This window comes from Bacillus sp. FJAT-27245 (assembly GCF_001273955.1).
GTDB lineage: Bacteria > Bacillota > Bacilli > Bacillales > Cytobacillaceae > Bacillus_D.
Genome location: NZ_LIGI01000001.1, coordinates 479,970 through 537,640, shown reverse-complemented (window position 1 = coordinate 537,640; position 57,671 = coordinate 479,970). Strand labels below are relative to the sequence as shown.

Sequence of the window (57,671 nt, the reverse complement as noted above, 5' to 3'; positions counted from 1 at the left end):
AGCCGGTAGAATTGGTCATACGTCTTAAGCTCTTTATCAATTAGTGTAAGGGTCACTTCCGATATATATTTCGAAATCCTTGTTGCTTCAGCAAATTCCCGCGCCGAGGCCTCCGGATCGTTCTCGGCACGGTATACAAGGGACCGGTCCGTCGTTTCTATCAGGCTATCTATGAGATTCTTATAGTTTGTCAATGTAAATTCATTTTCTGAGTTGCGAAGAATCGCAACTCCATATTTCGCTTCCTTGAATGCTTCCTTGCTTTTATTCAAATTTTCAAGGTTGGCCGGGGTTGGTATGAGCAAGTAGTTATTCAAGTCGCCTATCAACCGCTGGCTTGTGACTGTCACTTCGTTCATCCGCAAATACCGCTGGAGTACATCATTGTATTTCATTTGTGTTTTCTGGTTATAATATGTAAGCGCTATCCAAATTGCAGCCATGATAAACAGGACGACAGCAGCAAGCAGCCATATTTTCTTCTGGATTCTATTCATCGTTGCCTATCGCCTTCAGAACCCGTATTTCTGTAAGGTACCCATCCACATCAAGTGGAACAGCCTTTCCATCCAGCCAGTTTACCAGCAAATCAACACTCATCTTTCCCATCACCTCGGGGGATTGTTCAATCATCCCATCAAGTTTACCCTTCATAAGCAGCGATAGGGATTCGGAGCCATCATCAAACGTATAAATATGAAAAGGCTCCACTTTCGATCGCTTTTTGATTTCCTGAATCATCGGGCCGGCAATATTTGCATTTACAGCGATAAAGCCGTCCACATCAGGATGCCTGTTCAGGATGTTTTGGGTAGTGGAAATAATTTGCTCCCTCGTACCTATTGTATCAGCGTGAATGGTCCGTATAGCTGGGTAGGCATCCAAAACTTCGCGAATCCCAGCCAGCCGCTGCTCCTGATAATACTCATGGTGGCTGTCATACATCAGGATGACGCTCCCGGAGACTCCCATATCTTCAACCAGCTGTTCGGCAATCATTTTCCCTGCCAAAACCTGGTCGGAACCGACATACGTCCTTCTAAGGCTTTCCGCTTTCGGCACATCATTCGCAACCGTTATGATTGGAATTCCATAAAAAGCAGCTTTCACTTTTGTTAATTTCTTAAATTCATCCGTATCCAGCCCCTGGACAATAATGCCATCCATCTTTGACTGAATCGCAATTTCAACCTTTTTTAAAAATTCTTCCTGGTTGCCGCCATAACTCCCCCAAACTTCAAGGCTCGCCCCTTCCTTTTTCGCCTCATTCAATGCACCAAGGCCAACCTTGTCCCAAAATGGGGTTTCGAGCTCTTTTGTTATTAAAACAAGCCTGTATTGCCCCTTTTTCGATTCATAAGCAACGGGAAGATTCCATTCAAATTGAAACACTTTTTCAACAGACTGGAATGTAAAGTAACATAGGATGATGCCAGCCAAACAAAGTACTGCAATGCCTGCCTTTCGCAAGGGCGGAGTCTCCTTTTTCCAGTAATCAACTAATTTCATCATATCATCTACCTGCATTTTCTCAATAGTAGTAACAAGAGGTTTATGTGGCGATTGGAGGTTTTTTTCCGGATCGGCAGTTTGGTTAACATATCGCTTAATAACCGGAAATCCGGCTCCGATGTTAAGTTGATGAATCAGGAACAAGAGGCACCCACACAGCGGGTGCCTCTTACACAACATGAATAAATTTGTCTTAGGCCACACGCATTAACCGCGTTTTTTCCGGGTCATGACGTCAAAAATAACCGCTATGGCAAGGACGCCTCCCCGAATCATGTATTGATAGGAGATTCCGACCCCGAGAAGGTTCATCCCGCTCGAGAGGGAGGCCATGACAATCGCGCCGATAATAGCACCCGTAACCTTTCCGACGCCTCCGGCCGAGGATMCCCCGCCGACATAAGCTGCAGCAATCGCGTCAAGTTCGAATAGCGTCCCAGCGGTCGTTGTAGCGGATTGAAGTCGGGATGTAAACAAGATCCCTGAAAGGGCCGCCAGCATTCCCATCGAACCAAACACAATGTAGGTAATTTTATTTACGTTAATTCCGCTCAGATGCGCGGCTTCCGGGTTGCTCCCTACTGCATAAATATGCCGTCCAAGTACGGTTTTCTTTGTAAGGAAATGATAGATGGCAACAACAAGGAGCATAATGATAACCGTCCATGAAAMCCCATTATMCCCCGCCAATATCCAGGTAATATAAGCAATAATGGAAGAAACAAATACGAGTTTCACGGTGAAAATCCCCTTGGGAACCACTTCAAACTGGTATTTGATTTTATTCCTTCGCGTCGACAATTCACTGTAGATGTAAAACAGAATAAACAAAGCCCCCAAAATCAGCGATAGCAGGTGCAGCCCGTTCACTTCAATAATTGAGGGAATAAAACCGTTTCCAATTGCGTTAAAGGCTTTATCCTTAATAATGATTGTCCCTGTTTGTTCGGTTACCTGCAAAAGCGCACCCCGGAAAATGAGCATCCCGGCAAGCGTCGCGACAAAAGCGGGAATCCCGAACCAGGCAATAAGAATACCATTAAAGAGGCCGATAACAATTCCAATTAAGAGGATAATTGGAATCGTAATATACATTGGAAGCCCTGCTTTTGTAAGGAGGATTGCGGTGATGGCGCCGAGGAATCCGGCTGCGAATCCGACGGAAAGGTCGATGTGGCGGATGACGATCACAAGCGTCATCCCTACTGCCAAAACCGCAATATAGCCGGTTGAGTCCAGTAGATTGCTAATATTTCGGGACGACATGAACAATCCATCCGTCATGAACGAGAAGGTCAGCATGATGAAGAGCAGGGCAATATACATGCCATAGTCCCGTATATTCTCTTTGACCAGTGTTTTCGCTTCAGTATAAAAATTCACAGGTTTCTCCTCCTATTGCGTTGCAAGCTGCATGATGTTTTCCTGGTTCGCTTCCTCAATTGGCAGCTCGCCCTTAATTTCGCCTTCCGCCATGACATACACCCGGTCGCTCATCCCGAGCACTTCCCCCAGTTCCGAAGAAATCATGATGATGCTCATGCCTTCGCTGATCAGCTGGTTCATGATTGTGTAAATTTCAAATTTGGCGCCAACATCAATCCCGCGCGTCGGTTCGTCCAAAATCAGCAGCCTGGGACTGACAAACAGCCATTTCCCAAGCGAAACCTTCTGCTGGTTGCCGCCGCTCAAATTGCCGACAACCTGTTCCAGGGAATGGGCCTTAATGTATAAATTATTTTTGAATTCCGTTACCTGCTTTACTTCTTCGTTTTCATTTATGATGCCTTTCTCGGCTACCTTTTTCAGTTGTGCCGCGGAGATATTGTTTCTTATATCCTGAATTAAAAACAGTCCATCCCCCTTCCGATCCTCCGTGACGTAGGCGATACCCGCTTTAATTGCATCACTCGGATGCCGGAACGACTTTTTGGAACTATCTACCAGCATTTCCCCCTGAAGTTTATACGCCTTTGGGTTCCCAAAAATGCTCAGTGCCAGTTCCGTGCGCCCCGAACCCATTAGCCCGGCTATCCCTACAATCTCGCCTTTTTTCACATGAAGATTTACTCTTTTAACTAAATGCCTTCCTAACTGAGGGGAATATGCCGACCAATCGCGAAGCTCCAGTACTTTATCCCCGAACTTCTTCATTTGCCTTTTTGGATAAATGTCATCAATTTCACGGCCAACCATGTTTTTAATAATGACATTTTCGGAAATTTCCCCTTTTAAGGCATCCAATGTGCAAATGGTTCGCCCATCACGGAGAACCGTTGCCTGGTCGGAAATGGAGATGACTTCCTTTAGCTTATGGGAAATCATAATGCACGTAATTCCCTGTTCTTTTAACTCACCGAGCAGTTTCAGTAGGTTTTCGCTGTCGTCCTCGTTAAGCGCGGCTGTCGGCTCATCAAGAATCAGCAGCTTTACATCCTTGCTTAGTGCTTTTGCAATTTCAACAAGCTGCTGTTTGCCGACGCTTAAGTCTTTTACAAGTGCTTCCGGGTTTACGTCAAGCTTTACTTTTCGAAGCATTTCTTTCGCCTTGACAATTGTTTTGTTCCAATCCACGACCGATCCTCGCTTTACTTCATTCCCCGCAAAAATATTTTCATAGACAGTAAGATCCGGGAACAGCGCAAGCTCTTGATAAATAATGACAATTCCGGCCTTAACACTGTCACTGATTTTTTTGAATTGCTGGACGTTCCCCTCAAAGACGATATCCCCTTCATATGTGCCATAGGGATGCACCCCGCTCAGTACTTTCATAAGCGTTGACTTGCCCGCTCCGTTCTCGCCTATAAGGCAGTGGATTTCACCTTTTTTCACCTTGAAATTGACGTTTGTGAGTGCTTTGACACCTGTGAATTCTTTGGAAATATCGTTCATTTCCAAAATGTATTCGCTCAATCCAATCCCTCCCTTAAACGAACAACTGTGGCAATGGCGAAAAAGTGATAGACGCATCTATCACTATTCCGCAACGTGCTATGCTTTTTTCTTTACAATCCTGTGAAGTCTTTTGCTTCGTAGTATTCGGAATCAATCAGTTCTTTTTTAACGTTATCCTTATTAACAACAATGACATCGGTTTGCTTCGCTTTTACATCGATGCTGCCGTTGTTGTAGGAACCGGTAGTTTCAGGGTCCTTTTTATCAAGGATGTCAACCGCCATTCCCATTGCATCTTTAACTAGTGTACGGACATCCTTGAAAACCGTCATCGATTGTTTACCGTCAATAATATATTGGATGGACGCCTTTTCAGCATCCTGGCCTGTTACAACATAGCTTGTAATCTCATCGTCTGTCGCAAAAACATCAGCGATTGAACGGGCTGTTCCATCGTTTGGTGCAAGTACTGCCACATCGCCCTTCATGTCGGGCGCGGCTGCGGTCAAATGGGTTTGGGCCTTATTCTTTGCCTCATTTGGATCCCAGTTCGTTGTAACTTGTCCGATAATCTTGCTAAGCTGGTCACGAGAAAGTTCGGCAGTATCCTTCAAGTTGTTTGCTTCGCTTGAGTTGGCGATTTTGAACGTTCCATCTGCAATTTTTGGCTGAAGCACGCTCCATGCACCCTGGAAGAAAAGGAATGCGTTATTGTCGGAAGCCGCCCCTGCATATAGATACAAAGGAACGTCTGATCCATTCGCATGATCAATCAGGTATTGGGCCTGCGCTGCACCTACCGCAAGGCTGTCGAATGTTACATAATAATCGACCGCATTCGTATTTGTTATTAAGCGGTCATAAGAAATAACTTTCACGCCGTCCTTTTTCGCCGCTTCAACCGCCGCTGCCGCTGCATCCCCATCATGAGGGCAAATAATAAGGACTTGGATTCCTTTATTCAATAAAGTTTCAACATTTTCTTTTTCCTTGGCAGAGGATCCTTGGCTGAACAGGATTTCAGTGGTATATTTTGTGCCTTTCAGCGCATCTTTAAATCTTTGCTCATCCTGGACCCATCTTGGTTCATCTTTCGTCGGCAAGACGATGCCCACACTTACCTTTCCACTGTTTCCGCTCGTACTTTTGTTACAGCCTGTCGCAATAACCATGAAGATCATAACCGCAATAATCAACGAAATGACTTTCCAGTTTCCCTTCATCATAATCCTCCTTTTAAAGTGGCATTTATGCCTGTAATTCAATTATTCAATAAAAAACATGCCTTTGAAAGCGCTATCATTAGCATTCTTTTAATATCGTCTATACTTTTTTAACCTTAAGAAAAGCTATTTAAGTGAAGCAGAGACATATTTTCTATTTCTGCTGTTCACCTGATGATTGGTTGGCACATTAGATTTAGCGGGTAATTTTGTAATTTCGGCTTTTATCGATAATTCGCAAATTCAAATCATATACTTCCAAAGAAAAGCATGTAGGAGGGAAAAATGATGGACAATATCGAATGGAAAATTAGCGATCCGTTTGTTTATCAGACTCTTTCAGGAATCATTGGCTCGAACGTGGCGGTTGAAACGTGCAGAGGTGCCGTCCGGGGCAGGCTGGCGAATGTTCAGCCTGATCATATTGTTGTGGAACTGGGCCGAAACTCCTTCTTCATACGGACAGCCCAAATCATCTGGATTGTCCCAAACCCTGATTTGGTTATGGAGTGAGTCAAGGGAAAACTATTGCTTCATTTGTGGATAAAGCGGCGGAAACATCTTCTGGCTTAATCAGAACAAACCGCATTAAAATACCTTTTTGGGGGTGCCCCATATGATGAAACGTGTGAACCGAATTGCCATAGAACTGCCGAGGCCCGAACACGGTGATCCCAATGCAGCAGCCGCGGTCCAGGAATTGATGGGTGGCAAATTCGGCGAAATGTCTACATTAAACAACTATATGTTCCAATCCTTTAACTTTCGCGGGAAAAAGAAGTTCAAGCCTTTCTATGATTTGATCGCAAGCATCACAGCCGAGGAATTTGGCCATGTCGAGCTCGTTGCCAATACAATTAACCTGCTCTCTTTTGGCAATACATTTGAGGCCGATCCGGATGTGGCTCCGCTTATGAACGGTAAGGATGCACGATACTCTCTTCATTTTACTACGACTGCCCAAACGGCCTATCCGGGTGACGGAATGGGACGCCCATGGAACGGGGAATTTGTCACCAATAGCGGCAGCCTCGTTGCAGATCTTCTCCATAATTACTTACTTGAAATCGGCGCACGGACACATAAAATGCGAGTTTATGAGATGACAACCAATCCTGTTGCGAGGGAAATGATCGGATACCTGCTTGTCCGGGGAGGCACACATATTATCGCTTATGCCAAAGCCCTGGAGGTCGCAACCGGTGTGGAAGTCGGCAAAATGCTCCCGGTGCCGAGCCTGGATAATAATAAATTCGATTATGCGAAAAAATTCATGGCGCAAGGTCTCTATAATGTTCTGTACACGTGGGGAGAACCGGAATACCGGGACATCGACCGTATTTGGAAAGGTCCGAACCCCGAGACTGGCGAGCCGCTTCGAGTTATTGATGGAATGCCTGAAGGTGCCCCCGTCCCGGATTTCGAGGAAAAGCCCGAGCAATTTGCCCCAGGCATCGACCGCGACGATTACGAGCGCATCCTCAAAAGGCTCATGGCCAATATGTAAGAACAAAATGCGCAAGCGCCTTGGTCAGCCCCGACCAGCATAAGACGGGTCCCGCAGGATGGGCCTGCCCTCCGGAGGGAACCGGCTTATGACCTCGAGGGGCTAGGCGCTGGAGCTGGATTACAATAACTTAATTCGAGTTATCCACCAGGTTCAATTCTATAATTTCCTAGACAAATCAAAATGAAGAGGGGACGTACCCAGCGCTTCTTTCGGTTGCCGAATGAAGCAAAAGGTACGTCCCCTGCTTTACGTTTCATTTAATAAGCGGGTAAAGCCACGGTAAAATGAGGGATGTTATGATGGCGGCTACCCCCATGGCAATGCTGGAAGCGGCCCCTTGCAGGTAGCCTTCCTTCATGATTTGGCTCGTGCCCATTCCGTGGGAGACCGTTCCAATTCCGAGGCCGCGGGCAAATGGGTCTGTAATTTTCGCCCACGATAAAATCACAGGCCCAAAGACCGCGCCAAGAACTCCGGCAATCATCACGAATGCCACAGCGATTGCAGGATTCGCACCAACCAGGAGCGCAACTTCGATTGCCACCGGGGACGTTACCGCCTTAACAGCTGCGGCGGCCTGGAGGTCTTTAGAAAGCCCAAGCGCTTTTGTGAGCCAGACTGCCGAAAGGATTGTAGCCAGCGTCCCAATCGCAAGCCCCGTCATGGCAGATTTGAATCTTTCCATTAGAACCTTCCTTGTATGATATAAAGGCAAGGCAAGCGCCACTGTCGCCGGGCCCAGTAAAAGCGTCATCCAATCCTTTGCAGGCGTATATTCCTTGTAATCAATGTCCATGAATGAAAGAACGAGTATGATTACCGCCGTCGAAGTTATGATAGGTGATGTGAACGGAGATGGAACCTTCCTGGAAAGAACCAGGGCAGCGCAATAGACCGCAATTGTAAAGAGAATGCTAAAGAGTGTTATGCCGTTCATGCTCGTTCTGTTCTCCTTTTGAAAAATAATGGGCCAGTCCCCCTGTAACCAATAACCCCACCACGGTACTGCCGGCAATCATCACGAAAATTTGCAGGCCACTCGCCTTTAAGAGCCCGCCAAAGTCCATTAATCCGACCGTTATTGGAACAAAAAAGAAGCCAAGGTGCCTGTTCAAAAAAGAACCTGCCAGCTCTACATAGCGAAACTTTACAATTCCGGACGCCAGGAGCAAAAATAATACAATCATTCCAAGAACGCTTGCCGGGACAGGCAAATGAAAGAAGCCTGTTACAAACACCGACACGCCATAAATGGCACAAATAAAAAACAACTGGACGAAAAAAAGAAGCGTTTGTTTTACACGAAACAACCACCTCACCCCCTTTAGATAATAATAATAATTAGGTGAGCCTGCCTTCAGCAAATGTGCAGATTTCATTTCAGTGGCTTTGGACCCGGTTTTCAAGCGTCACATTTTTTAAAAATACGTCCTGGCCTTAGCCAAACATCCTGAAACACCTTTTCCGGAATTTGACCATTCATTCTAACTTATCTGTAAGTGAGTAACAACTTATTCGGCTCTTGGCGGGAATTTGCCCATCAACGTGGGTTACGCGATACTTTTTATGGTTTTCGGCCAATCTTTGTCGCTCAAATGGACTTGTGAAACACTTCTCGGTGAATCCTTGCCGCTTATTAAATTTGCTTAATAAAAATATCTGCCTGGCCAGGCCTTTTCAAGCAAATTTGTGTCCTGTTAACAAAAAGGCTGCCCCACTCAACGGACAGCTCATTCATACGGAATATCATAATATTCTTTGCTAACCGGATCGTATTGGAATACTTTATAAAAGTCTTCTGGACTCCCTACATCATACTCCATATCAACCTCGATAAAACCCCATTCCTTTTTTGAAATCATATCGGTCGACATCGGAATCCTTTTGCTGATAATCAAGGTTTTAATATCAAGAGATGCATCCAAATGCTTGTTTCCATAACGGAACGGGCCAATAATCTTTTGCTTCCCATCCTTCAGGTAAAAAATGAATTCCCATTTAAAACTATTGGAAGCTGTGGAGGAAATTCCATCCTTTGATAGGTACCCATTTATATCAACATGCTTAACGTCCGTCCAGGGGATACTATCCATTTTGCCCAGTTTCTTTGTAACAATCCCATCTTTTCTTACCTCCTCAAAATCATTGTTTGTTAAAAGGACAATTGTTGCGGTTAACAAGAACGAAAAAGCAAAAATCGCAATCGAAGATCTTTCCACCTCTTTCAACCCAACAACAAATATACGCCCTGCAAACATAAAGGAAAGAAGCCCGATAATAATCAGGAAATAGTCAAGCCACATATAGGATGCTGGAGCCAGCCAGATATCCTTAATGTTTGCAAGCTTTTGATATTTATTAAGGTTGTAGAACTCAAACAGGGCCAGAAAAAACGGGATGGCAATCGTAAAGAACAAATAGACCCGGAGATTTGGGCTGTATAGGTTTTTTATCGTAAAAATATATTTTCCCTTTGAATAACGATAAAAAATCTGTCTTCCCCTCATGAGTATGAATCCTCCGAGAAATGGAAGCAATCCAAACAGCATATACATCACGAGCATGGAAGGATCGCGCTCCTTAATCATCTCCCCTATCGCAATTAACCCCATCATATGGGCGAATAATATAATCGCATAAGCAACATACTTTTTTCCTTTTGCCTTGAATGCCAAATCCATTCCCCTCTCCTAGGATATTTTTCAGGGTTGCAACAGTGAAGCAGGAGGCGTTTCCTTATTGGACAGGTACCTGCATTTTATAGGATTCTTTGTCCAAAACGGCTATTGATTTGGACAGAGAACGACATTTAACAGGGTTCCCTGTCCAAAACGGCTATTGATTTTCATTTAAGAAATATGGATACCGAGCTTCCCTCCTGTTTGTTACATAATTCTAATGAAACTGTAACATAAATCCCGAATCTACAAGGCTGTCAACCCTTTAAACCCCTAAATATTTGGAAATCCTGCTATATTTTAAGGAAACTGGGTAATCTGCCTGGCCGCTTTCTTGCTCTCCGAATGCCTTTTATATCAACGATTGAGATGCAATTCAGTGTTTAGGCGGACTAGCCCTGGGCAACCGATGGCAGGGTTAACCATAAATATGACAAAAAACGTATGCTACGATTAACGTGCTTGCGGCAACAAGCAACCAAACAATCATTTTTTTACAAACAGGAGGTATGGAAGATGAAGAAGAAAAAGGTCATACTATCTTTTGCAGTCGCTTCAGCACTGTGGATGGCGGGGCAAATGCCAGACAAAACGGAAGCATCGTCCCTCACCCCGGCGGCCCATGAACATGTTTATGTGTATCATAGCCAAAATTTCAATATGAATGAGATGAATAGATTTATAGAAGAAACGCTTCAGCGCCTTGGATTGGGAGATTATTTAAAGCATTTCCAAAAACCGGTCTACGCCCCTGCAAAGCAGGCTGCGCCAGCTCCGAAGGCACCGGCAGCACCGGCAAGCCCAAATCCTGCCCAACCATCATCAGCGGTGAAGGCACCAGCTAAACCATCAACACCAGCACCGTCTAAACAATCCACCCCTGCCCAGCAGCAAGCGGGAGCATTGAGCGCTTATGAGCAGCAGGTCGTCACGCTTACAAATCAGGAGCGCGCAAAAGCTGGACTGGCCGCGCTTAAAGCAGATGCCAATTTAAGCAAAATGGCCCGTGAAAAATCCAGGGATATGTCCGCGAATGGCTATTTTGACCATAACAGCCCAACATACGGATCTCCTTTCGATATGATGAAGAAATATGGCATTACCTACTCATCTGCCGGCGAGAACATCGCCATGGGCCAACGCACACCACAGGAAGTTGTCACTGCCTGGATGAACAGCGAAGGGCACCGCAAAAATATTCTTAACCCCAACTTCACGCACATCGGAGTAGGGTACATCGCCCAAGGCAACTACTGGACACAGGAGTTTATCGGAAAATAATAGTTTATGGAGCAGGGGACGAATCCAGGACTTCTTTCGGTTTTCGAATGAAGCAGGAGAAACGTCCCTTTGCTTTACGTATAAAACTCCCAGTTTAGGAATTGATAATGAAAACACCCTGCCTCGTTCCCTCTCTCATTTTGCATGTCTTTTTTTAGAAATCCCCATACCCTTTAAACCCTTTGCCTATTTCTTTCCAATTGCCAATTTTCATTTGACTTAAAAGTGAATCCGATATAAACTTTGAGATGTGTAACCGGTTACTTATCCTTGAATGAACCGGTTTTGACCCAAACATTCTGAAACATCATGTTTATTATAATTATTAACTGGTTGCCGTGATTCACACGATTTTTTTACAGGAAGGAAGATGGGGATGGAGAAAAGGCCAAGAATAACGGTTATTGGCAGTATTAATATGGACCTGGTTTCGATAACCGACCAAATACCTCAAAAAGGCGAAACTTTAATCGGCCAGCAGTTTTTTATGAACCCGGGGGGCAAAGGCGCCAATCAGGCAGTTGCCGCCGCCAGGCTTGGAGCCAAGGTCCGGATGATTGGATGCGTTGGCGATGACAGCTTTGCTGAAAGCCTCACCCAGCACTTGCATAAAGAAGGCGTTGATATAACCAATGTGAAACCGGTTACAGGTTCAACCGGTACAGCCACGATTGTCGTTTCGGACAATGATAATAGCATTATTGTCGTACCAGGAGCCAATTTGCATGTTACGGCTGATTTTGTAGAATCGAAAAGAAACATTATTGCCGATAGTGATATTGTAATCCTCCAGCTGGAGATTCCACTGGAAGGCGTTAAAAAGGCCATTGAAATTGCCACGGAAAATGGCGTAAAAACCATTTTAAACCCTGCCCCGATTTGCGATTTGCCGGATGAAATCCTCGAGCAGGTTACTTATTTGACACCAAACGAACATGAATACGCAAGCCTGGCTAAAAACATGGGCGAAAAAGCGATACAAGGAAAAGTAATTTTGACGAGAGGTAGCAAGGGCGTTGCCTTTTTCCAGCAAGGTGTTCAACTTGAAATCCCGGCGTACAAAGTAAAAACAGTCGACACGACGGGCGCGGGGGATTCTTTTAACGGGGGACTAGCCTTTGCACTTGGAAATGGCCTATCTCTTGAGGAAGCGTGCAAATACGGAAACGCTGTCGGCGCGCTTTCAACCATGAAGCTCGGGGCGCAAAAAGGAATGCCGACAAAGGAAGAGGTAGAAGCTTTCATGGAAACCGAAGTGGCAATAAGTTAATTTGCCAAAATTCATTACTGGCACCTGCCTATTCACAATTTAGCATGTATCCTATGATTGGATGAAATTAGGGTGAACCATCCCGATTTCCTTTCATATGATACAAATAAGCTGAATTGAAGAGGGTGTTTCCAATTGGGGCTTCATTGTATCTAGACTTTTTGTCCAAATTTGGGATTGGCGGTGCCCATCCAGGAGGCTTAAACCTTACCAAGGAAATGCTTAAGGGAGAGCAAATCAACGAAACAACCACAATTTTGGATGTTGGCTGTGGCACAGGGCAAACAGCCGCCTTTCTCGCACTGCAATACGGGGCGAACATAACCGGGATGGACATCAATCCGATTATGGTCGAAAAAGCAAAAAATAGGATGGCCACCTACAAGCTTCCCGTAGAGATTATTCAAGGATCAATCGAGGATATTCCGTTGAAGGACAAAAGTTTTGACTTTATCCTATCCGAATCGGTCATTTCTTTTGTAGACAAAAAAAAGGCGCTGCGGGAAATTCACCGGGTTTTGCGGGACGGAGGCAGGTTTATTGCCAATGAATTGACGATTAATAAGCAGCCCCAGCCAAAGGATGAGGAAGAAATAAAATCATTTTATGGGTTCGATTCCCTTCCAGTGGAATCGGATTGGGCAGTTTTACTCGAGCAGGCGGGTTTTAAAAATATTGCCATCAGCAGAAATAGCCAACCCATCTTCCAAACCCAATCCATGCCGGAATTCCATTATTCGGATGTGATTGAACCGAAGCTTTTCGAGGTGTTCACCCAGCATTATGCGATTATGCTGAAATACCAGAACATTCTCGATTATCGGATACTCGCCTGTACGAAATGACGGAAAATAGAAGAAGTACGTTATGAAAAAGGCTTGCAGCGGATGTTTCTGCTGCAAGCCTTTTTTTGTCACGGTTAAATGAAAAATGGAAAAAATGGCCCGAATGCCCGTATCCCAAAAAACGGGAACCCGAATAGCCCGAATGGGCCGAAGAAAGGAAAAAGCCTGCTCTCATCACTCGACTCGGTATGCATGCCTGGATGGTGCATATTCGGCATGATGATGTACATCTTCTCCTTGTCATAGCTATGAAGGATGCCTTGGTAGACCGCCCCATCCTTCATCTCCACCTGGATAAATTGATACAAATGCTTCTTGCACTTCTCATGAAAATCCTTATGGTCCCTCTGAAAATCAAAAGCATTCGGGGTGCTGTTTTGCTGCATTTGCCTACCTCCTCTAATTCACTACAATTACAACCTATTCCCGGCAGCCTGTTTTGGTTACGGGTATTTAAATCAGTGAAACTGGGCTATGGTCCAGCTTGAAAGGTAAACAAAAGGAATTTTCCGCTTCACTTTCGAATAAGCTCGGGCTGGTTGCGCCATTTTAGTTTGAGGAGGAGGATGAGGAGGTTTCCTTTTAGGCTTTTGGGAATGAAACTGCGGTATTCAATAATCTCTTCCCCGCCAAAACTCTTTTTGAATTGGTTGATATTCTGCTGGTCACTATTTCGTTCATCAAGGGAAAGGCCGAAAAAGTCGTACACCTCGTAATTTTTCTTTTTAAAATAAAGGATATCCATCCAATGAAGATAGCGGTTGGCCCGGCCGATTTCATTTTTCGGAACGCCGTTGTCCGCGAACCTTTCCGAACATGAATAAAACATCCTTGCCCTAGCACCATCGGCAAAATACAAATGGCCGGCAAGTCTCTGTCCGTTTTTATGGTAGACGTATGTAATCGTCACCATGCCCTTAGCTTGTATGCTTTCAATCCGTTCGTCCTGAAACGGTTCAATTCCTTTCTCTTTGGCATAGGGATTAAAAAACAATTTGAAAGTTTCTAAGTCTCCCTTTCCTGGGTCATCGATGATTTGGACAGCTAGTTCATCCCTTCCCGCCTTGTTTATCTGGTAGCGGGTCGATTTATTTAGTTCTGACTTTAGCTGCTCTTCACTTTTTTTCAGATCAATACAGAGAGTCAGCGCTTGTTTGTGGATGGCATTCCAATGGCTAGGCGCTACCGGTGCATTTTGCTGAAAGTAGGCGAACATGTCCGCAGAGGGATGGGCAGTGCTTTCTTCGCTCGGCCCGTAGATTTCGTTTATCTCAAATAGTTGCTTCTTCCATCGGATATACATCCTCTAGCTCCTCCCCGGGGTCCAGTCCCTTCACAAGCTCAATCATATTGTTGCTCCTGAAACCGTACGTACGCCGTAAATACTCAAAATGCTTTAGTAACTCTTCCAGAAAACCCAGATTATTTTCGATATTCCTCCCAAAATCATGCGGGTGCCACCATAGATGATAAGCCTTGCCGTATTGCGCAGCGTGGGACATTTCACTCTTGATCCGTTTCAGGCGCATGCCCTCCAGCCATTTCAGCCGCTCCGAAACCTTCGCCAAATAACGGCTTGATCTTATATTGATGGGGAGTGAACTGTCATCCCCGGCAGCCAGTTCAAATGTATGATGGCCAAACAGGTTAATATACCGGTCCATTAGCCGGAAAGCGCGCTTCACATATCGCGTTCTTTCCGAGGATTCCATCCGGTATGCCCAACTGTCCTCATTTCCACGGTAGGCGGCGAGGCCGAGCCGCTTGCATTCTTTTAAATACTCCTTGTTAACCTGATTACGCGGAAACACTATCGATTTGATTTCCCGCCCCTGCTTCCGGTTCAGCTCCTGAGCCAGCCGCAAATCACAAGAAAACTGCTCCAATGTTTGTCCTTCTTCCAAACAGTAATAATGCGAAAAAGTATGGGTTGCCACCTCTTGCCCTGGAGTAGAAGCAATTTGTTCAACGAGATGGGGGGCAAAAAACAAATCCAAATCGATATCTTCAATTGGATGTTTCCCCATGTAATCATACGAAGATAGCCTTCTTTGGTTATAGGACGGTTTCATGGCAGGAATCATCTTTTTCAGCTGTTCCATATTTTCGAAATAAATCATGCCAACAATCGCCCAGGTGGCATGAATCTTATAGCGAGAGAACAAATCCAGCAGTGAGACAACGACCGTATGCGCTCCACGGACGTTTTCTTCATAGTCTTTCTTTGCATAAACATCATGGACTCCCCAGAAAAGTTCGAAATCCAGGGAAATGATGAAGGTTCCACATGCATTGCTCGCCAAATGCTTCAACCCCTTTGCTTTGGAAAATTTCAGACTTCCCTCTTTGAAGCCGATTTCTGCACCGGACCACCAGGTTCAGCTCCGATCTTTGCACCCTGGTTATCCTCACGATATAGAATTGCATAGCAGCACAATCCGAATAAAATCCACAAATGCCTCCAGTGAAGGGCATCCACAACAAGTATGTTCACAAACGAGCCGAGCAAAGCGCACAGGAGCACGAGATGAAAATTGAACTTGTTTTTACGGCATAACATACTCCTCCTGAACAGGATGCCGGCCTGTAGCAAAAGAAGGAGCAAAAGGGAGATGCCCGCAATCCATCCATATTCGGCAAACAAGCGCAGATACGTATTATGGGGATCCATATAATAAATGGATGTCATCTCCCCAGGCCCTATGCCAAAAAAATTGGTTTTCAACACTTTCAATGCAAAATGCTGCGCATTGAACCGTTCAGTGTCATAGTTTTGGAGCGTTGTCCTTTCAACCAGCAGTTTAATGAACTGGTCGGTTATGGCGGGAAAAAAAATATAGACGGACACTAACAAGGATGAAGGAATTAGGAACGACTTGAAAACAAAGCCGGGCTTTAGCTCCCCCTTCAGCACTTTAATGGCCAGGTAGACCACGAGTGAACCGGCAAGATTGATCCAGCCTGCACGGGACATCGCCAGCACAACTGCGCCCGCCAATAAGGCAATCGACAGGTATTTAAACGCCCTTGACGAAAATAATTTCGGATTCAGGCTATCCTCAAGGACAAGCAGGAGCGCAATTATTATATACGGGCTAAAGATATTCGGGTCCTGGAAGAACCCTTCCAGTCGGGTGCTGTTACCCAAATTTTTATTGGTCACATAACCCGCTATGCCAATAACGCTGTTGGCAACCGCCCCTGTAATATATCCTTTCAGGAAATACTTGAGATGCTTATCATTTTTTATCGCCAAGACTAAAAATAGCCCGCTGCAAACAAGGAACACCGTTATTCCATGCCAGGCAGCTGATTTAGAGAAATTTTCCGAAAAGAATAATGAAAACGTGCCAAAAAACAGAAAGATGTAGAGCAAGAGTGCTAAAACATTTTTAAACAAGTCCCCGTTCAGCTGAACGCGCTTAAAAAAAACACTGATTACCAAGATGAAAAACATTAGTTCATAAGGGGAAGGATCATACAGCTGAAAACCGGCGCTCAGCGCAAAAACGAACAGGAGATGCTCCCATTTCAGCATTAACAAGAAAGCCGCCACAAAAATACCAACAACGCCCGCAAACATAAAAAAGAAAAATCCGAAGTTTGCCGTTCCGTTCATGGCCTGCGGGAACGCAATCGCCATCCATCCCAGAAGCAAAGCCAGCAGCCCGATCAAAATCGCTCTTTTGAAAATATGCTTTACTGTATACACGGCTTCAACCCCATTAATTGGAATAGAGGAATCGGTGGAAACATCCCCGCTGATGAAGGTTCACTTTCCCTTTACCAATGGCTCTTCATTTTCCGTACCTTCAATACCAGTTTTCCAGCCGTTGAATAGGGCAGGTAGCCAGAATACTCTGTTGTAATATTGCCCCCGAATTCAAGCTTGAAATTCCGGACGTTTTTATCAGGCGTTAAACCCCCGGAATCATAAATCGCGTATCCCTGGCTTTTAAACCAGAGAATGTCCCCCCATTTAAGCAGGCGATGCGCTTTGCCGAGAAGCTTCCTAAATTGATTGTCATCTGTCAGCCTGAAGTGGGAGGCCGAGTAAAAAGGCATTGCCCGTTCCCCGTCTGCGGCATACACCCTGTAACAAAGAGGCTGCTTGCCCTCCCCTTCCATTTTCGCCATGACGAGGGCCTTTTGGTTCCTAAGCAGCTTTAATTTTTCTACATGGAAGTCCGTACAGCGGTCGGTATGTTTGCTTTCGGCTGCTATATTATAGAATTCCTGAAAAACGAGGATGTCTTCATCCGAAGGGTTGGGATTTATGGAAGCCCGAAGATTGGGATTCTTTTGCGCCTGCTTAATCTGCTTTCTTGTTGATTTGGATATTTCCATTAACAATGCTTCTTCACTTTTCGTTAAATCCTTTTGCAACGTCTCGATTGGCTTCAACCCTTCAATTGGAACAATTGATTGGGTAATTCCAACGAGGTCTGTCGAAGAACGAATCGGAAAGTTTGTTTCTTTTGGAAAATAGATTTGCTGAATTTCAATACCCCATCTTTTCCTGGAAATGGATAACACCCTGGTCACTCCCTTATAGCGAAAACCCGCAAGATTAGAATAAACTTAGCAACTCAGCTCCCGATCCGTTCAGCGGAGGCAGATGATTCCGCCTTCCGAAAATGAATTTTCACGATATACCAGGATGCAATTCCGTATGTTAAATAGCCCAATGAAGAAAGCAAGCTGATAACAAGGATGGCCAAATCGGCTCTTTCAATATAAAAATAAGCTAGAATCATTGAAAGGCAAATCATTGAAAACCTGATTACTTCACTGATAATTTGAAGGGCCTGCGATTCCAATACATAAAAATTCATGGCGATTGGGTTTACGACCATTCTCATAAAGAATAAGAATGAAATCATTTGCAAGTAGGGACCGGCTTCCTTCCACTCATGGCCAAAAAGCAGGGGGATGAAAGGCGGTATGGCGAGTGCGATTATGCCGATTACAMCCCCGCCAATGATGGACATCTTCTTGACAGTCATCCAAAAAAGGGAGCTGAATTCCTCACCCTTTGCATGAAGCCTGGACGACTCCGACATATACACCTGCTTTACCGAATACCCAAGCAAAGCTTCGGGAACGGTCAGAATCTTTTCAGCGAGTAAATACCAGCCTGCGACTGCGGGACCATAGTGGGCAGCCAGGAAAATAGCCGGAATCCGCGCGCCGGATATATTGATGAAGGCGGACCAGCTTGAAATGAGCGGGAAGTTTTTGTAGCGAATGGCAGCTCGCTTAATCCCTCGAAAGGAAAAGAACTTGACTCTTGGCTTATTTTTAAAAAGATACTTTAAAAAGGTTAGAAAGCCAGAAATCCTCCCAATTACTTCACCGGCCAGCAGCCCAAAAATGCCAGCATGGAAAAACCCAAAAGTAATTTGCGAGATCATTTGCCCGCTGTTCATATTGATTTTAGACCTCGAAATCGATGGGAAGTCCCGAACCCGAATGCTCCATGAATTGAAGGCCTGAAACCAGCCAATCCCAAAGACGCTTATTGCAAGCAGCCAGGCATACCGGTCCAATTCGGGAGCCCCAACCCATTTCCCAATTGGCAAAAGAAACGCACAAACAAAAACGATGATGCTAATTCCTACTGCGATTATCAAAGACAAGGCAAGCGCGTCCCAGCCGTCCTGGTCATCCTTTGGCAGCGGAATCGCCTGGTCATACATAAGGGAAGCGATGACTGAAACACTGTAAAGAAGGGATAAATAAATTGAAAAAACCCCAAATTGCTCCGGTGAATACAAATGGGTCAATATGGGGGTTGTCAAAAAAATGAATAAATGCGAGATAGCCGTTCCAGCTGCGAGGATTGAGATGCTTTTCATAAAAGGGTTATGAACGAATGTGTTTTTCAACATTACGAGCAATTTCATTATGGCGGACCTCCGATTATTTCAACGGCAAAAAGGGCTTCCATCCCGGGGTTGCGATGGACAGTGCGCGAAAATTTACTGTTCATAGGCCTCTTCCAATCTTTGAATCATTGTCCGGATGTGAAAATGTTCTTTAAACAGCGTGTAGCTGTTCAACTGGCATTTCCCGATGCCCAGTTCATCCTGGACAAGTTTCCTGATATAAAAAACAGCTTCATCAATGTTTCCCTGATTGTATAAATATCCGTTATAGCCGTGGATGACGAGCTCATTATTCCCTTCCACATTTGTTGCAATGATTGGCTTTCCCTTAGCCATTGCTTCAATGACCGAATAAGGCAGGGCTTCGTGCAGGGAGGTCGACAAGTAAATATCCACCTCGTCTAAATAATCCTCAATGGAGCTTACGAATCCGCAATATTTTATATTTGGGCACTCTTTTATTGAATGAAGAAATTCATCCTTGGCATAATCGCCGCTGCCTGCATACCAAAACTCGATATCCGGGTTAAGGCTGGCAACCGCTTTGGCTATTTTCAGAAAGCCTATAGGATCTTTCGATTGATCAAATCGAGCCAATGTCCCGACAACGAGCTTTCCGTTACTTTTTTTCCGACTGGAAAAGCCTCTATCTTCAACCCCGTTGTAGATTACCTCACTCTTTTGATAGCGGAAAAGATTGTAGCGCCGACCGGCCTCATGCTCCCCTTTCGATACATTGATTGTACAGTCCGTTATCCTGCCGAGATTTCTCTCAATGAAGCCATACAGCCTCCTCTTGTTGCTGCTGATGTATGGATATTGCATTATATAGCCGTGCGGAGTATAAAAAACTTTTGGGGAATTGCTAAACAGGGCTGCTAACCTCCCTGCCCCGCCTGCCTTGGAACTATGGCAATGGATGATATCCGGCTGGAACTCCTTGATGATTTTTCTCAATTGGAAAATTGCCTTTACATCCTCGACGATGCTTATTTCCCTCACAAAATTGGAGATCGGAAAAAACGAATACGTATCGCTGTTTTCTCTTACAAATTCCAAAAATATCGAGTCGGCCCTCGTCTCTCCGTAAGCTACGGCAATATTGAATTTTTCCAAAGAAAGATTCTGAAGGACCATAACAATGTGTTTGCGCACCCCTCCGCTTAATGCCTCGCAAACGAGCAGCACCTTCTTCTTCATGGCTTTCCCTCATTTGTGGAATGAACTGGCAGTGAACCCACGGATTTTAATCGCTCTATGAAGCTTCTCGGAATGAAGAGCAGGGTAATCGTTTGAAAAATGCCTAGATAACTGTAGGCTTCAGTGAAATCAAAATACTTCATCTGCACCTTCAGCCTGCTGATAAGCTGTTGCCTTCTCCTTGTCGCTGAAATTCCAGTATGGTTGAATTCCTCCTCGAGCAAAACTTCATTGAGATTTGCCGTTGGATATCTTTTGACAATCCGAAAGAAAAACTCGTAGTCCTCAGCACTTTTGTACATTAGCGAATACGGGCCAACCTTATCGACAATGACGGCCCGAAACATGACAGCCGGGTGGCTGAAGCAGGAATTCAAATGCATTTTTCTTTTGATTGCCTCATGGGTTGTTGGCGGTTTGTACGTAAAATGCAAGGTTCCTTCACTCGTTTTAAAGTCCGAATAGGAACCTGCCAATGCAATTTCTTTATTTTCATCCATAAAGGATGCCTGTTTACTGAAGCGGTTTTCCACTACCCTGTCACCAGCATCTATCCTGGCAACATACACATATTCCCCTTCACGGATTCTGTCCAGGCCATAGTTCAGCGCATGTTCAATTCCCGCATTATGAGCCATTCTGACAACATGGACAGTATGCTGGTTTATTTTCTCCAGGCAAGTAATGGCAGGGTTGCTTCCATCATCGATCACATAAATGTCAACCGGCTCTTTTTTCTCATTGACAAATGAAGCAATGGTAAGTGATATGCCTTCCTGATTATTAAAGACAGGTATTAAAACAGCTATCCTGTTCATCCAAGCCTCCTTTTAGGGGAACTATATAGGTTGAAATAAATATGAACGAGGTGGTTGATTTCCGCTCCGGGCATTTCGTATTTCAAGGTGCGTCAAAGCATCTGCCTGGAATTACTCCATGAATAAGCTTCTTGAAAACATCAAGAGCTTTGCGAAGAGCTGAAGACAACATCTTCGAATATTTTTTGGTGCAGGAGCAGTTAGGAGCCTTCTCGTCGCTAGCGCCTGCTTGTCGGGCTGTAGCGCCTAGCCCCTCGTGGTCGCTTCGGCCCTTCAGGTGAAGGGGGAAATTATTTAAGTTCAACCTATATAGTTTAATAGGCGCCTTTTTTTAGAAAAACAACGAGAATGGTCAAAAAAAGTATTTTCATATCAAAAGCCATTGACCTGTTATACACATAATGAAGTTCGAGGGCCACCCGCTCCGGGTATCCGACATTGCTTCTGCCGGATACTTGCCAGTAACCTGTCATCCCTGGCTTTACCGCAAGTAAATGATGTTTTTTATGTTTGTATTCCTGTAACTCTTCTTCAACGACCGGGCGCGGTCCGACCAGGCTCATATCCCCCTTTAAAACGTTGAGTAATTGGGGAACTTCATCCAGGCTCGTTCTCCGCAAAAACCTGCCCAGCTTTGTAATCCTTGGATCTTCATCTTGTTCAAGCTTATAATTGTTTTCCAAATACTTTTGATAAAGCGCGGGGTTCAGTTTTAGAAACTCATCAGCGTTTACAATCATCGATCTAAATTTATAAATACAAAAAATCCTTTCATCCTTTCCATACCTCTTCTGCCTAAAAAGAAGCGGCCCTTTATTTTCGCCAAAGCAATAGAGGATGCGGAGGATGGCGAAAAGAGGAATCGCAAGGATTAAACTAAAAAGCGCCCCGGCAATATCCAGTAACCGCTTCCCAAATAAGTAAAGAACTGAAACCGGTATCTCTTTTTCGGCTGATACAAGTGACGCCATTGATTTCATTCCATTACTATCCGTTCGCATCATTAAGCTATCACCCACCATCTAAGTTGTCTTTGATATCGAACATCTGCACATCCTGTCCAGCTCGTCTGTTGGTATGTACTCCTTTCTCTCAGTTGTTGCCGTACAAAGAAGTGAGCTTTTGTCAGCGGCAGGCCGTACTGGGAATTCATTTCAGTTTATGGGGGTTGCTGGCTGATTATTACAGGGTTTTTTCTGGGCATTTTTCCTTTGGCCCGCACCACCCTGGATAATCAGACGAACAAAACAAAATAACAAACAGAAAAAAGGCCCCGATTTTAACTTGTAAATCGAAGCCTTCATGGCGCTAATCTCTTTAAATATAGTAGTAATGCCCTTCTTTTATACGGGCATCATTCAAAATGGTCCCGATCAAGCTTCCATTGGCGGAATGAATCATGTTGATTGCTTTTCTCGCATCTTCAATTTCGGTCTTCTTGCTGCGGATTACGAGGACGGTTCCATCTCCCAGCGAGGCAATAATTTGCGGGTCTGTGACAGCCAGCAAAGGCGGGGTATCAAAGAGAATAATGTCATACACATCCCTGATTGCTTTCAATAGTTCAAGCATTTTATTGGATGCAAGCAACTCCGATGGATTCGGCGGGATAGGGCCAGATGAAAGGATATCTAGATTATCAATTCCGCTTGCAACAATTGCCTCTTCCAATTCTGTTTTTCCGGCCAATGTTGAGCTTAGGCCCTTAAAGTTATCCAATGAAAACGTATAATGTACGGTTGGTTTCCTGAGGTCCGCATCTATAAGGAGAACCTTTTTCCCTTGCTGGGCATAGACGACGGCAAGGTTAACAGCGCTCATCGATTTTCCTTCCGAAGGGGATGCAGAAGTCACCACGATTACCTGAATCATTTTATCTACAGACGCAAATTGAATATTTGTCCTAACAGTCCGATACTGTTCGGATATTGCCGATTTCGGGTTCAAATTTGCAAGCAGATTCTTTTGGGCATTGTTCCATATATCGATTTTACGATGCATCAATTGCGTTCCGCCTCCCCTTTTCATGTGCAGCACGCAACGTTCTCCCTGATGCAATATCCTCTTCTTTTATATGCGGAATCACTCCAAGGACAGGAACATGCAGTTTTCCGGAAATATCTGCTTCCGTTTTTATTGTATTGTTCACATATTCGAACATATAGGCGATACCCGCCCCCGCCATCGCGCCAATGATGATTCCAATGGCGATATTCAAAGCCTTATTGGGTGAGACAGGGCTTGGATTTACCTCAACTTTTGCTTCAGACAAAATTTTTACGTTATCGACATTCATAAGCTGAGGGACTTTTTTTTGAAAAATTCGGACTGTCCAATTCGCTATCGCAGCGGCCCGCTCCGGATCCGAATCGGTTGCTTTGACTGTTACAAGCTGGGAGCTTTCCTCACTCAATATTGTTATTTTTTTTCTTAGTTTTTCAGCAGGCAAACTAAGGTTCATTTCTTTGGAGACATCATCCAAAATAATTGGGCTGTGGATGATTCCTTTATATGTGTTAATCAATTCGACATTGGTCCGGATATCTTCCCCCGTTACCCCGCGGGGATCCGAGCTTTTTTGATTGACAAGAAATTGCGAGCTGTACTCATAGTGGGGTTCCAGGACAAAGAAACTTAATATTCCTGCCACAAGCGCTGTTGAAAGCGACAAAACCGCGATCAGCCACAGCCACTTCCTTAAAACCGAGGCAGCTTCTTTTAATGACAGCTTTTCCTCCATCCACGCACCTCCCGAACAATCTCTGACTATTTATATGCCCGTCCACCAAAATTCATGACAGGATATAGCAGTGAAACACGGGAAGAATCAATTATTTGGTCCTTGAGGGCAGGAACTTTCCTTAATGGAATAAGAATGGACAGCCTTTTCCCATAGCAACAGTACGGATAAGCACGGAAAGGGTGGAAAGGGGATATAGTATTCCAACTAATTTTTCTTTGAGGTGCTCAATGACAATTCGAAAAGCAAATAAATCGGAGACCGAGTATATATTGAGGGTGTCTGGACATGTATTCGAAGAAAGCACGATGGGATACGCCAACAACAATTGGGAAAATGGCTATAACATGTTTTATCCCCTCGTGAAAAACGGGGCCTATTACCTTATTGACGGCCGTAACCGCGAGATAAGGGGCTGGATTCTGATTGGGTCTGAATGGAATCAGCTAATCGGCAAAGCGACCGGACACCTTCTCCATTTATATGTGTTTCCGCAATACAGAAACTTAGGCATCGGGAAAAACCTGATGTGAGCTGCCATCCAGGAGCTTAAAGGCCACGGCATTGCCACGGTCCAGCTCAACGTTTTCGCGGGTAACCCAGCAAAGCATCTATACAAAAAGCTTGGTTTCAAAAAAATTTCAACCGTTATGGAGCTTGATTTTTTCAAGAAGAATTTTGGTTGAACGGGCTATTTTGCCAGAATAAAAAAAGGAAGGCCCATTAACCTGGAACCTTCCCTACTTATTTGTTTCTGGGGCTTGCCCAAATCAGGTGAAGCGAATTCAGCCAAAAACTCTCGGCCTTTTTAACCCCCACTGGGGATGCCTCCACCAGTTTTACTATATCCCGGTTATGATAGCACCCGAATTTTTTAAAAAGAAAGGGATTGGCTTTATTCTGCAGCCAGGCATATACGGGATTCGTGCTAAGCCCATGCTCCATTAAAAGAATTTGGCCACCCGGCTTACCCAGTGAGCCATCCGTTCAAGCACCTTTTCCGGATTCGGGTAGGAGCATAACGATAAGGTGGAAATGACCGTATCATATCGGTTGGCCTCTAGCTCAGCTTCTTCGACATTGGCGGTTATAAACTCCACTGTGAGCCTTTCCTGAGATGCCTTTAACCTCGCTTGTTCAATCATGGATGGGCTGAAGTCAACCGCAGTGATTTTCGCATTCCTTGGATAAAATATGAAGTTCGTTCCCGCTCCCACTGAAAGTTCAAGGATGTCTCCATTCGCAGAGCCTAATAGATTTTTCCTTAAACGGTACTCAGACGAATTTTCTTTTAGTGGCTTCGCATACCTCTTAACCTGTTTATCAAACACTTGGATTTGTCGGTTGATTTCCAACTTACCAGCCTCCTAGATTGGCCAATTTTATCAATCCGGTTAAAAGTGCCATGCCTTCAAGCCTACATTGTAATGACCACTTTCCCTTGCGCATGGCCTTCGGCAAAATAGCTAAAGGCATCTGAAATTTCATCCAGGGTATAGTGCCTGTCAATAACGGGCCTTACCTTGCCTGTTTCCAGCAACTCTTTCATAAAAAACAGGTCTTTTTGGTTTGGGCGCTGCAGGAAACTTACGATTTTTCTGCTGCCGGCCATCGAAATCCAGGGGCCAAGCAACATGGTCTGCGCCATTTGCGCCCCAGCGCCGCCAACATGGACAAAGATACCGTTTGGATTCAAATTACGCTTGTATGCACTAACCGGGTGGTTTCCATTGGCGCCAATAATCAAGTCATAGCGCACCGTCCCTTTTGTAAAATTCTCTTTTGTGTAATCAATGGCATGGTCTGCTCCAATGGCCCGTACTCTTTCTATATTCCTTGTGCTGCACACCCCGGTAACCTCTGCACCAAAAGATTTTGCGATTTGGACCGCAAACGTTCCGACACCGCCGGACGCCCCATTAATTAAAACCTTTTGCCCACGGCGAATCTTCCCTTTATCACGCAAACTCTGCAACGCAGTGACCCCTGCCATCGGCACCGCAGCCGCTTCTTCAAATGATAGATTCGCAGGCTTTGGGGCAAATGCATGCTCGGGAGCAGCCACATATTCCGCATACCCGCCCCATCCGCTTCCGGAGAGATCCCCAAACACTTCATCCCCAGGCTTGAACAGCTTAACATCTTTGCCAACCGCCTCCACACGCCCGGAGATGTCGCCCCCCGGTATGGGGTATTTCGGTTTCAAAAGCCCAAATGCAAAGCGGGCGAGGAACGGTTCCCCTTTTAAAAGAACGAGATTCCCATAATTAATCGATGCCGCATGCACCTTGACCAATACTTCCTTGTCTCCAGGTATGGGCTTATCAACTTCTTTTACCTCCAGAACATCCGGCGCGCCATATTTGCCACAAACAATCGCCTTGATAAAGACTCCCCCCTACTATGGTTGGATTTGTTTTTGAACAAACTAACTCTTTTACAGCCTATTTATGTTTGGGAAAATTATGTATCTGGATGTATCTTTATTATGGTTTAAACTTCCAGTAAAAGAAAGTTTTTACCTGTCTATTCCTAAATAGGATTTTCCAACCTTTTCTCGCATGTTATGATTATAAATATTTTATTGGATGGCGGTGGTTTTTTGGAAAAAACCAATAAAGCAATGAGGCATTACGCGAAAGCTTTCATTGGCTTCATCCTGCTGGACTTGTATTTAAACGTGGCAATCGCGGGGGCCGGGAACATCCTGCTGCAGCTTTTGCTCGTTGCCCTGTTTTTCCCGATTCTTTTCACCCTGATAAAATGGACCGGGCTGGTTGGGTTTAAGGACGTTGGCATAAGATTCCATCGGAAGTGGACGCGAAACCTGTTGATCGGCTTCGGTACCGGCTTTTCTTTCTGGCTTATCAGCTATCTTCTTTCATGGAGATTTGGCGCATTGGAACTATCGGGGGTAAAACCTTTCGGGCAATCCATCCTGACAATCGGGTTGGTTTTGGGGACTTTCTTTATCGGCTCTTTTTTCAATGACATTATCACGAGAGGGTATATCTTCGGACAACTGAGACACCGTATCCCTGCCCTGTGGATTTTTGTTATTTCGATTGTGGTCTATTCCTTTGACGACATCTGGAACGAAGGCTTCAGCCTTTCCAATACGCTGTTTTCTGTTCTTGTCGGGTTATCGCTTACCTATGCTTTTTACAAATCAGGCTCGATTTGGGCAACTACAGGAATCCACTGGGGGCTGAATGTGTGCTACGGCCTTTTTAACGGGACGCTCGGCCAGGATAATGGCGGAATTTTCTATCTGACCACGAACCATTCCGATTCCCTATTTTTGGAGGTAAAAAAATATCTCATTCCTTTTCTGATGTTTCTATTTGTCGTTGCAATTTGGAAAGTTCTTGATTCGAAAAGCAAGGACATCCCACAGGGGGAATCCTCTTCCATGTAGCCCATCATCCTAGACATGTAAAAGCCGCCCTTTCGTCTTTCAAGGGCGGCTTTCCTGTTTTAACGTTTTGGTTATTTCCACTCCAGTAATGGAAGGATGTCCTTTTGCAGTTCGCACATTTCATCAATCATGGCGCATGCCTGATAATAGCTTGGCGCCTGTGGATCAAGCAAAATCGCCTGCAGAAGCTTCGTTTTCGAATTTTCCTCGTAAGCCTCAATCAGCAATCTGTGGATCATTCCTTGGATATGGATCGTTCCGATGATGGCTGTTGGTAATTCAACCGTCATCGGTTTCAGTTTGATGCCATCGCCATTCACGATGGCCTGCGTTTCGACAACCATATCATCAGGAAGGCCTTTGATTGCGCCGTTGTTTTGCAAATTAGCAGAATTGATTTCGATTTCATCATCAAATAAAATGGCTTCTATAATCGGAACCGCATACTCGCCACTCTTGTGGACATTCTCCTTTTTAAAAACAAACATCGTTTCCGCCCACTCTTCATAGGTCATGTTCTCGTCAAACAAGCCCTTATCAAGTATCCCCCCATTGGCACAATAAACGAATTCAGGAGTTCTCGAATCCTTTTCCCATAACTTTTCCCTCACCGGGTCAAAGTGGAATTGAAGCGGAAGCCCCGCGTAAAAATCCCCGGCAAAAGAAACATACTCCCCGATATGGTTTGTACCAGGGTATGGATATAGCCCGTAAATGTGGTACATCGTCCTGGACAGCGAAATATGGTCATACTGGGCGAGGCGGTTGGCCTACTTTTCCTTTTCATGGAATAACGGGTACAAGTCCTCACCTGTATTCTTGTCCCATATTTTCGTGAAGAAACCGAAATGATTCAAGCCTCCCCCTTCGAAACCAAGGTCATTTCTGTCCATCTCAAGGAACTTCGAGATTTGGTCGACTCCCATGTCAAGTCCATGGCACAATCCTGCTATTTTAATAGAGGTTAACTTTGAAATCGCCTCGACCAATTTAGCTTCGGGATTCGTGTAGTTGAGCAGCCATGCAACTGGGCAAACTTTTTCCATTGTATGGGCGATATGGAGCATCGGGCCAAGATTCCTAAGTGTGTGGAACATCGATCCAGGGCCGCCGTTTTCGCCAAAAATTTGTTTGCTGCCATACCGGCGCGGGATATGGAAATCCTGTGACCAGTAAAAATACCGGTTTACTTCTATTGCAGTAATAACAAAGTCAGCTCCATCAAGTGCCTCTTGCAGGTTGGTCGTTTTCCAAAGGTTTGCCGGGTGCGAGAACTCCATAAACATTTCTCTTGCATAGGCGTAGGTTTTTGTTAAATTTTCATCGACAATGTCCATAAGGGCGATTTCCAGATTCACTTCATTTTTAAGCCTTTCAGACAAGACCAAATCCTGAAGTGAGCCAAGCGCAAACGAAATGCTGCCCGCCCCGACTAATGCCACTTTTACTCTTTTCATATTGGTTCTCCTTTCGACGTTGCCTCTATAACTCTCTTATTTACACTTTATATATTTCGCTGCCGCCCTATCCAAATAGAAATCAATATGTTCATAGCCAAGCAGCTCCTGGGCAGGCAGCTTCCTTTCCTTAAGAAGGGTAATTTCCTTTACGATTTCAGCCTTCCGTTCCCCGGTAATGGCTACAATTGCACGCTTACTTTGCACTAATTGCTTTAATCCCATTGTAATGCCTTTCTCAAGTTCTGTTGGTTTTGAAAAATACTTCTGGGCCACTGTCTTTGTCGTTTCTGATAAATCGACAACACTGCTATGGCCTAACACCTTGGACCCTGGCTCGTTCAAGCCAATATGCCCATTCATGCCCACTCCAATTAGACTGAACGTGATTGGATTGTCCCCTATGAAACGATCAATTTTCGAACACTCCTCCTGCAAATCATCAGCTGTACCATCAAAGAATTCAATTTGCCCCGGCTCCAGTTCCAGATGGGAAAATAAATCCTGATTGAGCATCTGAAAACAACTGCCCTCTGATTCCCTGCTGATCCCGACCCATTCATCAAGGCTTACAAATTTCACTTTTTTAAGCACGGGCTGGCCTTTCATGCCGGCGGCAAACAACTGGTAGGATATCTGGGGAGTACTTCCTGATGCCAAACATAACACCGGCTTTGCTTCTTTTCTTACATGCTCCTCCATTTCCTTGGCAATTTGGTGTGCGACTTCCTGTTCACTATTAAAAATCCGGATCATGTTTTCACTTCCTATACTGAGCTGTTCTCTTCCTTTTTCGTCTTTTCTTTGGTTTTTATCTTTGAAACGTTTCAATAACAAAGTTGGCAACCCCACACTTGCCTGTACCTTCAAAGCATGGAATGTAGTTTGAAGTTTTCGCAGTTTTGGCCAGGCACAAGCACTTATTGTGATGAACCTATATATACGCATGTTAGAGGAGGGACGGTTATTAACTTCCAGCTGTTTTAATTCTTCCTAACTCTTTCAAAACCGCTTATGTTTCCATCCCCTCCACTAATGGCGCCCTACCAAATCATTAAGATTGCTTCGAAACTTCTATCATTTTTTGCAGATATTCTTTAAAGTCTTCTTCACTCGGATAATGGGCAGATTGGTCAAGTTCAATAAACTCTTTTACTTCTTTTGTTTTTACACTGTCAAAAAATTCTTTTGCCAACCCATAGTCAGTTGACTTATCGTGTTTACCTTGGAAGATATAAATCGGCACTTTTATTTCTTCGATTTCTTCTTTCAGGTTAACTTCCAGCTGGATTTCTTTTGCCAAATCTTTTGCCTCAAACAGGCTAAAGTTTGCTCCACTGACCAAAACTTTATAAATATCTCCCAGCGTATAATCCGGACTGAAAATCATTGGTTTTACATAGTCTCCTATAATATCCACCTTGGGAATTTCGTCGTTCGAGTAATTGTCGCCCCCATGTGCTCTCATATACTCACTAAATATTTCTTCATCCTCTATTAAATATGGTGGATTTCCGAACGAGAGAATTTTATCTTTCATTTTTTCGTCATTATTTTTTTCTGCTATTTGCAGCAACCAGTCTCTCGTGCGTTTTTGTGTCTCGGCATTATTGACAAATTGCGATATTCCAAAATATGCTTTCACTTTTTCAGGGTGCTGGTGAATATATTTCATGCCAAGAATGGAACCCCAGGACAGACCTGATACATAAATTTCATCTGTCTCAAACCGCTTCAATAAATAGTCAACCACTACATCAGTATCTTTTAAAAACTGTTCAATCTTCATAGTTTCAATAGGTATATCTTTATGATAACTCTTCCCGGAACCCCTTTGGTCATAATACACAGCAACAAAATCTTCAGTTATCCTGGGGTGAACTCCTCTTGAACTGACACCAAAAGGCAAGGGTTGCCCTGGGCCTCCGTGTAAAAATAAAATAACCGGTTTATGTACATCTTTCCCTTCAATTAAAAGGTATTGCTTCGTCCCATTCACCTCTAACTCTACCATTTCGCTTATTCCATTATTTCTTGTTTGCTCCTTCGCTGCATTTAGAATTTTTTTCTGCATGATATAGCGATAGGCCAAAAATGAAAGAATGAGAATAATAATCAACAACAAAAAATAGAATGCAACTTTCTTTATAACCATTAACATTTAATACGTTCACCCCTCTCAACGTTATCATACTACTTTTTCCATTAATTACACAAAACCATTTTTAAAGGTTCATCACCGCGGGCATTAAAAAAGGATTTAACGCCCGAATAGCGGTGGACAGCCCATCTTTCGGGCATTAAAAGAGAAATAAACCCCTCATTATTGTGAAGGGCTTTTTAAATTTAGGTAATTTTGACTCCTTTAGGTTCAGTCAACCGACCTTTTCTCTGATTTAAGTAGTTAAGGCTGTGTCCATTTGCCTCGCTTGGATAAAACGAACTTTTTCTAAAAAAGAGCATATTCTATTCTATACATTGCCTTAAAACCAGGGGATTGGTATGGATATGGGACGAAATCGAATGAGGAACAAGGTCTTTGTCGACCAGGTAAATGTGAATTCCATTGATACAGCTTCCGGCATTTTTGTTGGAATCAATTATGCAAATAATTGGTCTTCCCACCGCAAAACGAATTATGGCTTTGGTTCAATGAGCAATTGCCGGGTTTCAGAAAATTATAGTTATGTCATTGACAATGATGTCGTCGATACCCCTATTAACAGCAATGCGATTAGCATTATGGAACGAGCGCCAAATAGCAGCCTCAATCATGTTGATGTTGTGGGGATAAACGTAAATGTGCTTGATTCGTGTGCTGCCCTTGCTGTTGGTGAAAACGATTTGAACGGCTGGAGTACACACAGCAAACGGAATGCCGGGCAGGGCAGGCTGATTGGCAATATACAGAATGAAAACAATGCAACCTACGTTTCCGATCAGGATATGATCGATACCCCAATCAGCCATTTGACCCATTCGTGACTTTCCGCTGCCACTAAAGGAGGGACCCAGGTGGCGATTACTTTCGGAGTTGGTGCGATCAATATTAATTCCCAGAATACAAATTCCACCGTTGCAGTTGGACAAAATCAGCTCCCTGGCTGGGCGGCCCACCGGAAAGTAAATAACGGGCAGGGATTTTTCGCAGGGAATGTGGTGAACACGGCCAACGGATCCGTCATTAACGACCTCGACTTCCTTGATGGCCAGATGAACAATGCGAACGTCTCGCCAAGCGCGCAAGGACAGACAATTTAATTGAGCAGCATAGCGGCGGTTGCTATGCTGTTTTTCATCATGGACTGGCGCAATTCCTAAAAACAGGCAAGTCGGTAGCATGATGGCCCTTTTTCTACATATATGTAATATTGAAACCTTTTATCCGAAAGGTCGTGTCCGTGTGAAGAGTAAAGGCCGTCGTTCCCAAATTACAAAAATATTAGGTAGTGACTTCATGGAACTTTTAACAGAAGTCGCTCCGTTCATCAGCCCCCGGGTTGATTGTATCCTCACGGAGGGATTGGTTTATATTATGGTTGATCTTGCTGGTGCAAAGCCTCAGGATGTAAAGCTCGGATTAAGTTCCGGCAGCCTTTTGATTAGCGGAGAAATCTTTCCACCTACTGTGAGTCCGGATTCGAACATGATTCGGCAGGAACGATTCTACGGACCTTTTCATAAAAAAATCAAACTTCCCGAACATTGTTTGCCAGGCCAATTGAAGGCAGAATTGGCATACGGCATTTTAACAATTACGATTCCTTTATTAAAAACCAGCCTTCCAGGAGGAGAAACATGACGGTCATTCGATACAACGGATTGAAAATCGGCAGAATCCATTCTTCCTCGGGGCTTTTTATTGGGACAAACATCCAAAATGGCAGGATTAGCAAGACGGAAGTAAATGAGGGGTTTGGCTCAATCAGGGGGAAAAACAGCAAAGCCACTAACAATCACGCATTATTTTTTCATGACAAAAAAGGATCTGATTCGAATGAGCACAGATAAAATCATTGATAGCTTAATGCATTTTGCGGAAAGATTGGACAGGCTTGAAAATGCCCTGAACGATTCGAAAAAAAATAAACTCCATTTTGATATTCATATAAACGAACTCCACTTAAATGAACTGAACCTTGAGGAACTCGCCTTTCACCTCGAGAAGCTGGATATTCAGGAATTAAGCGGAATGCTGAACATGGGCAACACCTTTTCGCCAAAGGTACATCAAAAAAAGAAACTGGATGCAGCCGCATCAGGAAGTCATTCGGCATCATTTAAGGATAAAGAATATGTTCCGAAAGAATCAATGGAAACAGAAAGTAGACCCGAAGCATGTTTGAAAACAGAAAAAGGTAGCCGGGACATACAGATCCTGATCAACGGTGACCCAGTTTCATATTCATTAATAAACGGAGAGGGCAATCACGATGACTAAATTTTCCCCCGCTTTTTTTATCGGAAAAATAACAATCGGAACCGTGGAAGGCGCGTCATGCGTCAATCTCGGCAACAACCTCCCGAGCGGCTTTACGAGTTATAAAAAGCATAGCCAGGGATTCGGCACCGTATCGGGAGACAACGCCGATATCCACGACCTTTTCGCTTCTTTGGAAGAACGCGAAACAAAGGATGCCTTCAATTTTGAAGTGGGAGAGGACTCCTGCCAGGAAACGCTCACTCAATACGCACAGGGAATCATCGGGCAACAGGATGTTGATATTGAAGAGGTTAGGGAAGAGAAGCCAGGTGATTCTGAATCTGAATGAGTCTTTCTCTATTATCCTCACTCGTTACTTCTTTTTAATATAACGGCTTGAACTGTAACCTGTCCGCAAACGATTTGTAACTTAATCATGCTAAAATTGAAGGACAGGCTTTCCCGTCCATTATTACATACTAAGGAGACACGCTATGGATTCTTCATATCTAAAAAAATCGTTGAATGAATGGAAAGAGGAAATTTTGGAATTGCTCGCGGAGATTGATAAGGAGTACGAAAAGGTAAAGCAGGAGCTTATGGTATACAATTACAAGTTCAGCATTACCAAGCAGGTCACCCAGTCAACGGTGAACGAAGAAATTATCCGCACCATCCGGGAAATTTACCACAGACCATTCGAGGAACAATTTAATAGACTTAAATCCGAAATCAAGGACCTTGAGGAAAAGAAGCGAGTCTTCGGCATGTTTGTCGATAAGATTGACAAGGTTCAAGCCAAGGACGAACCACAATCAACCGCCGAATACTTAGCAAAAATCTCATAAAAAATAGAAGCAGGGGACGTATCCAGTGTCTTATTGAAGCAAAGGATACGTCCCCTGTTTCACTGTTTCTTCGCTAGTAATTAATCGTTCAGGCTGAGCCATTCTTCCAACAATGGCTCCAGTTCTGCGGTTAACTGCTCTTTCCTGTTAAAAAGACTGTTCAGTTCTTCATAGTCTAGTTGGTCTGCCGCCATCGCCATATCAATCTCGCCAATTTCCTTTTCGAGTATTGCTATCCTTTTTAGTGTCTTTGCCCCATTATCCGACGCGTTTGCCTTTTCATCGCTCTTTGGCTTTTGTCTTTTATCGGATCTGCCAACGTGCACTTCCTTTTCCAGTTTCATCATGACGGCTTTCTCTTTTTCGTTTTTATAAAAATCATAATTTCCTGGATAGCTCTTCAATGCAAAATCCTCGAGGGCAATCACTCGTTCGCTCATTTTATTGATGAAATACCGGTCGTGCGAGATAAAGAAAATCGTTCCATTGAAATCCTCGAACGCCTCCTCAAGCGTTTCGATTGAATCTATATCAAGATGGTTGGTCGGCTCATCAAGGATTAACAAATTGATGTCACCGTACATCAGCTTCGCTAGCTTTAGCCTGATTCTCTCGCCACCGGACAAATGCTTCACCTTTTTAAATACACTCGCCTTGTAAAACATGAATTTTGCGAGATATTCACGGGCCTTCCCTTCCACTATCGAGATATCCTCGCGGAAGCACTCAAGTACCGTCTGTTCTTCATCTTTAAACGTAAGCTTCTGGGGCAGATAGGCGGCCATCACATTTGCACCAAGTTCTACAGTTCCGCTATCCGGCTTTTCCTCTCCAAGGAGCATCTTCAGGAAAGTTGTTTTTCCGCTGCCATTTCCACCGACAAGCGCCACCCTTTCACCGTAATGCACCATTAAATCTGCATTTTTCAGAATAGCCTTGTCTCCATAGCTTTTCGAAAGCTTGATTGCTTTAATCGTTTCCTTTCCGGACCGCTCTGCCGGCTTAAAATCAAGCCTCATATTCCGCCTTTCGAAAATTGGCCTATCGATGCGCTCGAGCCTATCGAGCTTCTTTTGAATGGACGCGGCTCTTCTGAAAAACTTGTTGTTATCAGCCCGCATCGCCCAGTCCCGGAGGCTTATGACCTGCTTTTCCATATTGGCAATCTTTTTTTGCTGTTCCCGGAAATGCTCGTATTGAATCCTCATGTTCTCTTCCTTTTGGTCCACAAAAGAAGAATAATTCCCCTTATAGCAGGCGGATTCCATGTCTTCGATCTCGACAATTTTCGTGGAAACGTTATCGAGGAAGTATCGGTCATGGGAGACGATTATGACGATTCCTTTATACATTTTCAAATAGCCTTCAAGCCATTCAATGGAATCCATGTCGAGATGGTTGGTCGGCTCGTCAAGCAACAGAATGTCTGGTTGATGGATCAGCAACTTCCCAAGGACGACCGTCGTTTTTTCACCTCCGCTCAGCAAATCAAAGTCCCTTTCGAGGAAGCTTTCAGAAAAACGCAGTCCCGTACAAACCTTGCTCAGCTTTTCCTGGCGCTCATAACCGCCTTTCGCCTCGAACTGATGGACGAGATTACTGTATTTCGCCAATACCTTCTCAAGTGCATCACCTTCAAGGGTTGTCATTTGCTCCTCCAGTTCACGCATTTGCCCTTCAACCCCATCAATTTCTTCAAAGGCCAAATTAAGGATATCAATAACCCTCAAGCCTTTCGGAAAGACGGGCGACTGTTCAAGATAGGCTCTTGTCGCACCGCGCGGTAGGTGGATCAGCCCTTCATCATAGCCTGGGCTTGAGGTTTGCGGATAACCCGGATAGTACTGCATCGGCTCGATCCCAGCGATGACTTTAAGGATTGTGCTCTTTCCGCTGCCATTCGCGCCAACAATCCCGATCTTATCCCCTTCATATGCTTCAAACGTAATATTTTTCACAACTAGTGTCGCTTCCATATATTTTTTCAGGCCCATTACTTTCAATTCCAACATTTCAATCACTTCTCTCATCCAGATTAGCTGTTACGCCTTTTATGGACAGCACAAGGAAGATACTTAATACCTATTCGTAAAATAAAAGACCGTAAGAGGTTGGTTCCCCTTACGGCCTGTTAGAGTAAATGATTATAATCATCGGGGTCCTGTAGTAAACGTGCAAAACACAAATACGCCCACTTCCATTTTTGCTGGCGAAACACCGGCGACGCGCCCGATTCAATTATAGTCCCGCTATCAGTAAAAGTAAGTTACCATCCAATTGCCTTCATTCCATAAAGAGCACAACAAAGAAACCTAAGCAGCTTAGGCATTTTCGCTCGATACGAAAATTCATATTAATTTTCATAAATTAATAGTGGCAATTTGTTGGTTCCATGAACTTACTTCCCCCTCCTCCAAATTCCCTTTATTATTACATATGTGACTTATTTTGTAAAACAAAACCTTTATTATTCTTCCCGAACATGGGCAGATGACCATTCACGCCCACCCATGGAAACATAAGATGTGTTGAACAAATTTGAGGAGGAGAGAGAAACATGGAAAGACAGTTCTTAGGAGGCATGGGTTACGGGATGGGCTTTGGCTATCCTGGTTATGGCATGGGCTTTGGCGGTTATCATGGCATGGGATTCGGAGGGTATCCAGGCTACGGTTTTGGCGGGTACCCGGGTTATGGATTTGGCTACGGCGGTTATCCTTGGCACCATCACCATCATTGGCACGGAGGCTATCCATTCCACCACTGGCATTACTGATTCATTAAACGAATTGGGACGGCTCGCTTCTTTTAATGGAGCAAATCCGTCCCTTCTACATTTATGCCTGTTTTGTTTGTTTCATGACTTCCAATTGTTTCTCGACTTCAGACTGGAAAGTTGGCGAGACGGCAGGTGTGATTGTGAAATGTTTGAAGTGTTCGCTAGCTTTTGCTTCGGCTTCAAGCTTGTACACATATTCACGTGCTTTTGCCAGTCCCTTGGCCGTTCCTTCAAATTTGAAAGCTTTCAGCATTTCATGGCCTTGCTTAATCGAACCGGCTGCATGCACCCTTGATTCTAATTCCAGTTTTTTAAATTGAAAGTCCTGATATTCCGCCTTCAGCTTTTCAATTTGCTCAATGAGGATGGCTGTATTCTGCTTTGCAAGGGCGGCCTGATCACGAAGCATTTGCAGCTTTGCTTCCTCCGATATTTTTTCCTGGAGAGCGAGTTTGGCAATATCTTCTTTGCCCATTTCTACTGCCAGTTCAGCCTGGCGGGCACGTTTTTCAATAGTTGCTTCCGATTCGCCCAGCAGAATCTCGTACTTCTTTTCCAAGTAAAATTGGCTGGCAAGCGCTTCTTGCGCCTTTGCAACCTGTACACCCATTTCGCGTAAATGCTGCTGGAGCATCGCCATTGGGTTTTCACACTTATCTAATGCCCCGTGCAAATCCGCGGTTATGATGTTTTTAATCCGGATGAATAATGACATGTTATTTGTCCTCCCTCTTATTTGTACGTTCCCACTCATCCAGGAATTGCCCGTTCATGGAGTAATCATGCTGAAAGGTACTAGGGACCGCCGCTTCAACTGCTTTATCGTTGCGACCTTTTTTTATGAACCAATAGGCAAGAATGCCGGCGATGATGATTAACAAGAAGGGCAGTCTTGACAGAAACGGCAGTACGCCCAGGACAATCAAAGCATTTCCGAGCCATTTGTTTTCATTCTTTCTCCTTACATACAAGCCAATTAATGCAAGTGCCAAACCGCCCAGAACAACGAAGAAACCGCCGAACCCAAAGCCATGGTGCGGATGATAACCATGGTGCCTGCCCATCATCACTCCTTGGCCGCCAAATTTCGAACCATGTCCCATGGCCGCATGCCCCATGCCGTCCCTATCATGGAAAGCATGTCCATTGAAATTACCGGTAACCTCCTTGCCTTTACGGAACGTATCCTGTACAATGCCTTGGACCTGATTTTGTGTCGGGAAGAAATGCGGATTAAGCATTCCGTTCCAGTTGGCTAAATGGAAGGCTGTAAAAATAAGCGCGCCAAGTAACAGCCCGAAAAACAGCCACCTTAAGCCCCTTTTCTTTTTTTTCTTTTCCACATTCATCATTCCTTTCTGTCTGACTACTTGAAGTATAGGAAAGAAAAGTGAAAAGATAGTGAAAAAATGAACACAAAGTTTTAAAAACAACAAAAAACTACCCCTTAGACAGTGGTAGTTGGAGTTAGATAGAGTGGAATTGTTACGATGAACTCGCTTCCACTTCCTAGTTCACTTTTAACTGTTATCTCGCCGTTATGCGAGGAAACAATCCAATGGGCAATGGAAAGGCCGAGCCCTGTTCCACCCATTTGCCGGGAACGATGCTTTTCAGCACGGTAAAACCGGCCGAAAATCTTCTGCTGCTCCTCCGGCTTAATGCCCACCCCGGTATCCTTCACGCGCAGCTGCCAATGCTTTTCATTCGCATCTAAAACGACCGAAATCCGTCCGCTTTCCGGAGTGTACTTTATGGCGTTATCGAGCAAAATGTAGAAAAGCTGCCTAAGCTTTTCAGCATCCCCCACAGCCTCGAGGCTTGGCAAAATAGCGGCATCAACCTGAATAGATTTTTGGCCCGCGACGGGCTGTATCGAACGGACAACCTGCTGCGCTAATGGCCCGAGATCGAACGAAGCGTGGATAACATCGGCTTTCCCCGAATCAACACGGGCAAGCGCTAGGAGATCACCGACTAGCTTGGTCATCCTCTTTACTTCGTCCTTCATATCGTCAACGACTTGCTTTGAATAATCGGAAAAGCGCTCTTCTTCCTCCAATTCAAGAAACTCGAGGGAGGTGTAGAGTACACTTAAAGGCGTTCTTAATTCATGCGATGCATCCGCGGCAAATTCCCTTTGCCTCATAAAAGAAGCACGGACAGGCACCATCGCTTTTTTGGCCATGATATGGCTGACCCACAACGCAACTAAATAAAAAGAGAGAACCAATCCGACTAAAATCCATAGCAATACTTCAAACAATCGTTTATTGGAGGTTTGGTCAATTCCTACGTATACAACCCCAATGAATTTCCTTCCCTGATAAATAGGCTGCCCGGCAAGCAGGAGATGGACTGTATGGTTTTCAAAGCGCTCCATATGGCGATGCATTCCGCCCATGCCTGAGGGATGGGGTACCTTCATTTCAACTGACTTTGTTTCACCTTCTTTAGGAACCCAGCCGCGGATTCTGTTCGTTATTGTCCGCTGAATCGGTCCCATCCGGGAGTTCACGGCAAGCTCGTTTCCCTCTTGGTCCAAAATGGAATAATAAAATAAATTCTCGTTAACGGCCATGAGAGGATCTTGCCGCTGGTTAACCGATTTCCGGACCTCCGTCTCGTAAAGAAGCGTCTGGTTAATCAGATTTTGCAGATTCTGTTTCTCCTGCATCGCCATTACCCCATACAAAAGCAAATAGACAATTAGCGCGAACAAAATTAGCAGGACCATCAGCAATCCACTGTTATACATTGTTAAACGCTTTTGGGTCCGCTTCAGGACATCGCCGCGAAACATGCTCTGTAATAATGCCCGAATGTTAGCCATCAAGTTTATACCCTACCCCGCGGATACTTTGAATCAGCTCCGCATCCAATTTTTTTCGAAGCAGCTTAACGGTCGCATCAACAATTTTGTAAGATACATCGGCATCATATCCCCAAATGCGGTCGAGGATAATGTCCCTTGTCAGCACCTGCCCCCTGTTTTTCAAAAAAAGGTCAAGCAATTGAAACTCCTTCGGTGAAAGCTGTACATGATTACCGTCAACGTAAAGATTACGGCTTGTCCGGTTGAGTGTAAACCGCCTAAACGAAACCGATTCCTCCTGGATCGGAGCAAAATTCCTGCGTCCTAGCGCCCGTATGCGCGCAAGTAATTCATCCATTTCAAACGGCTTCACCAAGTAATCATCCGCACCCGCATCCAGACCCTCGACCCTGTCCTGTAACGCATCCTTTGCGGTCAGCATTAAAATCGGACCGCAGTAGCCTGCAGACCGGAGTTCCCGGCAAACGGTAACCCCGTCCTTCCCCGACATCATCCAATCAAGAATGAGGACATCGTAATGGGACGCTAGCGCATAATCATAGGAATCGTCGCCCTGTTCAACCCAGTCGACGCGATAACCGCCCTTTTTCTTCAGCATATGGGAAACAAGCTGCCCAAGACGTACATCATCTTCAGCTAATAAAATATTCAATGACTTCACTCCTAAGCGAGTTGCTATCGAAAAACGATCCTTTTGGCGATTCCGGCAATATTCCATAGTCATTGCCGCTACGATACAGCTCTGCATGCTTCGTCAGGCTAATTGAAAATCCGTCTAAAACTCATTATAAACGAGGAAAGTGAAAAGAGGGTGAAAAGCGAGGAAAGAGTAATAAGACAAAATGAATATTTCCTGCCATCTAACCCACTCTATGAAAAGTGTTTATAATGAATTTTCTTGGAGGGTACAGAATGAATTTAGCTGCGCATGAGTTGCATGATTGAAATAGGTTTTCACAATCATAAAGGGAGAGCACCTATTAATAGGATGCTCTCCCTTTAACGTTATTCCTTCACTTCTCAACCGAATCCATCCACTGCTTAACCAAACGCTTTGGTGCCGCAAGCAAATAAGCTTCCTGAATAAGGCCGGCCAATTCGTTCCACTGTTCCCCAGCAGGATTTTGGATGGACACCCAGCCATGATGCCCTATGTACGGAGTTTTAAAAAAATGCTCTTTCTGAAGCAACAATTCCTGGGATTCACGGTCCGATTTGAAGGACACGTTGAATCCATTTTCGCCTTCACCAAAAATTACAAATGATTTTCCGTTGACTTTAAAAGTCTTATGGCCGAATCCGTCAACAATTTCAACTGCTTCAGGAAGCGCAAGACAAATAGCGCGCAATTTTTCCAGCATGGCGTCTAAGTCTTTTGAAATCATATTTTTCACCTATACTGGATTCTATTTTGCATTTACATCAGGCTGATGGATTCCGAATACATTTCCCTCGGTATCAAGATAGTATCCCTGCCACGCCATTCCAGGAAGGGGATGCTTCGGCACTGCGACCTGGCCGCCTAATTCAAGAATTTTAGCAGCAGTGGAATCGTAATCTTCCACACCCATTGTACATGCATAGCCGTTCATCGCTTGGTTCGGTTCTGGGCGGGCACCCTGCCGCTTCATTAAAGCGCCATTGATGCCTGGTTCTTCCTCATTGCCAGTCACTGCACCAAAGTAAGGCATACCAGCATACTCGCTCCAATCCTGAAAGGTCCATCCAAATACTTCGCCGTAAAACGACTTAGCTCGTTCCATGTCATCCACATGAATTTCAAAATGAATTAATCTTCCCATTACCTTTCCACCCGCTTTTTAAAAAATTTTTCCTGGCGTAATTCCGGTAATCAAGTTGCTATCCATAATTATAACCTTTTGCAAAGTAAATAAATACAATTTTCGCAATAATACATCATTACCTACATCAAAAATAAAAAGTGCCTGTTCCCCTGGGTTTTGCAGACTGCAAACAGGTTAACAGACACTTTTATTATTTTAAATTTAACCCCTGTACCTCATGGCCAATCCTTTTAAGAAATTCCGGGCGTATTTGTCCCCGCATTCCTTATAATTTTTATGGCCTTTTTTCCGTAATAACGCACCCAGCTCGCCTTTTGTAATCGTGACTCCGGCCATTGCCAAAATATCAATCATATCCTCACTCGTTAAAGCCAGGGCGATTTTAAGTTTTTTTAGAAGCATATTGTTTACCGGTTCATTGCTTTTTAAAGCCGCTGGGGTTTGGTCAGGTTGTCCCGGCTTTTGTTCCTGAGGCCCTCTTTTGAAAATAATCAGCCCGTTAAAGAATGATTCCAGCTTGCTGTTATTGATTTTAAAACTGTCATCATCTTCTTCAGGGACCGCTTCATCTTCGTAGCTGTCCCTCGTTTTTGTGAGCATCTTTTTCACTTCATCCCTGGAGACCTCAAGACCGCCCAGTTTGAAAATTTTCACCATATCATTGTCTTTAATATCCAGAGCATACCGAACTCTAATTAAAATATCATTGTTTTCCAACGAAAAACCTCCTGTCTCCATCCTATTTTCTACTATTATTGCTCAACTAGCCTACAGAATTCTACTTTAGTTAGGTGAATCGCGCAACTATCCCCATAACGACAAATGGTATCCGAATGCGCCATCCGAATACCATTGTGTTTTTTTAAAAAAGAATTAATCTCTTTCTCTTACTCTCTGTGTATCACGAATATTCTTTTGAATCGTGATTGCAGCAAACAAACTAAGGACAAATGACATACCATAAAAGCCCTTTTCACTTAAATCGATGCTTCCCGCATTGTATAAACCAATCGCCATTAATGAAATTGCTACAATAAGTGCAAACCAGCTGATTCCATAATAAATATTCGTTACAGGAATTCCCTCATCCTTATCCCTTACCGCTTTTTGCAAAGATACCGCGGAATAAAGGCCGAATACCAAAACGGCAAAGTAATAGCCTTTTTCATTCAGTTGCATCCCCGCATTCCATAAGCCGATGAGATACGCCGTAACGCCGACTAAAAGCGCAGCCCAGGAAGCGCCCACAAAAGCTGGAGTCGGTTCCCCTTCTTTCCGCTCCACTTTCTTTTTCAAATCAGGCTGCCTCCCTTTATCCACTAAAACCTCAGAATCATTAGCCATTGAATGTTCTCCCCCCATCATTTCTAATAAAAATGGAGCACCGCAGATTCACTGGAGTGCTCCTACATAAATCCATTATATAGAAAACTTTAACAAAGGGTAGAGTTTTTTCCTTCCTATTAAAACAATGGGTATTACAACATCGGCCACTTCAGCGTGAAACGCTCCATTGCACATTCAGACCCTTAGCGCTCCACGGAAACCCCTGGCGGCATAATAGCTTTCTGCTCCATTATGGTACACAAAGACTGTATCATACCGGCGATCACAAAAGATGGCTCCTCCGAGCTTTCTAATAGTATCAGGTGTTTTCACCCAGCTCGATGTTTTCGTATCGAAACTTCCTAGTTTCTGCAGGTCCCGGTATTGCTCTTCGGTTAAAATCTCAATACCAATGCCTGCCGCCATATCCATAGCGCTCGTTTGTGGTTTGTGCTGTTTTCTCGACTCCAGCGCTTCCCGGTCATAGCAAACACTTCTGCGTCCTTTAGGGCTTTCCGTAGAACAATCATAAAAAATGTATTCACCCGACTCTGCATCATAGCCAACAACATCCGGTTCACCACCGGTATCTTCCATTTCGTTTAGTGACCACAACTTTTCAGGATTAGCATCCAGTTTTGCTTGGACTTTACCCCATTCAAGTCCTTCGTGGCGATTCATGTTTTTCTCAAAACGGGCTTTCAATGTTCCAAGCTGTTCTTCACGTTGTTCTGATGATAACTCTCTATTTTTATTTTCCATACACCAAAGCTCCTCGTTTAATATATTTTTATATTGCCTCATGCTCTGGTAAAAACACGAAACAATCTGGTTATTATTGATGATTTTAACATATGGGCTGTTGGCGGGTAGCAACTTTCAAAAAAAGAAACCCTTCATATCTATTCGCATGAAGGGTTTCTTGCTTATCTAAGTTCATTGGGCTTTATATAAATTTTAAATAGACAAGCTAAGAAGTTGTCCCATCCATTGAAAAAAACAAAAAATCGTGATAAATTTATCTAGATAGGCATCCATCATTTACCGTTATGCCTATTTATCCTCATTTTAATTATATCACCTAACCCCATCAAGAGTCAACCCCCAATATTATTTTTTCAAAGGAGTGTTTGCTGTGAATTTGGAATTTCAACGTGAGCAAGAACGAGTGGACAATGTAATGAAAATAATTAAGGAACAAATCAGCAATCTGGAGGGAGAAACTGCCCAGCATCGAAATGAAGTCATTCACATCCGCAAACACTTTTGGGACGAAATCAAGGTAAATACGGATACCTTTGATGATTACCTCGAAACGATCATCGGCTTACGCCAAGAGGCCCAGGCTCTTGCCGTTAGCCAAAGTACGCACAGACACGCATCCAGGAGACTAGCTGCACTGCGCCGAATGAAGGAAATCCCCTACTTTGGCCGAATCGATTTCATTGAAGAAGGCACTTCGGTTAAGGAGGAGATTTATATTGGAATCTCCACACTTACGGACCAAGGAGGGGAAAATTTCCTTGTCTACGACTGGAGGGCTCCTGTCTCAAGCGTCTATTACGACTCCCAGCCCGGTCCGGCTAAATATGAAACGCCTGGCGGAGTAATCAATGGTACCTTGGAGAAAAAGTGGCAATATCTTATCCGGGACGGCGTGCTCCAATCCATGTTTGATACGAGCATCACGATCGGAGATGAAATTTTACAGAAGGTGCTTGGCAAGGGTACCGACAAATATATGCACAATATTGTAGCGACAATTCAACAGGAGCAAAACAGGATTATCCGCCATGATCGGGGGCGGCTGCTTATTGTACATGGCGCAGCGGGCAGCGGAAAGACATCGGCCGCCATGCAGCGGATTGCCTATTTGCTCTATAAATATCGAGATCGCCTTAATGCCGACCAAATTATCCTCTTTTCGCCGAATACGATGTTTAACAGTTATGTGTCCAATGTGTTGCCTGAACTTGGTGAAGAGAATATGCAGCAGGTTACATTTCAGGAATACTTGGCCCATCGGCTTGGAAAAGAATTTCAAGTTGAAAATCCGTACGAGCAACTGGAATACGTATTAACTGCAGTTAATACCCCCTCATACATGTCCAGGATAGCCGGCATCCGATTCAAGGCATCCAATCGTTTTTTCGAGGCGATTAAAACATACAGGGAGTCTCTGGAGTTATCCGGAATGCTATTTAAAGGGATTACTTTCAGAGGTAAGCCGATTGTTACCTCGGAGCAAATTGCAGAAAGATTTTATAGCAGCGATACCTCACTCCGCTTCCATAATCGCCTTGAAAAATTGAAGGATTGGCTGATGAAGAAAATAGATGAAGCTGAGAAACTTGAACGGACCAAGCCTTGGGTACAGGAGGAAATCGAGCTGCTTAGCAACGAGGAGTACCATAAGGCGCACACCTACTTGGCGAAAAAGCGAGGGCTTAAAGGAGAAGCGGTTATCAATTACGAGGTTGAATACGACGCCCTTGCCCGATTAATTGTCCGCCAAAAATTAAAGCCACTACGAAACCGAATCCGCGCGTTTCGTTTTATAGACATTCAAGGGATGTACAAACAGCTATTTACCGACCCCTTGCAAGTTGAACAATGGCTTGAGGGGAAAGCACCTCTGGGGTGGGCGGATATTTGCCGATTGACACTGGATGCGCTTGGAGAAGGCAAATTATTTTATGAAGACGCTACTCCGTATTTACTTCTAAAAGAGCTAATCCAGGGCTTTCAAACGAACAGTTCGATCAAACAAATAGTCATTGATGAAGCACAGGATTATTCACCTTTTCAATTCGAGTTTTTGAAGCGATTGTTCCCTTCGGCAAAGATGACCGTTCTTGGCGATTTTAATCAGGCGATATTTACCCATGCCAGTGAAACGGCTGATTTCCACATGCTTACCAATCTATACGGACCGGAGGAAACGGAAGTGATCAACATGGCGCGGAGCTACCGATCCACAAAACCGATTATCGAATTTACACGCAGACTCATTCCTGGCGGCGACCGAATTATCCCTTTCGAGCGCGAAGGAGACCGGCCTGCGCTGACGCAATTTGCCGACCGCGCTGAACTGCACCGCTCCATTGCTTCCAAAGTGGCAGAATTTCGGGGACTGGGGCTTAATAGCATTGCAATCATCTGCAAATCTGCCGAGGAAAGCGCAAAGGCTTATGAAGCTCTGTCCAGCATTGATGAAATTAAACTCCTGAAGAGCAATTCAATTGAATACGAACAAGGGGTAGTTGTCATCCCGTCCTATTTATCAAAAGGAATCGAATTTGATGCCGTCATCATTTATGATGCATCGGAGAAAACATATGGAGATGAAAGCCTGCGGAGGATCTTCTACACCATCTGCACTAGGGCAATGCATTATTTGCAGCTTTATAGCGTAGGCGAACCAAGCCCATTTTTGAAAAACGCTTTAAAGGTAGGTTATATCCGAACATAAAAAAACGCGAGAAGGCAACTCCCATTTGGGCAGTTGCCTTCTTTCTTCGCGAGAGCTTGTATGTGACGGGTTGTGGAGGGAGTTTACAAATAAAAGTGGGAAGAATTTCGTTTTACTATATTTCAAGTGTACCTAATATGTGCGTTTATTCCCTGCCATACCTTTGGGCTGACAACTAAACACGCAATAATGCGCCATTAGGCTTTGGCAATTCTTGATCTGATATTTGGTTCATTTTACAAAAATGGTCAAAAAATTGTTGTGCCAACTCTCGTTCCTCAGGGTCACTTTTCAACGCAACGATATTATGCAAAATTTGAGCCATCAATAAATTACCAAAATAACGGTATTTACCTGTATTCCATGTCATTCTGTGGGGAAACTTCTCATTTACGTAATAGTTCCAGAAAAGCATCTGTTCCGATTCCTTTTCTGTAAGTTGGAGTCTGTATATTGAATGAGCAGGAATATATCCATCTTCACAAAGCTTGCCGATAAAACCTTCATCCACCATATAGACACCTAAGATGCGCCTATTTTTTTCAGGCATATTGGAATCCCTTTCTGTTAACAGGACAGCGCTATTCTGGTGCAAGCGGATGGGCTTGTTTGGCTTCCCCTGGTTTTTACCGCTTTTTATTTCGCCAGAAAAAACCCTCCACTCTGAAAAAGAACCATTCTGTTCTTCTGTGTCACACCAAAAAACCATTTGTGATTCGGGATGAAGCTTATGATTATTCATAAGCTTTTCATATTCCAAGCGAAGCTCCCGTTTTTGTTGTTGGAGCTTTTTTTCCTCTTCCTTCTTCCACTCCTCTTCCTTCCGTTCAACTTCCATTTTTCGTATAATTTTTTCGAGTGAATTAGCAGCAACTTTATCATGCAGTTTCAGGTGCTCTCCAAATACATCGGGGAAAACAAACTTTTTACTTTCAGATGCGAAATTTATTACAATACGAGAATCACTATGCTTAACTATACTACCCATGCCAAAACGCTTGTGTGTAACTTTCTTATTGATTAGATTCAATATCCCAGTCCTCCTTGTAGAATAAAAACTCGATTACTGCCAGTTAGTAAATTGATAATTTTATCCGCCTAAGACCTTTTAAAGCCCACACAACTGTTTGATTTTTTCTTCGTTTAAAAAAGGATATTAAAAAACCGTATCCATAACTCCACCTGTAAAAAGTACAGCTGAATTCGGAATACGATTAAAAAAACAATTGTAAGATTATTGTAACATTTATTTTCAAAAAATGCAAATTAACTATTGACAACTTATTTTATTGTGAGGTAAAATAAAAATTTTATCTCGCAAACTAACTCGGAATATGGGCTACCAAAAAGTCGAGAAACTTCTAATTCCCTCGTAACAATTACCCATATCACCCACTTTCCCGGAAAATAGAAGCAGATTCCTTAGCGGGAACCTGCTTCTTCTTTTAGAACTATTTGCGATACTGCCTCAACATGTGCAGTCTGAGGAAACATATCAACTGGCTGGATGTACTCAACTTTAAATTTCTTGCTTAACGTCTGGATGTCCCTTGCCAGCGTGGATGGATTACATGAGACGTAGACGATTTTCTTTGGTTTAACTTTCAATAGCGTTTCCAGCAACTTGCCGTCAAGGCCTGTCCGCGGCGGGTCGACGATGACGACGTCAGGGCGCCAGCCTTCTTTCGTCCATTTCGGCAGCCATTCTTCTGCCTTGCCTGTTACATATTTTGCGTGCTTAATGCCGTGGCGGGAGGCGTTTTTCTTTGCGTCGTCGATTGATTCGGGGATGATGTCCATTCCCCTGATTTCGCCTGCTTGGCTAGCGACCCAAAGGCCGATTGTTCCAACGCCGCAGTACGCATCGACGACTTTTTCCACGCCTGTCAGCCCGGCAGCCTTTTTCACTTCATCGTATAGCTTTACTGTCTGGATAGGATTCAATTGGAAGAATGTTCTTGCGGAAAGCTCAAACTGCAAATCGCCGAGTGTTTCCTGGATAAAATCGTTTCCGGACAACGTAGCTGTTTCCTTTCCAAAAATCAAAGAAGTTCTTTCCCCGTTGATGTTTTGGACAATTGACTTAACCCCCGGCAACCTCTTTTTAATTTCTTCTATTAATAGTTCCTTTTTGGGGATGTCTTTTTGCGTCGTAATCAGGACAACCTGAAGTTCCTCGGACTGGATGCCGACCCGAGTGACGATGGTCCTGACAATTCCTTTCCGGAATTTCTCATTATAAATTGGAATGCGGAGATCCTGGAGAATTTGCCGTACCTTTAATGTCGCATCAGTCGTTGCAGAATGCTGGACGGCGCATTGCTCAATATTGATGAGCTTGTGCGAGTTAAGCCCGTACAGACCAGCGAGAACCTTTCCTTTTTCCACGCCAACCTGAAAGCTGCTTTTATTTCGGTATGCCCAAGGGTCTTCCATGCCGATCATCCGGCGGACATCGATTTCGTCTAATTTCAGCCTTGTATGGCGCTCGAGTGACTGCAGGACGATGTCACGCTTTTCCACTAGCTGCCGTTCATACTTCAGATGCTGGAGCTGGCATCCGCCACACTGTTCGAAAACCGGGCATGGCGGTGCCACCCGGTATGGCGACGCTTTACGGATTTTTTTGATCCGTGCTTCAGCGAACTTTGGATTAATTTTAGTCGCCTCAACAACGACTTCTTCACCCGGAAGCGCGCCGGGAACAAAGACAACCTGCCTCTTGAAATAACCGACGCCCTCTCCATTGATCCCGAGCCTCTTGATGGTTAGAGGAAAGGTCTGCTTTTGTTCAATTTTAATTGCCTGTTCTTTTTTCATGATGTTCAACTCCATTTATTTTCCCTCTTTAACAAGCACTTGTTTCATTCAATGCTTCTCCATAAATAGAGGGAGGCATAGCTTAGGTATGGTTCCCAGCCGGTTTTATATCGTTCCATTTCTTCAATGGTGGGTTTGCGTTCGAGCTGGTATAGGTTTTTCAATGCGTTTTGGATGCCGATGTCGGCCATCGGAAACAGGTTTTGGCGGCCGAGGCCGAACAGGAGGAAATTCTGGATGGTCCAGGCGCCTATGCCACGGATTTTGATAAGCCTGTCAAAAATAACTTGCTCATCTTCATGCTTTAAAGCATCGATATCCAAACCGCCCACAGTGACTGCCTTGGCAATGTCGATGCAATATTCTGCTTTCCGCCCGCTGAATTGAAGTTCCCTTAGTTCTTCTACGCTTAGAGCGGCAACCGTTTCGGGATCGGGATAGAACCAGGCGCCGTCTTTTTCGTAGCCGTATTTTTTCACAAAGCGTTCAGTCAGCTTGATGGCGAATGCCATATTCAGCTGCTGGTGGATAATACACTTCAGGACGCAGCCGAACGGATCGAAGTCAAGAATGAGCGGCGTTCCGATATGCTCTTCAAAAATTTCATTGAGGTCAGTTTTACCAAAATGCTCGTGAATATCCTTTAACGGCACTTCCCACTGAAAAACCTCGGCAATCCGTTTGATGATGCGGTCTTTATCGCCGCTTTTGGCTTCAATGACGAAGCTTGGCCGTTCAGTTGTACCAGTTGCGGTGACAGTTGCAGTGTAAGCTTCTCCGCCAAGTTTAATCGGTACCTTTATTGTCCTTTTTTCAAGATTCAAGGCATTGAGTGGATCCATCGAAAGCCGGTCAAGGACCCTGTCAAAATTATAAGGGCCATCTATTTGAATTGATTCCTGCCACACACTAGTTTCCCCTTTGTCCATTTTCCATGATTATAGCATGTTTTCCTTGTATGGCCTAAAGCACTGCGAACACCTAAAAAAAGATGCTCGCCTAGTTAGGAAACTGTAGCCGGCATCAACTTCTATGTTGGAAAATATTCCAATTTTTTCTTATCAGGGGACTAAATCACTATACTACTTCGTGCCATCAAGCACCAAATCCGCGCGCTCATGTGGCTTATGGGCGTCCACATACATCTGTTCCGCAATCATCCAGTTGTCTACCCACATTTCCCTTGCCCCTTCTCCATCCCGCTCAAGCCCTCTTTGGAGCCTTGTTTCATACGGACAATTCACAAAAATAGTGAAATCGTAGTATTCCGCCAGCTCATGCCGGGTCGAGGAAATCCCTTCAATAATGACAMCCCCGCCGACAGGAACGGTATGCCATTCGGCAAGCTGATCGCTGTTCCAATCGTAACGCTGGTAGCTGCCTTCTTTATCCTGGCTCAATGGCAGCAGCACCTGATTTAATACCCGCTGCCAATCAAAATCAGCGCCAACCGGCTTATCCTGAGGCGAACCTTTTATTATTTGGGCGGTAGGGAAATAAAAATCGTCCATATGGACAATCGTTGCATTTGTTCTGGCTTCTTTAAGCTTTCTAGCCAGGGTGCTTTTTCCCGAACCCCCGCATCCATCAACCCCGATAATCAGGGTTTTTTGTTTTCTAGGAAGTGTATCCATCGCTACTATCAATTGTTCTAATGTCTCTATTTGCATATCGTTCGCTGCCCCCTTTGGAATTCGTGATTGCTTACCTTTCTCCCCACAATCATTAGATGAAATGGCAAAGCCCTTTTGCTAAAATTGAATTATTATAAAGTGTCCTTAAACTTCTCAGGCTTTTTTACATAGCTCTCAATTATATACCCGCATTTTGTACAAAGAATATGTTCTATATCAGAACCTAGACTCATTTTATTTATTGGATACATAACCGTATATCCACTTTGCTTCCCCTTACCCAGATCATTTCCACCGCATTTTGGACATTTAGATATCGAACGGTTCATTTTCATTCCCCCTGGTATACTGGCTTCTTCATCTCTCTTTAACATCCACAACAATGGCACCAATCTTTTTATCTCCAATGGATACTTCCAAACGCCACAGGCCCGGTTTGGATAATGACATATTGGAAGGCTTTGAGCTGTCAGACCCTCTAACCCCGTTCGGGCCATAGCTCAGCTTTCCATAGTTCCAAACTTTTTTCTTATTCGGTGTGCCAGCATTTTCAACGAGTGCTTTTTCTTTTACTCCTGTCTCTTTGTGTATCGCGACAACTTTAAAATCGCCGTCTTCTATCGTCTGTTCATCGCCCCAAAAATGCCAAAGCCATTTGTTCGTTTCCCCCGCGACAAACTCAGGCCCAACAATCCCAACTTTCCCTTCCTCGCCGATCAGATAATCTCCCTCCGAAGATTTAAATTCAGGTGACCGATCCCATTGGTGGGTGTCACCTTTTACCGGCCCAGCATTTGCATTAACACTGACATTCTCTTTGTTGCTTTTTATACAGCCTGATAGATAGAAAATCGATAGTAAGCAAAGAGAGACAATTACCCTTTTGGAGTTTTTCATACCATCACCTCACGAATGATTTTGAGGTTCACCTAAACTAGCAGACCTTTTCTCACTCATAATAATTATCCGTAACTTTAACATGGCTTCTCTCCAGTTTTACCAAAATTCTTTTTTCGCTTCTTCTAAGATCCGAGTCATAAGGAATAACAATACGCCTGTTATCCGGCATAATGAACTCATAGTGATCCAAATACCTGGCGTTGTTCGTTGGCCGATTGGCATATACTTGTTTTACTTCTTTAAAACTCGCCCAATCATAAGTCGTCGTTTGATTGAATGAATTTAGTTCATTATAATGGAGGCCTGTTTCATCGAAGTAATAATAGTGGTTCGACCCGAACATGAACAGGGGGATGCTTAAAGTTAGCAGTCCCAGGGCTATCCACTTTATAAATTTCACATGAAATTTGGATTGAATAAAGACATAGAGGAACATGACAATCGAAATCCAAAACATACCGGCCATGAAAGTTATATAACCTTCGCCAGGAGCGATATATAACCACTGATTGGGACTCTTGAAAAAATAGCTTTGAATCATAAAGACGATAATGAAGGGCATAAAAGAACTGCAAATAAATAAAATAATCGCCCAAACAACAATGAGCATCGGACTTTTCTCGTTTTTTAGCACTACCTTTCCCATCCGTTACCTCCATTTATTAGATAATTTTTGAGCTATTTTAATCCGGCTTATGGCTGAGGAACTTCTATAAGGGCTATATTCCTAATTATACCATTTAATCAACAAGAATTTAAAACCGATATCAAGGATTTAAAATATATTGCAAAGGTTCCAACATCGTTTGTATTTGCGGTAAAAGGTGTGCATTGTGATATCTAAATCAATTTTGGGTCTTATTTGTCACAAATATGGTTGTTTCTGACAACAATCAACCTAACCAAAAAGAGAAAAAAGAACTGCATCGCTGCAGTTCTTTCGACTACTTTCCTTTTTGCTGTTTGGCCAAATGGTCGAGGCTTTTGAATTTGTACCCTTTTGCCTTTAGGTCGACGATCACTTTTTCAAGGGCGTCGGCATTGTCCTTTGAGACGGAATGAAGCAGAATGACTGCTCCCGGATGGATTTGCCGCATGATGTTGTCATACGAATATTGCCAGCCTCTTTGCTGGTTCACATTCCAGTCGACAAATGCAAGTGACCAGAACACATGCGTATAGCCTGCTTCCTTGCTTACTGCCATGGACCTGTCGCTGAACGTTCCGCGTGGCGGCCGGACATAGGACATTTTCTTTTTCCCGGTCAACTCTTGGTAGGCTGCACGGACCCGCTCTAGCTCTTGTTTGATTTGTGCGTCAGGTATCTTCGTAAAATCGGGGTGCCCCCACGAATGGTTTCCGACGATATGCCCTTCCCTTACCATTCGTTCCACGTATTCCGGCGCACTCTCAATGTAGTGGCCAGTTACGAAAAATGCGGCGGGGACTTTTTCTTTTTTCAGGACATCAAGAACCTTTTCTGTATAGCCGTTTTCATAGCCATTGTCGAACGTCAGATATACGATTTTCTCGTCGGGGCTGCCCTTGTAAAATGCTCCGTTTTTTTCGAGGAGTGCTTCATATTGCCATCCCGCATCAGCCTGCTGTTCGTTTTGTCCGCGTTTAAACCCCCATCCGAACGGTGTAGAAGAGGTTTGGCCATGACTCTTTTTCGGAATGAATGCGAGGATAATGCAAACTGCAAACAAAATCATATACAATTTTCTCATTTTACGGATTCCTCCAAACCCAATTTTCTTTAGTGTTTGGAAACCTTGTCGATAATACTTCTGGCAATATTTTCACTCTGGAGAATTGTGTTGCACTCTATTGAATTTCCCGGGAAATTCCGGCAAATTCTGTTGCTTGACTAAAAAAACGACAGCCTCCTTAGGAAAGGTTGTCGTTTTGTCAGAATATTCTTATTTAAAAACCGGTTCTTTAAACTGTGCAAGCTTCTCGAGCGAGGATTTGTCGACATCGGCGTGAAGACTGTTGCCGTGTGAATCCATTGTAACAACAGCGGTAAACCCTTCCACCTTCAAATGCCACATTGCTTCCGGAATGCCGAACTGCATCAGGTCAACGCCTTCGACAGATTTAATACAGTCCGCGTAATACTGTGCTGCCCCTCCGATTGCGTTCAAATAAMCCCCGCCATGCTCTTGAAGCGCGGCAAGAGTTTTTGGTCCCATTCCGCCTTTTCCAATAACAGCTCGGATGCCGAATTTCTTCATGATATCACCCTGGTATGGTTCCTCACGAATGCTTGTTGTCGGGCCGGCAGCCTTAACATGCCAGTTGCCTTCTTCGTCCTTTAACATAACCGGTCCGCAATGGTAAATGACCTGGCCATCCAAATCGACTGGAGAATCATTGGTCGACAAATATTTATGGATCGCGTCACGGCCTGTATACATCATTCCATTAATTTGGACAACATCGCCAACCTTCAGGCTGCGGATTTGCTCTTCGGTAATTGGCGCCTGAAGCGTGATGACTCCTTCAGATGCCGCGGCAGTTTCCTGGGCAGCAAGTGTATGATCCTGTTTAAAATCGATCATTTCGCCTTCCTGGTACATCCAGTCAATGATTTCCCCTGTTTCAGGATGGACATTCACTCCAAGTCGGCGGAATGCCCAGCAGTTGTAGGCAACCGACACAAAGAAGCTGGCTGGAATCCGGTTCATCACACCAATTTTACAGCCAAGAAGGGTTGTTTCCCCGCCGAATCCCATTGTACCGATACCAAGCTTGTTGGCATTGTCCATAATGTATTCCTCAAGCTTGCGGAGGTCTTCATTCGGATTCACGTCATCATTGGAACGGAATAGCTGTTCCTTGGCAAGGTCATAACCGGAAGAACGGTCACCTCCGATGCCTACGCCGATGAATCCCGCGCTGCAACCCTGTCCTTGCGCCTGATAGACGGAATGCATGATGCATTTGCGGATTCCATCGAGGTCGCGGCCTGCCCGGCCAAGGCCTTCAAGCTCGCAAGGAAGGCTGTATTGGATGTTTTTATTTTCACAACCGCCGCCTTTTAAAATGAGGCGGACGTCGATATAGTCTTTCTCCCATTGTTCAAACTTGATGACAGGCGTTCCGCCGCCAAGGTTGTCGCCGCTGTTTTCACCTGACAGCGAGTCGACGGAGTTCGGGCGGAGCTTGCCATCCTTTGTCGCCAAAGCAATCGCATGCTGGATGGCGGCTTTCATCTGGATTTGGTTCGCGCCAACAGGGGTCTTGATTTTGAACGTTGGCAGCCCGGTATCCTGGCAAATTGGCGAAACCTGTTCATCCGCCATTTTGATATTATTGGTAATTGTCGCAAGGCTCATCGCCGAACGTGTTCCGGCATTTTCCCTCTCTGCCGCGGCCTTGATTGCCCGGCGGACATCCTTCGGCAGCTTTGTAGACGTTTCCACAATAAGTTTGTACATACTTTCCTGAAACTTTTCTATGTTCACTGTCTTCTCCCCCTTGTATGAAACAGCTATAGTATGAAAAGTGCAAACATTCCCATTCTCGTCCATTATACCGCGAATGATTAGGGGATTAAAGTATGTACGCCGCTAAATCCCATCTGCCATTAAAAAAACCCCGCTCTTGGCGGGGTTTAGATGTCGCGATGATTGAATTCACGTACTTTGGATTCGATGTCGTCAATAATTTCGAGCAGGCGGTCGATGTCCTCGACGTCCGCCTCTTCAGGTTCAATCGCATCAAGCAGTTCCATGAACATGTTCAGGCGCTGTTTCAGGAAGGTAACTTGTGTGTCTTTGTCGGTAATATCTTTGCCCAAGTGGTTCGCTCCTTTCGTCTCGTTTACCATCCTATCCGAAAATGGACTGTTTTTCTAGTCCTATTATTCCTCTTCAGGCAAAAAATCAATCCCGATTGCTGTGCCTTCCCTACTTGAATCGGCCGCCCCGTGCATCATTCCCGTTTTACGGTCGAACTGGATCGCCTGGACATTCCCAATCACATGCGGCTCATCGCCAAACTCAAAATTCATTGACTCAAGCTTACCTTTGGCGAGCATATCCATTCCCTGCTCCCACGACAACAGCATGCCCGGGGTGGAGAAGATTCGCGGTTCTTCAATCGCGTCCTTCAACTCCATGCCAAAATCAATGAAATTCACAATTGTTTGGAAAACGGATGCGATAATCGTCGGCCCGCCTGGTGAGCCGAGCGTCAAAACCGGCTTGCCATCCTTGAAAAGGATCGTCGGGCATTTACAGCTGAGCGGCCGTTTCCCTGGCCCCGGCTCGTTTACCCCGCCGGGAAGCGCATCAAAATCAGTCAATTCATTGTTTAGGAAAAATCCGTAGCCCGGAACCATAATGCCTGTCCCGAATGGATGCTCCACGGTCGATGTACACGCGACAATGTTTCCCCAACGATCGGCGACGGTAAAGTGGGTCGTTTCACTTTTCTCCTCGTCATTCGGCTGCCTGACGACCGGCCTTCCCTTACCCTCTTCATACTTCCATGGGTTCCCGAAATCGATTTCCGGATTCCTGAATTCAAAGTTGATATATTTTAACCGCTCCGCAAGATAACGCTCGTCGGCCATTCCTTTCAATGGGATTTCATTGAAGCGGGGGTCGGCAATGTAGGCTATTTTATCAGAAAAAGCGAGCCGCATCGCTTCGGTGAACAAATAATATTTTTCCCAGGAACGCGGGCCATAGGAGGCAAGATCAAACTTCTCGAGCAGGTTCAGGATATAAAGGAGGCTCGGCCCTCCCGCGGTTGGCGGGCTTGCAGCCGCGATATCATATCCTCTGTATGAGCCCCTGGTTGGTTCATCAACAGTGTGCCGGTATTTTTTCAGGTCTTCCAGCGTTATGAACCCACCGAGGCTTTGAAGGGTTTCGACAATCGCTTCGGCAATTTCCCCTTCGTAAAAAGCGGCAATGCCTTCTTTTTGCAAAATGCGGAACGTGTTTGCCAGATGCGGTTTTTTCAGGATATTGCCTTCCTTGAACTTCCCTTCCTCTGACAAATACMCCTTCTTCGCTTCATCACCAAGCCGATAGCCAAATTCATCAAGTGAATTCATGAATACCCAATTCAGGGGGATGCCTTCCTCACACGCCTGCGCAGCCGGTTCGATAAGGTCGGCAAGCGGCTTGCTTCCATATTCTTTTAGCGCGGCGTCCATTGCTTTCAGGATTCCCGGTATGCCGACCGCGGTTGCGTGCGTTGACCGCTCCCTGAAAGGAATGACCTCGCCGTTTTCGTCAAGAAACATTTCGGGGTGGGCTGCCGCCGGGGCTTCCGAGTGTCCGTCAAATATTTTGATGTCATCCGTTTCCTTATGGTAGACCATGAAGAAACCGGAACCGCCAATGCCTGTCATCATCGGCTCTCCAACATTCAGGGCAAACTGGATGGCGACCGCGGCATCAATGGCGTTCCCTCCCTCTTCAAGTACCTTCGCGCCAATTTCGGTCGCCAGCGGATGGGCCGTTGCCACCATCCCGTATTTTCCTGTTGCTGTTTCTCTTTCTATCGAGCATCTGTCTGATCGCGCCAAATGCTTCATCTCCCCTCTCCGTCCAATGTTTATACCAAGTAAGTACCCGAATGGCTTTTAAGCAAAACTGGACTTCAATGGCAGATGGGGAAGAAGTGGGGGGCTATTTTTAAAAGAAGATGAAAAAGCGCAGATTGGAACGGGGCACTCTGTATAAAGCATGTGGCCCCTAGTGAAAATCAAATCTAATAAAAAAAGAACAGCCCTAAGGCCGCTCGGGATTTAGCTTGCTTCTGTTTGAATTGTTGGATTGACCTCTTTAAGGGATCTAATAAAACCCTGCTCATCCTTGGGCGATACATGGACCATTCCATATTTGCCAAACCTAATCTCCAGCCGCCTGATTGATAGCGCATAGGATGCCAGCAGGCTTTTGCTTTGTTTGACTTTCCCGATTTCCTTGATTGGAATCTTCCTTTTGAAAGGACCGCTTTTTACAATCAGCAGTCCTTCTTCCACTTTATAGCCTGTCGAAAACCAAAGCCAAAGCAAAAACCCGGCAATCGGTACAGTTGTGAAAGGTGAACCATTCCCTTTTGAAA

At 44.5% G+C, this 57,671-nt stretch carries 63 protein-coding genes (2 of these 63 cut by a window edge); 16 read left to right on the top strand and 47 right to left on the bottom strand.

What is annotated here, in order from left to right; genetic code table 11:
• From ADU24_RS02595 to ADU24_RS02575, 5 genes are all read right to left on the bottom strand, one after another.
• On the bottom strand, window positions 1–497 hold the start of the coding sequence (locus tag ADU24_RS02595; RefSeq protein ID WP_053365170.1) for a sensor histidine kinase. Its footprint begins 970 nt before the window's first position; 497 of the gene's 1,467 nt are visible here — the first part of the coding sequence; the start codon lies at window positions 495–497; its stop codon lies off the left edge, out of view.
• Entirely contained in the window at window positions 490–1,470 is a 981-nt protein-coding gene (locus tag ADU24_RS02590; protein ID WP_053368743.1) for a sugar ABC transporter substrate-binding protein, read from the bottom strand. Before ADU24_RS02590 ends, ADU24_RS02595 begins: the two co-directional genes overlap by 8 nt.
• A 249-nt stretch (window positions 1,471–1,719) precedes the next feature.
• Window positions 1,720–2,895 carry a sugar ABC transporter permease gene (locus ADU24_RS02585; protein WP_053365169.1) on the bottom strand — a complete coding sequence of 392 codons (1,176 nt, stop codon included), beginning with the start codon at window positions 2,893–2,895 and terminating at the stop codon, window positions 1,720–1,722.
• A 12-nt stretch (window positions 2,896–2,907) separates the two neighbouring features.
• Window positions 2,908–4,428 carry a sugar ABC transporter ATP-binding protein gene (locus ADU24_RS02580; RefSeq protein WP_053365168.1) on the bottom strand — a complete coding sequence of 507 codons (1,521 nt, stop codon included), beginning with the start codon at window positions 4,426–4,428 and terminating at the stop codon, window positions 2,908–2,910.
• A gap of 92 nt (window positions 4,429–4,520) precedes the next feature.
• Window positions 4,521–5,633, bottom strand: coding sequence for a sugar ABC transporter substrate-binding protein (locus tag ADU24_RS02575; RefSeq protein WP_053365167.1), 1,113 nt, complete (start codon window positions 5,631–5,633; stop codon window positions 4,521–4,523).
• A gap of 288 nt (window positions 5,634–5,921) precedes the next feature.
• Between ADU24_RS02575 and ADU24_RS02570 the strand changes: the two genes are divergently transcribed.
• Both ADU24_RS02570 and ADU24_RS02565 read left to right on the top strand, forming a co-directional pair.
• Window positions 5,922–6,146 carry a YuzF family protein gene (locus ADU24_RS02570; RefSeq protein WP_231689552.1) on the top strand — a complete coding sequence of 75 codons (225 nt, stop codon included), beginning with the start codon at window positions 5,922–5,924 and terminating at the stop codon, window positions 6,144–6,146.
• 103 nt (window positions 6,147–6,249) lie between these two features.
• Window positions 6,250–7,140 carry a manganese catalase family protein gene (locus ADU24_RS02565; protein ID WP_053365165.1) on the top strand — a complete coding sequence of 297 codons (891 nt, stop codon included), beginning with the start codon at window positions 6,250–6,252 and terminating at the stop codon, window positions 7,138–7,140.
• Window positions 7,141–7,396: 256 nt separating this feature from the next.
• Here ADU24_RS02565 and ADU24_RS02560 read toward each other — a convergent pair whose 3' ends face one another.
• From ADU24_RS02560 to ADU24_RS02550, 3 genes are all read right to left on the bottom strand, one after another.
• Window positions 7,397–8,080, bottom strand: a complete 684-nt coding sequence (locus tag ADU24_RS02560; RefSeq protein WP_053365164.1) for an LrgB family protein — start codon at window positions 8,078–8,080, stop codon at window positions 7,397–7,399.
• Window positions 8,058–8,453, bottom strand: a complete 396-nt coding sequence (locus ADU24_RS02555; protein ID WP_053365163.1) for a CidA/LrgA family protein — start codon at window positions 8,451–8,453, stop codon at window positions 8,058–8,060. Before ADU24_RS02555 ends, ADU24_RS02560 begins: the two co-directional genes overlap by 23 nt.
• A 420-nt stretch (window positions 8,454–8,873) precedes the next feature.
• Window positions 8,874–9,824, bottom strand: coding sequence for a hypothetical protein (locus ADU24_RS02550; RefSeq protein WP_053365162.1), 951 nt, complete (start codon window positions 9,822–9,824; stop codon window positions 8,874–8,876).
• 513 nt (window positions 9,825–10,337) lie between these two features.
• On the opposite strand from ADU24_RS02550, the gene ADU24_RS02545 reads away from it, so the two are divergent.
• From ADU24_RS02545 to ADU24_RS02535, 3 genes are all read left to right on the top strand, one after another.
• Window positions 10,338–11,102 (top strand): CAP domain-containing protein, encoded by a 765-nt coding sequence (locus ADU24_RS02545; protein WP_053365161.1) that lies wholly within the window; start codon window positions 10,338–10,340, stop codon window positions 11,100–11,102.
• A gap of 376 nt (window positions 11,103–11,478) precedes the next feature.
• Complete coding sequence (gene rbsK, locus ADU24_RS02540; RefSeq protein ID WP_053365160.1) at window positions 11,479–12,372, top strand: ribokinase; 894 nt, start codon at window positions 11,479–11,481, stop codon at window positions 12,370–12,372.
• Between the two features lie 146 nt (window positions 12,373–12,518).
• Window positions 12,519–13,217, top strand: coding sequence for a class I SAM-dependent methyltransferase (locus tag ADU24_RS02535; RefSeq protein ID WP_231689551.1), 699 nt, complete (start codon window positions 12,519–12,521; stop codon window positions 13,215–13,217).
• Window positions 13,218–13,291: 74 nt separating this feature from the next.
• Here ADU24_RS02535 and ADU24_RS02530 read toward each other — a convergent pair whose 3' ends face one another.
• The 11 genes from ADU24_RS02530 to ADU24_RS02480 form a co-directional block, all read right to left on the bottom strand.
• Window positions 13,292–13,603 (bottom strand): hypothetical protein, encoded by a 312-nt coding sequence (locus ADU24_RS02530; RefSeq protein ID WP_053365159.1) that lies wholly within the window; start codon window positions 13,601–13,603, stop codon window positions 13,292–13,294.
• Window positions 13,604–13,731: 128 nt separating this feature from the next.
• The gene (locus tag ADU24_RS02525; RefSeq protein ID WP_053365158.1) at window positions 13,732–14,520 is read right to left on the bottom strand and encodes a peptidoglycan bridge formation glycyltransferase FemA/FemB family protein; all 789 of its coding nucleotides are present in this window, start codon (window positions 14,518–14,520) and stop codon (window positions 13,732–13,734) included.
• Window positions 14,489–15,520, bottom strand: a complete 1,032-nt coding sequence (locus ADU24_RS02520; protein WP_053365157.1) for a polysaccharide deacetylase family protein — start codon at window positions 15,518–15,520, stop codon at window positions 14,489–14,491. The genes ADU24_RS02525 and ADU24_RS02520 overlap by 32 nt, the downstream gene beginning before the upstream one ends.
• Window positions 15,521–15,549: 29 nt before the next feature.
• Window positions 15,550–16,929 (bottom strand): O-antigen ligase family protein, encoded by a 1,380-nt coding sequence (locus tag ADU24_RS02515; RefSeq protein ID WP_053365156.1) that lies wholly within the window; start codon window positions 16,927–16,929, stop codon window positions 15,550–15,552.
• Between the two features lie 71 nt (window positions 16,930–17,000).
• Window positions 17,001–17,753, bottom strand: a complete 753-nt coding sequence (locus ADU24_RS02510) for a hypothetical protein (RefSeq protein WP_053365155.1) — start codon at window positions 17,751–17,753, stop codon at window positions 17,001–17,003.
• A gap of 53 nt (window positions 17,754–17,806) precedes the next feature.
• Window positions 17,807–19,123, bottom strand: coding sequence for a lipopolysaccharide biosynthesis protein (locus ADU24_RS02505; protein WP_053365154.1), 1,317 nt, complete (start codon window positions 19,121–19,123; stop codon window positions 17,807–17,809).
• 75 nt (window positions 19,124–19,198) lie between these two features.
• Window positions 19,199–20,305, bottom strand: coding sequence for a glycosyltransferase (locus tag ADU24_RS02500; protein WP_053365153.1), 1,107 nt, complete (start codon window positions 20,303–20,305; stop codon window positions 19,199–19,201).
• The gene (locus tag ADU24_RS02495; protein WP_053365152.1) at window positions 20,302–21,123 is read right to left on the bottom strand and encodes a glycosyltransferase; all 822 of its coding nucleotides are present in this window, start codon (window positions 21,121–21,123) and stop codon (window positions 20,302–20,304) included. Before ADU24_RS02495 ends, ADU24_RS02500 begins: the two co-directional genes overlap by 4 nt.
• 314 nt (window positions 21,124–21,437) lie before the next feature.
• Complete coding sequence (locus ADU24_RS02490; RefSeq protein WP_231689668.1) at window positions 21,438–22,094, bottom strand: sugar transferase; 657 nt, start codon at window positions 22,092–22,094, stop codon at window positions 21,438–21,440.
• 346 nt (window positions 22,095–22,440) lie between these two features.
• Window positions 22,441–23,124: a CpsD/CapB family tyrosine-protein kinase gene (locus ADU24_RS02485; RefSeq protein ID WP_053365151.1), complete on the bottom strand. Its 684-nt coding sequence runs from the start codon at window positions 23,122–23,124 to the stop codon at window positions 22,441–22,443.
• Entirely contained in the window at window positions 23,114–23,863 is a 750-nt protein-coding gene (locus tag ADU24_RS02480; RefSeq protein ID WP_053365150.1) for a YveK family protein, read from the bottom strand. Before ADU24_RS02480 ends, ADU24_RS02485 begins: the two co-directional genes overlap by 11 nt.
• Before the next feature lie 230 nt (window positions 23,864–24,093).
• Here ADU24_RS02480 and ADU24_RS02475 point away from each other — a divergent pair, with 230 nt between their 5' ends.
• Entirely contained in the window at window positions 24,094–24,396 is a 303-nt protein-coding gene (locus tag ADU24_RS02475) for a GNAT family N-acetyltransferase (protein WP_053365149.1), read from the top strand.
• Window positions 24,397–24,807: 411 nt separating this feature from the next.
• Here ADU24_RS02475 and ADU24_RS02465 read toward each other — a convergent pair whose 3' ends face one another.
• Both ADU24_RS02465 and ADU24_RS02460 read right to left on the bottom strand, forming a co-directional pair.
• Complete coding sequence (locus ADU24_RS02465) at window positions 24,808–25,218, bottom strand: class I SAM-dependent methyltransferase (RefSeq protein ID WP_053365147.1); 411 nt, start codon at window positions 25,216–25,218, stop codon at window positions 24,808–24,810.
• Window positions 25,219–25,280: 62 nt separating this feature from the next.
• Window positions 25,281–26,249, bottom strand: coding sequence for an NAD(P)-dependent alcohol dehydrogenase (locus ADU24_RS02460; RefSeq protein WP_053365146.1), 969 nt, complete (start codon window positions 26,247–26,249; stop codon window positions 25,281–25,283).
• A gap of 216 nt (window positions 26,250–26,465) precedes the next feature.
• On the opposite strand from ADU24_RS02460, the gene ADU24_RS02455 reads away from it, so the two are divergent.
• A complete protein-coding gene (locus ADU24_RS02455; protein ID WP_197277462.1) occupies window positions 26,466–27,281 on the top strand; it encodes a CPBP family intramembrane glutamic endopeptidase in 816 nt (271 codons plus the stop codon).
• Between the two features lie 71 nt (window positions 27,282–27,352).
• On the opposite strand, the gene ADU24_RS23490 is transcribed toward ADU24_RS02455, so the two are convergent.
• The 4 genes from ADU24_RS23490 to ADU24_RS02440 form a co-directional block, all read right to left on the bottom strand.
• Entirely contained in the window at window positions 27,353–28,006 is a 654-nt protein-coding gene (locus ADU24_RS23490) for a hypothetical protein (RefSeq protein WP_231689550.1), read from the bottom strand.
• A gap of 45 nt (window positions 28,007–28,051) precedes the next feature.
• Window positions 28,052–28,738: a family 4 glycosyl hydrolase gene (locus ADU24_RS23485; protein ID WP_231689549.1), complete on the bottom strand. Its 687-nt coding sequence runs from the start codon at window positions 28,736–28,738 to the stop codon at window positions 28,052–28,054.
• 36 nt (window positions 28,739–28,774) lie between these two features.
• Window positions 28,775–29,494, bottom strand: a complete 720-nt coding sequence (locus tag ADU24_RS02445) for a 6-phosphogluconolactonase (protein WP_053368740.1) — start codon at window positions 29,492–29,494, stop codon at window positions 28,775–28,777.
• 298 nt (window positions 29,495–29,792) lie between these two features.
• Window positions 29,793–30,899 carry an alpha/beta hydrolase gene (locus ADU24_RS02440; RefSeq protein ID WP_053365144.1) on the bottom strand — a complete coding sequence of 369 codons (1,107 nt, stop codon included), beginning with the start codon at window positions 30,897–30,899 and terminating at the stop codon, window positions 29,793–29,795.
• A 341-nt stretch (window positions 30,900–31,240) separates the two neighbouring features.
• Here ADU24_RS02440 and ADU24_RS02435 point away from each other — a divergent pair, with 341 nt between their 5' ends.
• The 7 genes from ADU24_RS02435 (at window position 31,241) to ADU24_RS02405 (ending at window position 34,009) form a co-directional block, all read left to right on the top strand.
• A complete protein-coding gene (locus tag ADU24_RS02435) occupies window positions 31,241–31,723 on the top strand; it encodes a hypothetical protein (RefSeq protein WP_053365143.1) in 483 nt (160 codons plus the stop codon).
• Window positions 31,724–31,753: 30 nt separating this feature from the next.
• Window positions 31,754–31,999: a hypothetical protein gene (locus ADU24_RS02430; protein ID WP_053365142.1), complete on the top strand. Its 246-nt coding sequence runs from the start codon at window positions 31,754–31,756 to the stop codon at window positions 31,997–31,999.
• 142 nt (window positions 32,000–32,141) lie between these two features.
• Window positions 32,142–32,540, top strand: coding sequence for an Hsp20/alpha crystallin family protein (locus ADU24_RS02425; RefSeq protein ID WP_197277461.1), 399 nt, complete (start codon window positions 32,142–32,144; stop codon window positions 32,538–32,540).
• Window positions 32,537–32,749: a hypothetical protein gene (locus tag ADU24_RS02420; RefSeq protein ID WP_053365140.1), complete on the top strand. Its 213-nt coding sequence runs from the start codon at window positions 32,537–32,539 to the stop codon at window positions 32,747–32,749. The genes ADU24_RS02425 and ADU24_RS02420 overlap by 4 nt, the downstream gene beginning before the upstream one ends.
• Window positions 32,736–33,179, top strand: a complete 444-nt coding sequence (locus ADU24_RS02415; protein WP_053365139.1) for a hypothetical protein — start codon at window positions 32,736–32,738, stop codon at window positions 33,177–33,179. The genes ADU24_RS02420 and ADU24_RS02415 overlap by 14 nt, the downstream gene beginning before the upstream one ends.
• Entirely contained in the window at window positions 33,172–33,510 is a 339-nt protein-coding gene (locus ADU24_RS02410; protein WP_053365138.1) for a hypothetical protein, read from the top strand. The genes ADU24_RS02415 and ADU24_RS02410 overlap by 8 nt, the downstream gene beginning before the upstream one ends.
• A gap of 145 nt (window positions 33,511–33,655) precedes the next feature.
• Window positions 33,656–34,009 (top strand): hypothetical protein, encoded by a 354-nt coding sequence (locus ADU24_RS02405; RefSeq protein WP_053365137.1) that lies wholly within the window; start codon window positions 33,656–33,658, stop codon window positions 34,007–34,009.
• Between the two features lie 80 nt (window positions 34,010–34,089).
• Here ADU24_RS02405 and abc-f read toward each other — a convergent pair whose 3' ends face one another.
• Window positions 34,090–36,021: a ribosomal protection-like ABC-F family protein gene (gene abc-f, locus ADU24_RS02400; RefSeq protein WP_053368739.1), complete on the bottom strand. Its 1,932-nt coding sequence runs from the start codon at window positions 36,019–36,021 to the stop codon at window positions 34,090–34,092.
• Between the two features lie 545 nt (window positions 36,022–36,566).
• On the opposite strand from abc-f, the gene ADU24_RS02395 reads away from it, so the two are divergent.
• Window positions 36,567–36,785, top strand: a complete 219-nt coding sequence (locus tag ADU24_RS02395; RefSeq protein ID WP_053365136.1) for a hypothetical protein — start codon at window positions 36,567–36,569, stop codon at window positions 36,783–36,785.
• A 61-nt stretch (window positions 36,786–36,846) separates the two neighbouring features.
• On the opposite strand, the gene ADU24_RS02390 is transcribed toward ADU24_RS02395, so the two are convergent.
• The 9 genes from ADU24_RS02390 to ADU24_RS02350 all read right to left on the bottom strand — a co-directional run bounded on the left by ADU24_RS02390 (window position 36,847) and on the right by ADU24_RS02350 (window position 43,517).
• Window positions 36,847–37,503 carry a PspA/IM30 family protein gene (locus ADU24_RS02390; RefSeq protein WP_053365135.1) on the bottom strand — a complete coding sequence of 219 codons (657 nt, stop codon included), beginning with the start codon at window positions 37,501–37,503 and terminating at the stop codon, window positions 36,847–36,849.
• Window position 37,504: 1 nt separating this feature from the next.
• Window positions 37,505–38,131: a hypothetical protein gene (locus ADU24_RS02385; protein WP_053365134.1), complete on the bottom strand. Its 627-nt coding sequence runs from the start codon at window positions 38,129–38,131 to the stop codon at window positions 37,505–37,507.
• 104 nt (window positions 38,132–38,235) lie between these two features.
• Window positions 38,236–39,621 carry a sensor histidine kinase gene (locus ADU24_RS02380; RefSeq protein ID WP_053365133.1) on the bottom strand — a complete coding sequence of 462 codons (1,386 nt, stop codon included), beginning with the start codon at window positions 39,619–39,621 and terminating at the stop codon, window positions 38,236–38,238.
• The gene (locus tag ADU24_RS02375; RefSeq protein WP_053365132.1) at window positions 39,614–40,276 is read right to left on the bottom strand and encodes a response regulator transcription factor; all 663 of its coding nucleotides are present in this window, start codon (window positions 40,274–40,276) and stop codon (window positions 39,614–39,616) included. Before ADU24_RS02375 ends, ADU24_RS02380 begins: the two co-directional genes overlap by 8 nt.
• Window positions 40,277–40,637: 361 nt before the next feature.
• Window positions 40,638–41,009: an MmcQ/YjbR family DNA-binding protein gene (locus tag ADU24_RS02370; protein ID WP_053365131.1), complete on the bottom strand. Its 372-nt coding sequence runs from the start codon at window positions 41,007–41,009 to the stop codon at window positions 40,638–40,640.
• A gap of 21 nt (window positions 41,010–41,030) precedes the next feature.
• Window positions 41,031–41,426: a VOC family protein gene (locus ADU24_RS02365; RefSeq protein WP_053365130.1), complete on the bottom strand. Its 396-nt coding sequence runs from the start codon at window positions 41,424–41,426 to the stop codon at window positions 41,031–41,033.
• 204 nt (window positions 41,427–41,630) lie between these two features.
• Window positions 41,631–42,167 (bottom strand): DUF1456 family protein, encoded by a 537-nt coding sequence (locus ADU24_RS02360; protein WP_053365129.1) that lies wholly within the window; start codon window positions 42,165–42,167, stop codon window positions 41,631–41,633.
• Window positions 42,168–42,302: 135 nt separating this feature from the next.
• Window positions 42,303–42,773, bottom strand: a complete 471-nt coding sequence (gene yiaA / locus ADU24_RS02355; protein WP_053365128.1) for an inner membrane protein YiaA — start codon at window positions 42,771–42,773, stop codon at window positions 42,303–42,305.
• 177 nt (window positions 42,774–42,950) lie between these two features.
• A complete protein-coding gene (locus ADU24_RS02350) occupies window positions 42,951–43,517 on the bottom strand; it encodes a DUF4256 domain-containing protein (RefSeq protein ID WP_053365127.1) in 567 nt (188 codons plus the stop codon).
• Window positions 43,518–43,890: 373 nt separating this feature from the next.
• Between ADU24_RS02350 and helD the strand changes: the two genes are divergently transcribed.
• On the top strand, window positions 43,891–46,227 hold the full coding sequence (gene helD, locus ADU24_RS02345; RefSeq protein WP_053365126.1) for an RNA polymerase recycling motor HelD: 2,337 nt from the start codon (window positions 43,891–43,893) through the stop codon (window positions 46,225–46,227).
• A gap of 175 nt (window positions 46,228–46,402) precedes the next feature.
• On the opposite strand, the gene ADU24_RS02340 is transcribed toward helD, so the two are convergent.
• The 12 genes from ADU24_RS02340 to ADU24_RS02285 form a co-directional block, all read right to left on the bottom strand.
• Complete coding sequence (locus ADU24_RS02340; RefSeq protein WP_053365125.1) at window positions 46,403–47,257, bottom strand: hypothetical protein; 855 nt, start codon at window positions 47,255–47,257, stop codon at window positions 46,403–46,405.
• Window positions 47,258–47,649: 392 nt separating this feature from the next.
• On the bottom strand, window positions 47,650–49,047 hold the full coding sequence (gene rlmD / locus ADU24_RS02335; protein ID WP_053368738.1) for a 23S rRNA (uracil(1939)-C(5))-methyltransferase RlmD: 1,398 nt from the start codon (window positions 49,045–49,047) through the stop codon (window positions 47,650–47,652).
• 44 nt (window positions 49,048–49,091) lie between these two features.
• Entirely contained in the window at window positions 49,092–49,955 is an 864-nt protein-coding gene (locus ADU24_RS02330) for a DNA-3-methyladenine glycosylase family protein (RefSeq protein ID WP_053365124.1), read from the bottom strand.
• Between the two features lie 174 nt (window positions 49,956–50,129).
• Window positions 50,130–50,717: a uridine kinase family protein gene (locus ADU24_RS02325; RefSeq protein ID WP_053365123.1), complete on the bottom strand. Its 588-nt coding sequence runs from the start codon at window positions 50,715–50,717 to the stop codon at window positions 50,130–50,132.
• 95 nt (window positions 50,718–50,812) lie between these two features.
• Entirely contained in the window at window positions 50,813–51,010 is a 198-nt protein-coding gene (locus ADU24_RS02320; RefSeq protein WP_053365122.1) for a hypothetical protein, read from the bottom strand.
• Between the two features lie 28 nt (window positions 51,011–51,038).
• Window positions 51,039–51,578, bottom strand: a complete 540-nt coding sequence (locus ADU24_RS02315; protein ID WP_053365121.1) for a DUF4871 domain-containing protein — start codon at window positions 51,576–51,578, stop codon at window positions 51,039–51,041.
• A gap of 52 nt (window positions 51,579–51,630) precedes the next feature.
• Window positions 51,631–52,227 carry a hypothetical protein gene (locus tag ADU24_RS02310; protein WP_053365120.1) on the bottom strand — a complete coding sequence of 199 codons (597 nt, stop codon included), beginning with the start codon at window positions 52,225–52,227 and terminating at the stop codon, window positions 51,631–51,633.
• Window positions 52,228–52,525: 298 nt separating this feature from the next.
• Window positions 52,526–53,311 carry a delta-lactam-biosynthetic de-N-acetylase gene (gene pdaA, locus ADU24_RS02305; RefSeq protein WP_053365119.1) on the bottom strand — a complete coding sequence of 262 codons (786 nt, stop codon included), beginning with the start codon at window positions 53,309–53,311 and terminating at the stop codon, window positions 52,526–52,528.
• Between the two features lie 192 nt (window positions 53,312–53,503).
• Complete coding sequence (locus tag ADU24_RS02300) at window positions 53,504–55,051, bottom strand: fumarate hydratase (protein ID WP_053365118.1); 1,548 nt, start codon at window positions 55,049–55,051, stop codon at window positions 53,504–53,506.
• 149 nt (window positions 55,052–55,200) lie between these two features.
• Window positions 55,201–55,386, bottom strand: coding sequence for an SE1561 family protein (locus tag ADU24_RS02295; protein ID WP_053365117.1), 186 nt, complete (start codon window positions 55,384–55,386; stop codon window positions 55,201–55,203).
• Window positions 55,387–55,449: 63 nt separating this feature from the next.
• Window positions 55,450–57,138, bottom strand: a complete 1,689-nt coding sequence (ggt, locus tag ADU24_RS02290; protein WP_053365116.1) for a gamma-glutamyltransferase — start codon at window positions 57,136–57,138, stop codon at window positions 55,450–55,452.
• A gap of 213 nt (window positions 57,139–57,351) precedes the next feature.
• A protein-coding gene (locus ADU24_RS02285; RefSeq protein ID WP_053365115.1) for a PH domain-containing protein crosses the window boundary here: on the bottom strand, window positions 57,352–57,671 show its 3' portion. 79 nt of this gene lie beyond the right edge of the window; only the last 320 of its 399 coding nucleotides appear in the window; the start codon falls outside the window, past its right edge; its stop codon occupies window positions 57,352–57,354.

Excerpts from the sequence above, each read along its gene's own strand:
- ADU24_RS02490 (WP_231689668.1), bottom strand. The coding sequence starts at position 22,094 with ATGGCGTCACTTGTATCAGCCGAAAAAGAGATACCGGTTTCAGTTCTT.
- pdaA (WP_053365119.1), bottom strand. The coding sequence starts at position 53,311 with ATGAGAAAATTGTATATGATTTTGTTTGCAGTTTGCATTATCCTCGCA.
- ADU24_RS02405 (WP_053365137.1), top strand. The coding sequence starts at position 33,656 with ATGGATTCTTCATATCTAAAAAAATCGTTGAATGAATGGAAAGAGGAA.
- ADU24_RS02570 (WP_231689552.1), top strand. The coding sequence starts at position 5,922 with ATGGACAATATCGAATGGAAAATTAGCGATCCGTTTGTTTATCAGACT.
- ADU24_RS02420 (WP_053365140.1), top strand. The coding sequence starts at position 32,537 with ATGACGGTCATTCGATACAACGGATTGAAAATCGGCAGAATCCATTCT.
- ADU24_RS02440 (WP_053365144.1), bottom strand. The coding sequence starts at position 30,899 with ATGTTAATGGTTATAAAGAAAGTTGCATTCTATTTTTTGTTGTTGATT.
- ADU24_RS02390 (WP_053365135.1), bottom strand. The coding sequence starts at position 37,503 with ATGTCATTATTCATCCGGATTAAAAACATCATAACCGCGGATTTGCAC.
- ADU24_RS02435 (WP_053365143.1), top strand. The coding sequence starts at position 31,241 with ATGGATATGGGACGAAATCGAATGAGGAACAAGGTCTTTGTCGACCAG.
- abc-f (WP_053368739.1), bottom strand. The coding sequence starts at position 36,021 with ATGTTGGAATTGAAAGTAATGGGCCTGAAAAAATATATGGAAGCGACA.
- ADU24_RS02350 (WP_053365127.1), bottom strand. The coding sequence starts at position 43,517 with ATGGAAAATAAAAATAGAGAGTTATCATCAGAACAACGTGAAGAACAG.
- ADU24_RS23485 (WP_231689549.1), bottom strand. The coding sequence starts at position 28,738 with ATGAAAAGAGTAAAAGTGGCATTAGTCGGGGCGGGCAGCATTTCGTTT.
- ADU24_RS02320 (WP_053365122.1), bottom strand. The coding sequence starts at position 51,010 with ATGAACCGTTCGATATCTAAATGTCCAAAATGCGGTGGAAATGATCTG.
- ADU24_RS23490 (WP_231689550.1), bottom strand. The coding sequence starts at position 28,006 with ATGTACCACATTTACGGGCTATATCCATACCCTGGTACAAACCATATC.
- ADU24_RS02410 (WP_053365138.1), top strand. The coding sequence starts at position 33,172 with ATGACTAAATTTTCCCCCGCTTTTTTTATCGGAAAAATAACAATCGGA.
- ADU24_RS02475 (WP_053365149.1), top strand. The coding sequence starts at position 24,094 with ATGACAATTCGAAAAGCAAATAAATCGGAGACCGAGTATATATTGAGG.
- ADU24_RS02560 (WP_053365164.1), bottom strand. The coding sequence starts at position 8,080 with ATGAACGGCATAACACTCTTTAGCATTCTCTTTACAATTGCGGTCTAT.
- ADU24_RS02550 (WP_053365162.1), bottom strand. The coding sequence starts at position 9,824 with ATGGATTTGGCATTCAAGGCAAAAGGAAAAAAGTATGTTGCTTATGCG.
- ADU24_RS02500 (WP_053365153.1), bottom strand. The coding sequence starts at position 20,305 with ATGAAGAAGAAGGTGCTGCTCGTTTGCGAGGCATTAAGCGGAGGGGTG.
- ADU24_RS02545 (WP_053365161.1), top strand. The coding sequence starts at position 10,338 with ATGAAGAAGAAAAAGGTCATACTATCTTTTGCAGTCGCTTCAGCACTG.
- ADU24_RS02525 (WP_053365158.1), bottom strand. The coding sequence starts at position 14,520 with ATGTATATCCGATGGAAGAAGCAACTATTTGAGATAAACGAAATCTAC.
- ADU24_RS02370 (WP_053365131.1), bottom strand. The coding sequence starts at position 41,009 with ATGATTTCAAAAGACTTAGACGCCATGCTGGAAAAATTGCGCGCTATT.
- ADU24_RS02480 (WP_053365150.1), bottom strand. The coding sequence starts at position 23,863 with ATGGAGGAAAAGCTGTCATTAAAAGAAGCTGCCTCGGTTTTAAGGAAG.
- ADU24_RS02575 (WP_053365167.1), bottom strand. The coding sequence starts at position 5,633 with ATGAAGGGAAACTGGAAAGTCATTTCGTTGATTATTGCGGTTATGATC.
- ADU24_RS02360 (WP_053365129.1), bottom strand. The coding sequence starts at position 42,167 with ATGGAGACAGGAGGTTTTTCGTTGGAAAACAATGATATTTTAATTAGA.
- ADU24_RS02315 (WP_053365121.1), bottom strand. The coding sequence starts at position 51,578 with ATGAAAAACTCCAAAAGGGTAATTGTCTCTCTTTGCTTACTATCGATT.
- ADU24_RS02485 (WP_053365151.1), bottom strand. The coding sequence starts at position 23,124 with ATGCATCGTAAAATCGATATATGGAACAATGCCCAAAAGAATCTGCTT.
- ADU24_RS02380 (WP_053365133.1), bottom strand. The coding sequence starts at position 39,621 with ATGGCTAACATTCGGGCATTATTACAGAGCATGTTTCGCGGCGATGTC.
- rbsK (WP_053365160.1), top strand. The coding sequence starts at position 11,479 with ATGGAGAAAAGGCCAAGAATAACGGTTATTGGCAGTATTAATATGGAC.
- ADU24_RS02365 (WP_053365130.1), bottom strand. The coding sequence starts at position 41,426 with ATGGGAAGATTAATTCATTTTGAAATTCATGTGGATGACATGGAACGA.
- yiaA (WP_053365128.1), bottom strand. The coding sequence starts at position 42,773 with ATGGCTAATGATTCTGAGGTTTTAGTGGATAAAGGGAGGCAGCCTGAT.
- rlmD (WP_053368738.1), bottom strand. The coding sequence starts at position 49,047 with ATGAAAAAAGAACAGGCAATTAAAATTGAACAAAAGCAGACCTTTCCT.
- ADU24_RS02445 (WP_053368740.1), bottom strand. The coding sequence starts at position 29,494 with ATGATCCGGATTTTTAATAGTGAACAGGAAGTCGCACACCAAATTGCC.
- ADU24_RS02495 (WP_053365152.1), bottom strand. The coding sequence starts at position 21,123 with ATGAACAGGATAGCTGTTTTAATACCTGTCTTTAATAATCAGGAAGGC.
- ADU24_RS02530 (WP_053365159.1), bottom strand. The coding sequence starts at position 13,603 with ATGCAGCAAAACAGCACCCCGAATGCTTTTGATTTTCAGAGGGACCAT.
- ADU24_RS02395 (WP_053365136.1), top strand. The coding sequence starts at position 36,567 with ATGGAAAGACAGTTCTTAGGAGGCATGGGTTACGGGATGGGCTTTGGC.
- ADU24_RS02415 (WP_053365139.1), top strand. The coding sequence starts at position 32,736 with ATGAGCACAGATAAAATCATTGATAGCTTAATGCATTTTGCGGAAAGA.
- ADU24_RS02565 (WP_053365165.1), top strand. The coding sequence starts at position 6,250 with ATGATGAAACGTGTGAACCGAATTGCCATAGAACTGCCGAGGCCCGAA.
- ADU24_RS02310 (WP_053365120.1), bottom strand. The coding sequence starts at position 52,227 with ATGGGAAAGGTAGTGCTAAAAAACGAGAAAAGTCCGATGCTCATTGTT.